50 protein-coding genes (1 of these 50 running past the window's edge) are annotated in these 57671 nt (G+C 63.4%); 28 read left to right on the forward strand and 22 right to left on the reverse strand.

Annotated features, from left to right (window positions below; all coding sequences use genetic code 11):
- Positions 1-392: 392 nt before the first annotated feature.
- Genes C0Z19_RS17640 through C0Z19_RS17650 form a run of 3 tightly spaced genes read right to left on the reverse strand, consistent with a single transcriptional unit; the run spans position 393 to position 3604 of the window.
- A complete protein-coding gene (locus C0Z19_RS17640) occupies positions 393-1709 on the reverse strand; it encodes a dicarboxylate/amino acid:cation symporter (RefSeq protein WP_102611129.1) in 1317 nt (438 codons plus the stop codon).
- A 45-nt stretch (positions 1710-1754) separates the two neighbouring features.
- The gene (locus tag C0Z19_RS17645; RefSeq protein ID WP_102611130.1) at positions 1755-2669 is read right to left on the reverse strand and encodes an ornithine cyclodeaminase family protein; all 915 of its coding nucleotides are present in this window, start codon (positions 2667-2669) and stop codon (positions 1755-1757) included.
- On the reverse strand, positions 2666-3604 hold the full coding sequence (locus C0Z19_RS17650; protein WP_102611232.1) for a PhzF family phenazine biosynthesis protein: 939 nt from the start codon (positions 3602-3604) through the stop codon (positions 2666-2668). The genes C0Z19_RS17645 and C0Z19_RS17650 overlap by 4 nt, the downstream gene beginning before the upstream one ends.
- Before the next feature lie 293 nt (positions 3605-3897).
- Here C0Z19_RS17650 and C0Z19_RS17655 point away from each other — a divergent pair, with 293 nt between their 5' ends.
- From C0Z19_RS17655 to eutC, 5 genes are all read left to right on the forward strand, one after another.
- Positions 3898-4722: a helix-turn-helix domain-containing protein gene (locus C0Z19_RS17655; protein WP_102611131.1), complete on the forward strand. Its 825-nt coding sequence runs from the start codon at positions 3898-3900 to the stop codon at positions 4720-4722.
- Between the two features lie 181 nt (positions 4723-4903).
- A complete protein-coding gene (locus tag C0Z19_RS28260; protein WP_158243003.1) occupies positions 4904-5062 on the forward strand; it encodes a hypothetical protein in 159 nt (52 codons plus the stop codon).
- 248 nt (positions 5063-5310) lie between these two features.
- A complete protein-coding gene (locus C0Z19_RS28740; protein ID WP_233196186.1) occupies positions 5311-5667 on the forward strand; it encodes a hypothetical protein in 357 nt (118 codons plus the stop codon).
- Between the two features lie 387 nt (positions 5668-6054).
- Positions 6055-7434: an ethanolamine ammonia-lyase subunit EutB gene (locus C0Z19_RS17675; protein ID WP_102611132.1), complete on the forward strand. Its 1380-nt coding sequence runs from the start codon at positions 6055-6057 to the stop codon at positions 7432-7434.
- A gap of 38 nt (positions 7435-7472) precedes the next feature.
- Positions 7473-8276 (forward strand): ethanolamine ammonia-lyase subunit EutC, encoded by an 804-nt coding sequence (eutC, locus tag C0Z19_RS17680; protein ID WP_102611233.1) that lies wholly within the window; start codon positions 7473-7475, stop codon positions 8274-8276.
- A 171-nt stretch (positions 8277-8447) separates the two neighbouring features.
- Here the strand turns inward: eutC and C0Z19_RS17685 are convergent, their stop codons facing one another.
- The 8 genes from C0Z19_RS17685 to C0Z19_RS17720 form a co-directional block, all read right to left on the reverse strand.
- Positions 8448-10214: a methyl-accepting chemotaxis protein gene (locus tag C0Z19_RS17685; protein WP_102611133.1), complete on the reverse strand. Its 1767-nt coding sequence runs from the start codon at positions 10212-10214 to the stop codon at positions 8448-8450.
- Between the two features lie 278 nt (positions 10215-10492).
- Positions 10493-11188: an OmpA/MotB family protein gene (locus C0Z19_RS17690; RefSeq protein ID WP_102611134.1), complete on the reverse strand. Its 696-nt coding sequence runs from the start codon at positions 11186-11188 to the stop codon at positions 10493-10495.
- A gap of 88 nt (positions 11189-11276) precedes the next feature.
- Positions 11277-12041 carry a flagellar motor protein gene (locus C0Z19_RS17695; RefSeq protein WP_102611135.1) on the reverse strand — a complete coding sequence of 255 codons (765 nt, stop codon included), beginning with the start codon at positions 12039-12041 and terminating at the stop codon, positions 11277-11279.
- Between the two features lie 102 nt (positions 12042-12143).
- Positions 12144-13376, reverse strand: coding sequence for a Crp/Fnr family transcriptional regulator (locus C0Z19_RS17700; RefSeq protein ID WP_102611136.1), 1233 nt, complete (start codon positions 13374-13376; stop codon positions 12144-12146).
- Between the two features lie 224 nt (positions 13377-13600).
- Positions 13601-14125, reverse strand: coding sequence for a DUF6496 domain-containing protein (locus tag C0Z19_RS17705; RefSeq protein WP_102611137.1), 525 nt, complete (start codon positions 14123-14125; stop codon positions 13601-13603).
- A 152-nt stretch (positions 14126-14277) separates the two neighbouring features.
- The gene (locus C0Z19_RS17710) at positions 14278-14673 is read right to left on the reverse strand and encodes a 2-oxoglutarate dehydrogenase (protein WP_102611138.1); all 396 of its coding nucleotides are present in this window, start codon (positions 14671-14673) and stop codon (positions 14278-14280) included.
- A gap of 47 nt (positions 14674-14720) precedes the next feature.
- Complete coding sequence (locus C0Z19_RS17715; protein WP_102611139.1) at positions 14721-16556, reverse strand: S10 family serine carboxypeptidase-like protein; 1836 nt, start codon at positions 16554-16556, stop codon at positions 14721-14723.
- A gap of 522 nt (positions 16557-17078) precedes the next feature.
- Positions 17079-17402 (reverse strand): thioredoxin family protein, encoded by a 324-nt coding sequence (locus tag C0Z19_RS17720; RefSeq protein ID WP_102611234.1) that lies wholly within the window; start codon positions 17400-17402, stop codon positions 17079-17081.
- A 270-nt stretch (positions 17403-17672) separates the two neighbouring features.
- Between C0Z19_RS17720 and C0Z19_RS17725 the strand changes: the two genes are divergently transcribed.
- Positions 17673-18152, forward strand: coding sequence for a BON domain-containing protein (locus tag C0Z19_RS17725; RefSeq protein WP_102611140.1), 480 nt, complete (start codon positions 17673-17675; stop codon positions 18150-18152).
- Positions 18149-18301 (forward strand): hypothetical protein, encoded by a 153-nt coding sequence (locus C0Z19_RS28265; RefSeq protein WP_158243004.1) that lies wholly within the window; start codon positions 18149-18151, stop codon positions 18299-18301. Before C0Z19_RS17725 ends, C0Z19_RS28265 begins: the two co-directional genes overlap by 4 nt.
- A 129-nt stretch (positions 18302-18430) precedes the next feature.
- On the opposite strand, the gene C0Z19_RS17730 is transcribed toward C0Z19_RS28265, so the two are convergent.
- The gene (locus C0Z19_RS17730) at positions 18431-18649 is read right to left on the reverse strand and encodes a hypothetical protein (protein ID WP_146012091.1); all 219 of its coding nucleotides are present in this window, start codon (positions 18647-18649) and stop codon (positions 18431-18433) included.
- 295 nt (positions 18650-18944) lie between these two features.
- On the opposite strand from C0Z19_RS17730, the gene aqpZ reads away from it, so the two are divergent.
- A complete protein-coding gene (gene aqpZ / locus C0Z19_RS17735; RefSeq protein ID WP_102611142.1) occupies positions 18945-19694 on the forward strand; it encodes an aquaporin Z in 750 nt (249 codons plus the stop codon).
- Here aqpZ and C0Z19_RS17740 read toward each other — a convergent pair.
- On the reverse strand, positions 19661-21253 hold the full coding sequence (locus C0Z19_RS17740) for a methyl-accepting chemotaxis protein (protein WP_102611143.1): 1593 nt from the start codon (positions 21251-21253) through the stop codon (positions 19661-19663). The two genes, aqpZ and C0Z19_RS17740, sit on opposite strands and share 34 nt — an antisense overlap.
- Before the next feature lie 691 nt (positions 21254-21944).
- Between C0Z19_RS17740 and C0Z19_RS17745 the strand changes: the two genes are divergently transcribed.
- The 3 genes from C0Z19_RS17745 to C0Z19_RS17755 all read left to right on the forward strand — a co-directional run bounded on the left by C0Z19_RS17745 (position 21945) and on the right by C0Z19_RS17755 (position 25776).
- Complete coding sequence (locus C0Z19_RS17745; RefSeq protein WP_102611144.1) at positions 21945-22850, forward strand: aldose epimerase family protein; 906 nt, start codon at positions 21945-21947, stop codon at positions 22848-22850.
- A 140-nt stretch (positions 22851-22990) separates the two neighbouring features.
- Positions 22991-23716, forward strand: a complete 726-nt coding sequence (locus C0Z19_RS17750) for a peptidoglycan DD-metalloendopeptidase family protein (protein WP_102611145.1) — start codon at positions 22991-22993, stop codon at positions 23714-23716.
- A 431-nt stretch (positions 23717-24147) separates the two neighbouring features.
- Complete coding sequence (locus C0Z19_RS17755; RefSeq protein ID WP_102611146.1) at positions 24148-25776, forward strand: acyl-CoA synthetase; 1629 nt, start codon at positions 24148-24150, stop codon at positions 25774-25776.
- A gap of 33 nt (positions 25777-25809) precedes the next feature.
- Here C0Z19_RS17755 and C0Z19_RS17760 read toward each other — a convergent pair whose 3' ends face one another.
- The gene (locus C0Z19_RS17760) at positions 25810-26340 is read right to left on the reverse strand and encodes a cytochrome b (protein WP_102611147.1); all 531 of its coding nucleotides are present in this window, start codon (positions 26338-26340) and stop codon (positions 25810-25812) included.
- A gap of 172 nt (positions 26341-26512) precedes the next feature.
- Here C0Z19_RS17760 and C0Z19_RS17765 point away from each other — a divergent pair, with 172 nt between their 5' ends.
- Positions 26513-26845 carry a DUF2288 domain-containing protein gene (locus tag C0Z19_RS17765; protein WP_102611148.1) on the forward strand — a complete coding sequence of 111 codons (333 nt, stop codon included), beginning with the start codon at positions 26513-26515 and terminating at the stop codon, positions 26843-26845.
- 78 nt (positions 26846-26923) lie between these two features.
- Complete coding sequence (locus C0Z19_RS28490) at positions 26924-27097, forward strand: hypothetical protein (RefSeq protein WP_175083954.1); 174 nt, start codon at positions 26924-26926, stop codon at positions 27095-27097.
- Positions 27098-27179: 82 nt separating this feature from the next.
- Here C0Z19_RS28490 and C0Z19_RS17770 read toward each other — a convergent pair whose 3' ends face one another.
- The gene (locus C0Z19_RS17770; protein WP_102611149.1) at positions 27180-28118 is read right to left on the reverse strand and encodes a LysR family transcriptional regulator; all 939 of its coding nucleotides are present in this window, start codon (positions 28116-28118) and stop codon (positions 27180-27182) included.
- A 146-nt stretch (positions 28119-28264) separates the two neighbouring features.
- Here C0Z19_RS17770 and C0Z19_RS17775 point away from each other — a divergent pair, with 146 nt between their 5' ends.
- Genes C0Z19_RS17775 through C0Z19_RS17790 form a run of 4 tightly spaced genes read left to right on the forward strand, consistent with a single transcriptional unit; the run spans position 28265 to position 33178 of the window.
- A complete protein-coding gene (locus tag C0Z19_RS17775; RefSeq protein ID WP_102611150.1) occupies positions 28265-29845 on the forward strand; it encodes an efflux transporter outer membrane subunit in 1581 nt (526 codons plus the stop codon).
- 10 nt (positions 29846-29855) lie between these two features.
- Complete coding sequence (locus C0Z19_RS17780) at positions 29856-32045, forward strand: FUSC family protein (protein ID WP_102611151.1); 2190 nt, start codon at positions 29856-29858, stop codon at positions 32043-32045.
- Positions 32046-32056: 11 nt separating this feature from the next.
- Positions 32057-32257, forward strand: coding sequence for a DUF1656 domain-containing protein (locus tag C0Z19_RS17785; protein WP_102611235.1), 201 nt, complete (start codon positions 32057-32059; stop codon positions 32255-32257).
- Between the two features lie 42 nt (positions 32258-32299).
- Entirely contained in the window at positions 32300-33178 is an 879-nt protein-coding gene (locus tag C0Z19_RS17790) for an efflux RND transporter periplasmic adaptor subunit (protein ID WP_102611152.1), read from the forward strand.
- 53 nt (positions 33179-33231) lie between these two features.
- Here the strand turns inward: C0Z19_RS17790 and C0Z19_RS17795 are convergent, their stop codons facing one another.
- The gene (locus C0Z19_RS17795) at positions 33232-34908 is read right to left on the reverse strand and encodes a methyl-accepting chemotaxis protein (RefSeq protein ID WP_102611153.1); all 1677 of its coding nucleotides are present in this window, start codon (positions 34906-34908) and stop codon (positions 33232-33234) included.
- 412 nt (positions 34909-35320) lie between these two features.
- Here C0Z19_RS17795 and C0Z19_RS17800 point away from each other — a divergent pair, with 412 nt between their 5' ends.
- Positions 35321-36592, forward strand: coding sequence for an MFS transporter (locus tag C0Z19_RS17800; RefSeq protein WP_102611154.1), 1272 nt, complete (start codon positions 35321-35323; stop codon positions 36590-36592).
- A 654-nt stretch (positions 36593-37246) separates the two neighbouring features.
- Here C0Z19_RS17800 and C0Z19_RS17805 read toward each other — a convergent pair.
- A complete protein-coding gene (locus C0Z19_RS17805; RefSeq protein ID WP_102611155.1) occupies positions 37247-38077 on the reverse strand; it encodes a 5'-methylthioadenosine/adenosylhomocysteine nucleosidase in 831 nt (276 codons plus the stop codon).
- Positions 38074-40434, reverse strand: a complete 2361-nt coding sequence (locus C0Z19_RS17810) for a UvrD-helicase domain-containing protein (protein WP_102611236.1) — start codon at positions 40432-40434, stop codon at positions 38074-38076. Before C0Z19_RS17810 ends, C0Z19_RS17805 begins: the two co-directional genes overlap by 4 nt.
- A gap of 216 nt (positions 40435-40650) precedes the next feature.
- On the opposite strand from C0Z19_RS17810, the gene C0Z19_RS17815 reads away from it, so the two are divergent.
- Together C0Z19_RS17815 and galU are read left to right on the forward strand one after the other, a co-directional pair.
- Positions 40651-43518, forward strand: a complete 2868-nt coding sequence (locus C0Z19_RS17815) for a valine--tRNA ligase (RefSeq protein WP_102611156.1) — start codon at positions 40651-40653, stop codon at positions 43516-43518.
- A gap of 78 nt (positions 43519-43596) precedes the next feature.
- Positions 43597-44478 carry a UTP--glucose-1-phosphate uridylyltransferase GalU gene (gene galU, locus C0Z19_RS17820; RefSeq protein WP_102611157.1) on the forward strand — a complete coding sequence of 294 codons (882 nt, stop codon included), beginning with the start codon at positions 43597-43599 and terminating at the stop codon, positions 44476-44478.
- A 168-nt stretch (positions 44479-44646) separates the two neighbouring features.
- On the opposite strand, the gene C0Z19_RS17825 is transcribed toward galU, so the two are convergent.
- From C0Z19_RS17825 to C0Z19_RS17840, 4 genes are all read right to left on the reverse strand, one after another.
- On the reverse strand, positions 44647-44874 hold the full coding sequence (locus C0Z19_RS17825; protein WP_102611158.1) for a sulfurtransferase TusA family protein: 228 nt from the start codon (positions 44872-44874) through the stop codon (positions 44647-44649).
- A 199-nt stretch (positions 44875-45073) separates the two neighbouring features.
- The gene (locus tag C0Z19_RS17830; RefSeq protein ID WP_102611159.1) at positions 45074-46126 is read right to left on the reverse strand and encodes a Gfo/Idh/MocA family oxidoreductase; all 1053 of its coding nucleotides are present in this window, start codon (positions 46124-46126) and stop codon (positions 45074-45076) included.
- 54 nt (positions 46127-46180) lie between these two features.
- On the reverse strand, positions 46181-47191 hold the full coding sequence (iolG, locus tag C0Z19_RS17835; protein ID WP_102611160.1) for an inositol 2-dehydrogenase: 1011 nt from the start codon (positions 47189-47191) through the stop codon (positions 46181-46183).
- A complete protein-coding gene (locus tag C0Z19_RS17840) occupies positions 47184-48065 on the reverse strand; it encodes a MurR/RpiR family transcriptional regulator (protein WP_102611161.1) in 882 nt (293 codons plus the stop codon). The genes iolG and C0Z19_RS17840 overlap by 8 nt, the downstream gene beginning before the upstream one ends.
- 245 nt (positions 48066-48310) lie before the next feature.
- Between C0Z19_RS17840 and C0Z19_RS17845 the strand changes: the two genes are divergently transcribed.
- The 8 genes from C0Z19_RS17845 to C0Z19_RS17880 all read left to right on the forward strand — a co-directional run.
- Positions 48311-49369, forward strand: a complete 1059-nt coding sequence (locus C0Z19_RS17845; protein WP_102611162.1) for a sugar ABC transporter substrate-binding protein — start codon at positions 48311-48313, stop codon at positions 49367-49369.
- Between the two features lie 73 nt (positions 49370-49442).
- The gene (locus C0Z19_RS17850; RefSeq protein WP_102611237.1) at positions 49443-50594 is read left to right on the forward strand and encodes an ABC transporter permease; all 1152 of its coding nucleotides are present in this window, start codon (positions 49443-49445) and stop codon (positions 50592-50594) included.
- 15 nt (positions 50595-50609) lie between these two features.
- On the forward strand, positions 50610-51425 hold the full coding sequence (locus C0Z19_RS17855) for an ATP-binding cassette domain-containing protein (RefSeq protein ID WP_102611163.1): 816 nt from the start codon (positions 50610-50612) through the stop codon (positions 51423-51425).
- A gap of 62 nt (positions 51426-51487) precedes the next feature.
- A complete protein-coding gene (locus C0Z19_RS17860; protein ID WP_102611164.1) occupies positions 51488-53506 on the forward strand; it encodes a bifunctional 5-dehydro-2-deoxygluconokinase/5-dehydro-2-deoxyphosphogluconate aldolase in 2019 nt (672 codons plus the stop codon).
- Positions 53507-53532: 26 nt separating this feature from the next.
- Positions 53533-55491, forward strand: a complete 1959-nt coding sequence (gene iolD, locus C0Z19_RS17865; RefSeq protein ID WP_233196183.1) for a 3D-(3,5/4)-trihydroxycyclohexane-1,2-dione acylhydrolase (decyclizing) — start codon at positions 53533-53535, stop codon at positions 55489-55491.
- Positions 55492-55558: 67 nt separating this feature from the next.
- Entirely contained in the window at positions 55559-56470 is a 912-nt protein-coding gene (gene iolE / locus C0Z19_RS17870) for a myo-inosose-2 dehydratase (RefSeq protein ID WP_102611166.1), read from the forward strand.
- A complete protein-coding gene (gene iolB, locus C0Z19_RS17875) occupies positions 56467-57270 on the forward strand; it encodes a 5-deoxy-glucuronate isomerase (protein WP_102611167.1) in 804 nt (267 codons plus the stop codon). The genes iolE and iolB overlap by 4 nt, the downstream gene beginning before the upstream one ends.
- Before the next feature lie 239 nt (positions 57271-57509).
- Positions 57510-57671 carry the 5' portion of a hypothetical protein gene (locus C0Z19_RS17880; RefSeq protein ID WP_102611168.1) on the forward strand. It continues 3408 nt past the right edge of the window, so the window shows 162 of its 3570 coding nt (coding positions 1-162); it begins with the start codon at positions 57510-57512; the stop codon falls past the right edge of the window.

The raw sequence follows: 57671 nt of genomic DNA on the forward strand, positions 1-57671 counted from the left end.
GTCATGATTCGGCTCCTGTTGAAGAACGAGGCGGATTGCCTCATTCGCCAACATAAAGCCGCGTGACCGGCCTCTCCCTGACCTCCAGCGCCGGACCGTAGCCCCTACCGCGCGAGCGGTTTAGTCCGTCGACCCAAACCGGGCAGTCGTGCATCGCATTCGAGTGACGGCTCTCAGTGGTCCAGCGGCTGTTGACCGATGGAAGTATCGCGATCGTATTCGGACCCGAACCATGCCTGTGCGATAGAGGCCACTTCAAAGGCGCCCCTTACTCACCGCCCTCCCGCCGTACTCTCCTGACGCTTGCCTCTTTAGTCCGCGATATGGATTACATCATCGTGCTTGAGCGACAAGTCGCAATTTTTTGGAATCCTCGCAGCGCGATTTTCTTGTCACACGTTCGCGACGTCCGCTTCCTCCTCTGAACGGAATCCATCGCCGTGGTGTCTGCTGGTATTGCCAACACGAATACCTTCGGTCGACGACCGTGCAAGCACGCCTTCCCATTTCGCGACCGCCGCCGAAGCGACAGCATTGCCCAGCACGTTGGTTGCCGTGCGTCCCATGTCGAGAAAATGATCGACGCCCATGATCAGTAGCAGCCCGCCCTCGGGGATATTGAACTGGCTCAGCGTCGCAGCGATCACGACCAGTGATGCACGCGGCACTGCAGCCATGCCTTTGCTCGTCAGCATGAGAATCGCGAGCATCGAGACCTGCTGCACGAATGACAGATGAATGCCATAGGCCTGCGCGATGAAAAGTGTTGCGAACGTGCAGTACATCATCGTGCCATCCAGATTGAACGAATAGCCGATGGGCAACACGAAGCTCGCGATCCGTCTCGGAACCCCGAAACGCTGAAGTTGCTCTAGCGTCTTCGGGTACACGGACTCGCTGCTCGCGGTGCTGAAACCGATCAGCATCGGCACGCGCATGAAACGCACCAGCGCGAACACCCTGCGCCCGAGCAGCGCGCCGCCCGCCAATATCAGCAGAAGCCATAGCGCGATCAGACTTGCGTAGAACTCGCCCATGAAGCGGCCATAAGTGACGAGCACCGATACACCACGGGTCGTCACGACATTCGCGATCGCGCCGAACACCGCAAACGGTGCGAGCGCCATCACGTAACCCGTCACTTTCAGCATGACTTGTGAAACCTGATCGAGCAGACGCACGACGAGTTGCGCCTTCTCGCCGAGCGTTGTGAGTCCGACGCTGAAGAATGCCGCGAATACCACGATCTGCAGGATTTCGTTGCTTGCCATCGCCCCGACAATACTGCTCGGCACGAGATGCACAACGAATTCCTTCAGCGACAATGCATTCGCATTCAACCCGGACGATGCGCTCGCCGCTGGCAAAGGCAGGCCGAGCGCGCTACCCGGGTGAAGCCAGTTGGCGATCAGCGCGCCAAACATGAGCGAGATGAACGATGCGACGAGAAACCATCCCAGCGTTCTGAGTCCAATGCGGCCGACAGCGTGAACATCGCCGATTCTGGTTACGCCGATCACGAGCGTGCAGAACACCAGCGGCGCAATGATCATCTTGATGAGCCGCAAAAACAGCTCAGCGAACAGCGAGAAATAGCCGGCGACCTGAGTGGCGGCGTTGGCGCTCGGCAGCGTCGCGTGACAGGCGACGCCCGTTGCGATGCCGAGCAGCATCCCTGCAAGAATGCGCGCAGTAAGAGGGAATTTCATGGGTGACTCCAATCTGTCGGTGGCGAAGGACATTGACGAGATGTTTTAGGAAGGGAGGCGCGTGTAAGCCAGATAAGCGACGGCCGCGTCCTGTAGCGCGATTCCGACCGCCTTGTAGATCACGATGTCGGTGGCGTCCGCGACGCGATATTCATCGGCGCTAATGACCGACGACAGATCCTCCATCGGCCGGCTCTCGATCAACGCTCGCGGCGGGCGCAGCAGATCGCCCGTTTCGAACGGCGTCTGCTGCGTCCAGTCGACGACAATGCGCGACGCCGCGAGCAACGATGTATCGTCGATCTCACGCTGGTCTGGACGCGTCGCGCCGATACTCACGACGAATGCTCCCGGCCGAAGCCATTCGCCGCGTATTACCGGTTCGGAGGCGCGTGTTGCAAGCACGACGATGTCGGCGTTGGCGGCCTCATCCGCATCGACAACCCGGGCGTCGAGGTCGAACCGCCGCTCGAGGCTGTCGGCGAGAAGATGCGCGGTTGCGGCGTCGTGACTGTGAATCATCACTTCGCGCAATCCGGTTCGGTCGGCGAAGGCCTCGGCATGAGCCCGTGCCTGCACACCGCTGCCGAACAGCCCCAAACGGCGGCTGCCCGGACGCGCCAGGTATCGCGCCGCAAGCGCGGTGGTCGCGGCCGTGCGAATACCCGTGATTGCATCGCCTTCAAGCAACGCGACGAGCGCACCATCGGCTAGCGAAAACAACGCGATGTAAAAGCGGAACCGGCCATTGATCGTCGTGTACATTTTTGTCGCCGCGATCTGCGCGGAGCCCAGAATCGCACTCATTGCGCTGAACTTCACGTCGGATAATCCAATGCGTGCGCGCGGCTGAATCGCGGCTGCGCCGCGCTGCAGATCGAGATAGGCTGCCCGGACTGCGTCCGAAGCCGAGCGCACGTCGAGTTGTGCTGCGATCTGTTCGTTGGTGAAGATCTTCATTGCACCGGCTCCAGCGTCGTGCTTTCCACCGCGCCACTGATCCAGCAGCCCGCGTCGGGGTCGTTTAGGTCTCGCATTTCGACCTCGATTCGGGACGGCTTCCCCATCGCATAGCCTTGATGCACGGTCATGCCCGATGCACCATCTGCGAGCAATCTGTAGTGCAACGCGCCGTACAGCGTCGCGGCAGCGGCAATGCCCGTCGCGGCATCCTCTGGATAGCCGGACGAGCGCGGAAACTGCCGCGCATGCACATCGAGCGGACAAATGCCTTCGACTGCAAATGGATACAGTCCTGTCGAACCGAGCGCGTCACACAACGGCTGCACATCGTCGAACGAAGGCGTCAGTGCATGAAGGCTCTGCAGCGAGCGAAGCGGTATCAGCGTCTTCGTCCGGCTCGTCGTCGCGTTGACGATACCGAGCGAATCCAGATCGTCGGCGTCGATGTGCAGCACGTCGCATATCGCGGCGTGCAGCCATTCGTCTTCGACCGGTTGCACGATGCCCTTGGGCTGACTCACTTCGATGAATTGCGTGCTTTCGTTGAAACGGGCGTCGACAATGCCGCTCAACGTTTCGAGCGTCGCGACGCGGGACGTCCAGCGGCCGAGCCTGCGCAGAACCCACAACGCGCCGAGCGTCGCATGACCGCACATCTCCATCTCGTGCTGGGGGACGAAGAAGCGCAGACGATAGGTGTTGGCCGCATCGCGCGGCGCACAGACGAATGCGCTCTCGTGGCCGTAGCTCGCGGCGATGGCCTTCATCTCCTCGGCGGACATTGCATCGGCATCTAGTGCAACGGGCGCGGGATTGCCGCCGCATGGTCCCTCAGGAAAGACGCGCACAAAATGCAGGTCCCCACGAGTTCGCAACGCGGTTGGCACAGTAAGGGAATGAGGCAATGACGATGGGGCTCTTGCAACAGGCATGAACGGGCTCCGGTGTGGAAGTGCGGCCAGCATGCCGAAGCAAAAACGAGCTTTCGCCGCCTGTCGGGCCACCGCAATCACACAATCGGGCCAATCGCCGTTTTGGCCCAACACACGGGTGTCCGCGCGCATCCGTGTTTTCCCTGGGAACCGGGCCTTATGCCTCGTTTCTCGTGCCGTACCACACGGAGATTTGAGGCGCTATACTGCGCTTTCCATCGACGCGTCCGCCTGCACATCGCCGCTGCGGCTGGCAGAAGCGCATCGTTTATGGCGAACCTGAGGTTGATTTCGTGAAGCACTATCCGACCGCACATACCCATCTGTCAGGAGATCGCGTCGCCGATGTCCGGCAGGTCTCGGTCGGCGATTACCGCACGCAATCGCACGAGCATGACGAGTACATGTTTTTGCTACCGCGCACGGGCCAACTGATCCTCAACGTCGAATCGAATGCCGCACCGTTGCGTGTGGCGCCGATGTCGTTCGTCGTGGTGCCGCCGCGGCGCCTGCACGACACGCACAGCTACCGTGCGCAGCAGGAGCACGTTGCCGTCTATGTGGCGACCGATTTCGTCGCGTACTGCGAGCGCAAGGCGCAGAGAAGGCTCTCTTGCGCGCGAATATCGATCTGGTCCGCGCCATTACCGCTGCTCAATGCAGTCCGCCTCGCCACCGAAACGTGTGCTCGCGGTGGCGGGGAACTCGCTGCCTATCGCAAGGATCTGACGGCAAGGATGGTGGCCGCCACGTGCGTCGAGGCGGGATTGACCCCGGAACATGTGCCGTTGACGGCCCTTGACGCGCGCCGCGAACTCGTGAAAGAAATCCAGACGTTTCTCGATTCGACACTCGATCAATCCGTCAGCCTCGATCGCATCGCTTATGAATTCGGCCTTTCGCGACGCACGTTAACGCGAATGTTTCGCGACGTCACGGGCAAATCCATCGTCGACTATCAATCGATGCAACGTGTGCGCCACGCGTCGCTTCTGTTGCAAACACCCGGGGTGACGGTCGTTATGGCCGCGGCAGTCGTCGGGCTCGATTCGCCGTCGTATCTCGCCCGGCTGTTCCGGAAGTACGGACAGGCTCTGCCGCGATCCTTCAAGGTGTGACCTCGAACACGCACAGCCGGTGGAAGTCCTGGCGGAGCAGGCGCTGACTAAATTTACCCATCCAGGCAAGCGGAACGGTACAACTCCGGCAGGACGACCCAACTCCCGGTGGAAGTAGTGATCAACACAGGGAGACGTCGCATCGGTCGGAAACCAGGTTTCGGCAAAAACACCGTTCAATATGAAAACAATCTCAAGTGAGCAGAAAGAGCTTATCGATGCGCTGGTGGCAGCGGGGCTTGCCGGAAACCTCTCTGCGGCAGTCCTTGAGAAAGATGTTCACCTCACTGCGGCTGCAGAATCCGAAGAGAAGACGCGCCAGGAAATCAGGATGTACTGATGCCGCTGATTTACGGGCCGATAAAGCCGACGTTTGTTGAAGCGTTCAGCGTGTTCAAGCCTGCAGCATTGGCATTTTCTGGGTACGCTTTGACGGGCAACTCAGGACCGCCCTGATGGGAACGCGATACCGGTTCCTTTACCCGTTTCCGTCTCACTGACGAGCGCCACTCGCCTTTTCCCAGGTTGACCTGCGGCCATTCGGCCTGCCGCAGATCGCCGGGGCGCACCAATAATATCGGCGCGAGTTTGAGCGCGCAAATCACAGGGAAGGCGCACGAGAACCTGCCGGACAAGCGCCGCAGCGCCCCGGATGCAGCCACAAATACCACCGCGTACCACTGGCTGCCGAAGGACCAAGTCGGTCTGAAAAGAAACAAAAAACCCCGCAAGACCGTGATCTGGCGGGGTTCTTCGGAACACATCGGCACAAGCCGAAACATATCCATGGTGCCCGGGACCGGACTCGAACCGGCAAGCCGTAAGGCGGCGGATTTTCGTCACACTGCATCTTTCGATGCCGGCGATGCGAACATCGCCGTTCGTGCGCTGGACTATGCCTTCGCCGTCGCATCGCACACGTGGCACTCGTGCGCGACGCATTAGGCGCCCCCCGTCTAGTCTCTACACCTTCCGCGAAACGGACCACGATTCAGGCCGCGTTTTCGGGCTTGGCTCGGCGTTGCCTCGGCGCACTTGATGTCGTCTTGCTTGCGCAAGCGCAGGCGCCAGGGGGTTCACCGAATTTGAAGGGTTCTGCACCGACCGTTTCCAGCCGGGCACTCAATTGCTTAAGTCCGCTATGTTTACCAATTTCATCACCCGGGCAGGGCGGACGCGATTCTACCACTGGTCGCGCTCCACCATCGCGCGCTATACCATCGCCCGCCGAGGCTGCCCTGCATCCATTCGCATAGTGCGGACGAGCCGGCGGACAGTCCGCAGCAACGGCGTATAGTTGCCTTTCCACGATCCGCGAGCGAGGTCGACGGCATGAATTTTCGTGAAACCATCGGCGCACGCAGCTATCGCTTCGACAGTCTTGCCACGCTGCTCGCCAAAGCAAGCCCACTCCGTTCCGGCGACGAACTGGCCGGGCTCGCCGCCGACACCGAAGAAGAACGCGCGGCGGCGAAGATGGCGCTGGCCGCCGTGCCGCTGCGAACGTTCCTCGATGAGGCCGTCATCCCATACGAAGAGGACGAGGTGACGCGGCTCATCATCGACGACCATTGCGCCGACGCCTTCGCGCCGATCGCGCATCTGACCGTTGGCGAACTTCGCGAATGGATGCTGGCCGATGCCACCGACAGTCAGGCACTCGCTCGCGTAGCGCCAGGGCTGACGCCGGAGATGGTTGCCGCGGTGTCCAAACTCATGCGCAATCAAGACCTGATCCTCGCCGCGCGCAAGCGCCCGGTCGTCACGCGCTTTCGCAATACCGTGGGTCTGCCCGGCCATCTCTCCGTGCGTCTGCAGCCCAATCATCCGACCGACGATGTGAAAGGCATTGCGGCAGCGATGATCGACGGTCTCATGTACGGCTGCGGCGACGCGATGATCGGCATCAATCCGGCGTCCGATTCGCTTGCTGCGATCACGGCGCTGCTGACGATGACCGATGAATTCCGCCGCGCGTACGACGTGCCCACGCAGACCTGCGTCCTGACGCACGTGACCAATACGATCGCGGCAATCGAAGCCGGCGCGCCCGTCGATTTGATCTTTCAGTCGATCGCAGGCACGGAAAAAGCGAATGCCGGATTCGGCATTTCGATTTCGCTGTTGAAAGAAGCGTATGACGCCGGCCTCTCGCTGAACCGGGGCACGGTCGGCAACAATCTGATGTACTTCGAAACAGGACAAGGCAGCGCGCTCTCGGCCAATGCGCATCACGGCGTCGATCAACAGACTTGCGAAGCCAGAGCGTATGCCGTTGCCCGTAAATTCAATCCGTTCCTCACGAACACGGTCGTCGGCTTTATCGGCCCCGAGTATCTTTACGACGGCAAGCAAATCATCCGCGCCGGGCTGGAAGACCATTTCTGCGGCAAGCTCCTCGGCGTGCCGATGGGCTGCGATATCTGTTACACGAACCACGCTCAAGCCGATCAGGACGATATGGATACGCTGCTGACGTTGCTCGGCGCGGCCCACGTCAATTTCATCATGGGCGTTCCGGGCGCGGACGACATCATGCTCAACTATCAGAGCACATCGTTTCACGATGCGCTTTACGTACGCCAGTTGCTCGATTTGAAGCGTGCGCCGGAATTCGAAGCGTGGCTCGCATCGATGCGCATTACGAATCCTGCCGGGCGCCTTCAGGAGTCACCGCGGCATCCGCTGCTCCTCGATTGGATTGCACCTTGAAAGAAGACATCAAAGAAACCGAGAGAGACGCGTCGGGTGTGCGAACGCCGACGGTCGCCGAAAACCCGTGGGCCGCATTGCGCCAATTCACCCATGCGCGCATTGCGCTCGGTCGTACAGGCGCAAGCCTGCCCACGGCCCCGCTGCTCGCCTTCACATTGGCTCACGCGCAGGCACGTGATGCCGTTCATGCGCGGCTCGATACGCACGCGCTCCGGAGCGAACTCGAGCGCAGAGCGCTCGATTCGATCGAGGTGCGCAGCGGGGCGCGAGACCGCGCGCAATATCTGCGTCGGCCCGATCTCGGCCGAATACTCGACGCCGACAGTGCAGCTCTTTTGGGGCAGCACGCCGCGTCGGCTCAAGCGCGGCCCGAGCTCGTCTTCGTCATCGCCGATGGGCTTTCGTCAAAAGCGGCCGAGCTGCATGCGCTTCCTTTGCTCGACCGCACGATCGCGCGCTTGAATGACTGGCGTGTCGGCTCGATCGTCGTCGCCACGCAAGCTCGCGTCGCGATCGGCGACCCCATCGGCGAGCTCATGCATGCCGATATCGTGGCCGTGTTGATCGGCGAACGGCCCGGCCTCAGTTCGCCGGCAAGCCTCGGCGTTTACCTGACGTATGGGCCACGCGTCGGACGCAGCGATGCCGAGCGCAACTGCATCTCCAACGTGCGTCCCGAAGGCCTCAGTTATGACGCCGCTGCATTCAAGCTTGTGCATCTGCTCGAAGCTGCGCGTACGCGCCGGCTCACCGGTATCGGCTTGAAAGACGATAGCGTTTGGAACGGCGGCTTGCCGCCGGCGGATACGACGACACCCTATAAGGTCACCGACGGCTGAGCCCTACTGCACCCACACTCGCCCGTGCCGCTTGCACCAATCGCCGAACGCGACGAGCACGACAACGCGACACCTCCAAGAACCGCACGCAGGGCACCAGGACCTCAGCAGGCGATCTGTCAATGAGCGCCTCAGTTTCCAGGCGCTCGTCGCGGCCTCGATGTGCTTGCTTCAGAAAGTTTGCCAAGTGGCGTCGGACGCTCCGCTAACTGCAGGCATCGGCGCACCCGTTTTGCGCAGATCGAGCGCAGGCGCTGTTCTGGCGGGCCTCACCACTGCGGGCCGCGACGGTTTGCCCGGCCGCGGGGCGCTCGCGCGCCTCGCCGCACCCGTCGCCACGGGACGCGTCGTCGGCGTGACGCGGGCCGCTTCGCCAAGCTGGAAGAACGCGATCGACTCATTCAACAGGCGACCTTGGTCTTCGAGCGACTTCGACGCCGCAGCGGCTTCTTCGACCAACGCAGCATTCTGTTGCGTGACTTCATCCATTTGCGTGATCGCATGGTTGACTTGCTCGATGCCTCGGCTTTGCTCGTTCGAAGCAGCCGCGATCTCGCCCATGATGTCAGTCACGCGTGCCACCGCTTGCGTCACTTCGGCCATCGTCTCACCCGCCGTGCCCGCGAGCGCGGAGCCGTCGTGGATCTTCTGCACGGAAGCGCCGATCAACTCCTTGATCTCTTTTGCCGCGCTCGACGAGCGTTGCGCCAGCGAACGCACCTCGCTCGCGACAACCGCAAAGCCGCGCCCTTGTTCGCCGGCGCGAGCGGCTTCGACCGCCGCGTTTAACGCAAGGATGTTCGTTTGAAAAGCGATGCCTTCGATAAGTCCAGTGATATCGGCGATCTTCGACGAGCTCTCACTGATTTCGGTCATCGTCGTCACGACCTGGCCGACGACGTTGCTGCCCTTGGCCGCCACATCCGACGCGTTGGCCGCCAGTGCGCTGGCCTGTTGCGCGTTTTCGGCGTTCTGCTTCACGGTGGACGTCAATTCCTCCATGCTCGATGCAGTTTCCTCGAGCGATGCCGCTTGCTCTTCCGTTCTCGACGAAAGGTCCACGTTGCCCGCTGCGATCTGGCTCGAACCGGTCGCAATGTTGTCGGCCGTGGCGCGCACCTGCCCGATCAACTTCACGAGGCCGGTCTGCATCGCCGACATCGATACCAGCACGCTGCCTCGCGGCGCTTGCTCTGCACCGGGCACGGGGCTCAGATCGCCGTCCGCGATGCGTCGGGTGATATCCGACAGCTCGGCCGGCTCGGCGCCCAGCGCTCGCGTAATACCGCGCGTAATGGTCCATGCGGCAAGAATCGCCGCTATGACGCTGGCTACGCAAATGCCGAGCAGCAACGCACGTTGACGCTGATAGGACTCCCCGGTCACTTCGACTTTGTGCTGCGCACGCGACTCCGTGTACCTGGCGAATTCATCACTCGCCTTGACGAGTTCGGCGAGCAGCGGCCGACATTTCTCGTCGATCTTCGTCACTGCTTCATCGTGCCTGCCGTTGAGCGCATCGTTCTCGATGTCGGCCGCCACAGGACGATACAGACGCTCTATACGATTTATTTCGGCGATCAGCGCCCTGGCTTTTTCCGTCGTATCGACCCCGGATGTCGCAAGCTCGTTGAGCTTTTTGAGCGATGACTGCACGTCACTGTCGGCACGTTGCACCGCGGCTTTCTCCGCCTCCACGTCTGCCGGCTTCGTCACGAGCACCAGATTGCGCGCGGCAATCGCGCGCCGATCGACCGCTGTTCGCACTTCGGCGGCCCTGCGTGCTCGCGCATCGACGCCATTCACGTATGTCGAAAAGCTGTCATTGATATCGTTCAGCGCATACAGCGCGAGCCCGGAAACAAGCATAACCAGCGTCGCGAAAACGCCAAAGCCGAGCGAAAGCTTTGCCTTGACCGTCATTTGATTGAAACTCATAAGAAGACTCCTTTACGCGAGACGCGAGCGGGGCGACGCGACTGCCGCGGCGCTACAAGTGCATATCGACGCCCCGGATCGATGATTGAAGACTGTTCTCTGGCTCCCAAACGTTTGCGTCAGGGATTCGGAGCAGTAGGACTTTCCCGATCAATCGGTGGAATCAAGTGAATGCGACATCGCCGCGCTGATGAGCGCCGAGGTACGCGGAACAGTCAAGCAAAAACGGCTTGAGCCGCGGTGAGGCCACCCGGCCACGATTGGCATGCCATCCGCGCTCAGTACTGAACGAGGATCGTCACACGACGATTGGCCGCGCGCGCGGCCACGTCGTCGCCCAGCACGAGCGGCACGTTATCGGCGCGGCCAACGGCCGCAAGCCGATGGGGCTCGATACCTTTATCGACAAAGAAGCGTACAACCGCACCTGCACGCGCAGCCGAGAGCTCCCAATTGGAGGCGTATTTGCCGTTTGAGATCGGCACGCTGTCGGTGTGTCCTTCGACCAGGATGTTCCTGCCCGTATGATCGGCAAGCACCCGTTCAACGCGATCGAGGACGTCGATCGAGTCGGGCAACAATCGCGCATCGCCCGAGTTGAACAGCACCTTGGCGTTGATCGCGATTTCGACGCCCTGCGTCGATTCGGTCACTGTAATCGCGTGCTCGTCGCTGAGCGGTTTGAGCAGCGCGACAAGCGTTGCGCGTGCGGCCTTGCGGGCGTCGGCCGCCGTGTTCGTCGCGGCCTGCACCCGTGCGCTGGCGGCCTGCGCTTCGAACTTCCTGGTCTGCAAATCGCGGTCTTTCGCGAGTTCCAGCACATAGAGCGCAAGAAAAAACACCATCAACGTCGTGATGAGATCAGCGTACGAGATCAGCCAGCGTTCGGCGTGCTCGTGCTCATGCTCATAATCGTGCGCGTCATGCCCGATCTCGCTCGCAGCCAGACGTTTTCCATCGGCGAGAGTACTCATTGGCGCTCGCTCCGTGCAAACAAGTGCGTCAGAAACATAGAAGGACCCGGCAGAAAGCGCGATATCGCCATGCGATGCCCGTCACCGCTCAAGCCAGCGACTCCGCCGCACGTTCGCGCACTTCGGCCGCGAGGCGCGTCTCGATCGTTTGCGGCGACTCCTTGCGGGAAATCGCGAGCAAGCCATCCATATAGAGCTTGCGGAAACGCAGTTCGCTGTCCACTTGCGCCTTGATCTTGCCGTACAGTGGCAGGAACACGAGGTTGGCGAGCGCGAGCCCGTACAACGTCGCCGTGAAAGCCGTGGCGATGCCGCTGCCCAGTTGCGCCGGTTCGAGCACGTGACCCGTGACATGGATCAGGCCGAGCACGGCGCCAAGAATGCCGAACGTCGGCGCGTAGCCGCCCGCCTGCTGCCAGATGCGCGCCGCTGCCATTCGGTTGCGCTCGTAAGCCGCGAGTTCACGGTGCAGCGCGTCCTCGATCACGGCCGTCGGCACGCCGTTGGCCAGCAGTTCCAACCCGCGCTTGGCGAATGCGCTGATGCCGGTGGCGTCGATCGATTCGAATGCGAGCATGCCGTTGAGCTTCGCCTGGTCGCCCCATTCGAGCAACATCGACAAGCTCTCCCGATCGACCTGACGCGCCTTCATGAACGCGAGATGCAGTTGCTTGATCCCGTCGAAGAAGCGCGCCCAGGTGTTTTGGATCATGACGGCGCTCAACGTACCGCCGAGCACGATCACGAACGCCTCGCCCTGCAGCAGCGTGCTGAAATGGCCGCCTTCGAGCCAAAAGCCCACGCCTATCGCGGCTGCGCCGAACAGCGCACCGATAACGGTCAGCAAATCCATGAGTACTCCTAATGATTCGGCTTGCCAGGCAAGCGTTGGCCGATGCCGGCCGATTGCCGCGCGCGGGCGTGCCCCCAGCGGCACGCCCGCGCTTCGATGGCGTTACGCTTCGCGGCTCATGGCAACCGGCGCATGGCCGCTTGCCGCTTTGACCGAGCGAATCGTTTCGACGAAGCGCTGCTCGATATCATCGACTTCGGCCTGATCGATCTTCAGATCGCGCCGCATGACCCACGACACTTCTTTCTTGCGCGCTTCGGTCATGACCGAGAACAGCTGATCGACGATCGTCTGATCGCCCGTCGAAGCGGCGAGTTTCGCGAGGTCGTAGGTATCGGTTGCGCTGACCGCTTCGAACAGCGTCCGGTGATCGACGAGGCCAAGGTCTTCGAGCGACTTGAACTCGCCGCCGCGCGCGCGCTTCGTGAAGTAGCTGACGCCCTTCTCTTCCACGTAGCGGAGCACCTTCGTCTTGCGGAACGCGAACAGGTCTTCGGCGATCTCGTCGTGCGAAAGCTTGTTGAGGATCATCTTGCGCTCGACGCCGATCAGCGCTTCGAGATCGGACAGTTCTATCAATTCGAGCTCGCTGTTGATAGCGATGTCGAGTTCCTGATCGGCCACCTGCTGAGCGCGCTCGGTGATGCGGGCCGGATCGAATGTGACAACCTGCCGGCTCGTCGCCGGGTCCTGTCCCGCACGCGTGTTGCCGCTGAGATGGTCGGCTCGGCCCGTCCCCAGCGAAACGAGGTTCAGGCGCTCCATGCGGCCGAGCATCGTCATCACGTGGGGTCGCGAGTGTCCCGCGATGGCGCGGCATTTCTTGATCACTTCGGGCAGCGGCACGGACACTTCATCGGATTGACCGCGACGCATGCGCGCATCCACCGAATCGCCGGCGTCTGCGCCGGCCATCAATGCGAGCACGTGGGCGTAAGAAACAATGCCGGGCAGAAAATCGGCATGCGTGTAGGTGGCAAGCAAATCGTCCTTCTTGCGGCTGCGTCGGATCGTCGTGCGCACGATATGCCGTAGCAACGGCGACGCGCGCTCGAGTTCCTCTTCAACCATGCTCACATGCACGACTGTCAGCTGGCAGAACGCGAGCGCCTTGGCCGTGTGAGCGCGCGGTTCGGCCTGCAGCAGCACCGCTTCGCCGAAGAATTCGCCCTTGCCGAGCGTGGCCAGCACGACCTTCTTATCGTCGCAACGGGTCGAGATTTCGACTTTGCCCTCGGTGATGACATAGAGGACCGGCTCTCCGGCAAAACCCTCCGCGTAGATGACTTCGCCCGGCGCCGCGGTACGCGTCCAGGACGATCGTTGCTGGTTCACAGTGCTTTCCCCGTTCAATTCTTTGTCGCCCTCGGTCCGCGTTACCCAACGAGCGAGGCGGTGGGCCGATTTTTCGGACGGCCCTTGCGTACGTTAACGTCCCGTCCCTTTCAATTCTTTAGGCTGCGCAAGGGCCTTGCATCGCTCTTTTGGATCAGGTAAACGCGCATCGACACCAGATGGGCACGCATGCAATCATCTGACGGTTCGCTGCCCGGCGCAGATCAGCGATGGCCATGCGCGCGAGCGGCACGGGTTCGCGCAGCCTTCTTTGCTGCAGCCGAGCGCGCAGCGGCGCCCTTCGTTTGCGCCGCTTTTTTCGCCGCCGCTGAACGGCTTGCGGCTGGTCGCTTCGCAGCTGCGGTCTTCGCCTGCTTCGACACGGCCGCGTGAGATGCGCCGCGCGTGCTTTCGCGTTTGAGCACCGACTCGGTCGTGCGCGAGCGCTTCGCTTTGCTCTCCGTGCTGGCGGAGCGGCCCGCCTTGCCCTGCCCCGCGGCGGCGTCTTTCTCGGCTTTCTTACGCGTGGCTTCGCTCGTCTGTCCCTTCTTCGGCGGTTTCAGATCGACTCCGGCGCGCCGCGCCTTCGATAGGCCGATTGCGATCGCCTGCTTCGTGGAGCGCACGCCGTGTTTGCCACTGCGCACGTGATCGATTTCTTCTTTGACGAATTCGCCGGCCTGCGTCGACGGGGCCTTGCCTGCCCGCTTGTCCGCACGGGCACGCGAGAGTGTTTTTCGTTCGGGCATGAGACGCCTCCATAAAACGAATGACGATGCCTTTCGTGACGCAACGTGTGTGCCCGCGACGCCCGCCCCAAACGAAAGCTGCCCGCACACCGGACAGGCATGCGGGCAGCGGGACACGCTTCTACGAGAGGCTGATAATGCGCCGTGATTGGCTATTGACGCTGACGTTGCTGCAGATACTGCCTGACGTCGCTCATCGTCACGCGGCCACTATGCGCCGTGTCGATTTCGTCGAAGTGTTTGGCGATGTATCCGAGACCGTTCGTTTGCGCCTGCGCCTTCGTGATCGCAGCGCCGTTGCTGAGCACCGTGTTCGCGCCAAGGCGTGCCTCCAGGCGTTGCTGCGCCTGCTGCTGCAGGTCGCTGCCCGTGCTCGGCATGACCGCGGCCGCCCGTGTGCGCGGAAAATAGGGGCCGTCCACGCCGCCGCCACGGTTGGGCAGGTTTGCGGGCGCGACCGCTTGCAGCGCAGCCGCATGGGCCGCGCCGGCTATCACGGTCAGTGCAATGAAGGGAGAAAGTCGTCGCAGCATATCGATGGGTGACATGATCCGCTCGCTATAGGAAATTAGCCGAAATTACGCGCTTTCGCCGGTTACTGCGCGGACGATTGCGCAGCCAGCGTCGCCGTGCCCGCGGGGTTCTCGTCGCCCCACGGCGGCGGCAACATCCAGAGCCCCAGTGCGCCGGGCGCCGGCTGCCCGGCATAGAAGTCGCGCAGGTCCGATTTCATCTTCGGACGTGCGCTGTCGTCGAGATAAGTCATGTGGCCGCCGGGATAGAACGTCACCTGCAGGTTCGGATTCAAGCCGGGCACCGTCTGCAAGCGCGCGAGTTGCTTTTCGGTGTTGAAGAACGGCGTCGCCAGATCGTGGTAGCCGTTCAACGCAAGCACCTTCAGCTGAGGATTGAGCTCGATGGCCGCCAACAGATCGGGGATCGTATCGGGCAGCGGCTGGCCGTCATGCGAGAAGTCCCATGCGTAGATGATCGCGTCGTTCAACGTCATGTAGGTGGCATTCGGCGCCGTGTAGCCCAGGTAGTTCGGCATCTGCTTAGCAAGCGCATTGGTAAACGGCTGCGAGATCAGAATGTCCGACGGGTCGCCGTCCGCCTGCAGACGCGGATCGGAATCGGGCAACGATACGCGCCCGTCATAGCGGCCGATCGTGGTGCCCGGCAGCAGTTCGCTATTGAACGGGTTGATATTGAAGTATCCGTTGAGCGCCTGGAACGACAACCCTGACGACCAAGTCCACGAAGCCAGCGTCGGCGCGCTCGGGAACACCGGGGTGCCCAGGAACGTCGGGACGCCCAATTGGCTCAGCACCCACGACTGCGCGTACTGCTTGAACTGCTGATAGTGCGTCGTCGCGAACAACTCCGATTGGAACGCGAACAAGGCCGGATCGACCTGCACCGGCAGCGCCGTTTGCTTGAAGTACGAGGCGACCGCCGCGTAGCCGGGGTAGTAGCCGCTCAGCGTATCGGTGTCGAGCTTGAGCGCATTCATGTCGATCGTATTGCCGCTCAGGATCGCGACGGCTTCAATGGCATCGGCGAAATAGTTCAGGATCGACGACTGCAGCATGATGCCCGTCAAATGCACGCCGGCCGATTCAAGCGAGAGCGCAAGCATGTCCGTGCGCGGTGTGCCGTACGATTCGCCGTACAGGTACAGCGGGGAATTCGTGCGATTGTTCTTCGCGATATAGCGCCGAATGAAGTCACGCATGACGGTGACATCGGCATCGCTGCCCCAGAACTTCTGGTTCGTGTTCGGCGCAATCGCTTCGGACAGCCCCGTACCCGGCGGATCGATGAAGACCATATCGGTCGTATCGATCAGACTCTCGGCGTTCTGCGCGAGTGGGAAGTTCGGCCAGTTCGTCATCAGCGGGTCGGGCGTGACCACGCGCGTCGGCGCAAACGAGCCGAGCCGAAGCCAAATCGACGAGGAGCCGGGGCCGCCGTTATAGAAGAACGTCACGGGCCGCGGTTTGCCGTTCTTGCTCGGCGCCGTGTAGGCGACGTACGACATCGTTGCTTCGGCATTGCCGCCGAGGTCGGATGCGGTCAAATGCCCCGTCGTCGTCGTGTAGTGCATGGCCTTGCCGCCCGCATTCCACACGTGATGCATGACGGCCGCGTTTTCGTTGACCTGTGTCGAATCGAGGCTATCGCCCGCGCTCGCCTTGTATGCAATGGAATCGCTGTAAGGTTGATCGGCCGCTGCCTGCTGCTGATTGGCAACCTCGGATTGCGCAGCCGCAACCTGCTGCGCGTTTGCGCTCGTCGCCATCGACGAACCGCTGTCGTCGCCGCCGCATCCGGCAAGCACAAGCGCCGCCGCCGCGATGGCGGTGAGCCAGAGCCCGCCGCCGTAGCGACGCTCGAGGCCCGGGGTACCACTCCTATCTCGCTTCTTCATTTTTGTCCTTGGTAGTTGAGTTGCCGTTTCTCGATGACCGCCCGCCGCCACACGCCTTTTTTTCAGCGCGTAATACGCGACGACGGTCGACATTCAGCCCTCTTTTCGATTACGACCAAGAGCCTGCTATCGAACCGCACAAATGACTACTGAGTGACGCGAAACGTCTGTGGAGCGATTTACTGAATTTCGGATGACATTGCAGATATGCCGTAGAGGGCGGCGTTAGAAAATTATGCGCGTTCCAAATCAATGTCAAGACGCAGCGCGGCTAAGCCCTTTCGCGCGTTTCCGCCGACGTCGGCCGCACTACGAAACGCCGTCGGAACTGGTTTATTTGCGATTTATTTGCGAACGAATACGTTTTTTTAGAAAGCAGTAAGCCGATCGTCAATAAAGATATAAAGGTCTTTCTGGTTTATTTTTGGCGATCTGCCGTCCATAGTTTCCAGACAAAATGTTGCGCAAAAGGACAAACGATCGGAATTGGCGGCACGAAGATTGCGACGAGCTCCCATATCGTCAGCGCAGCGCCGCCACGCCTTCATCCACGGCGCCGGCATCCATGGGTCGCACCACTCGCGCGACTTCCACGCCGTCGCGCAGAAAGATCAACGTCGGCCAAAGCTTGACCTTGAACGAGCGCCCCAGGGGACGCCCCGGGCCATCTTCGATTTTGATGTGGCGCAACCCGGGCGCACGGGCGAGCGCCTCTGCGATCGCGGGCTGCGCGCCCTGGCAATAACCGCACCAATCAGTGCCGAATTCGAGTACGGTCGCGCCCGTCAGCGCTTCCACTTCGGCGCGGGTAGGCGCCGTCTTCGCATAGCTGTTCTCTGCCGTCATCGCTTGTCCACCTGGTTTTGCAATGCATTGCAACACGTTGCGCGCATCCGCGGGCTGCTCGCCCTGCGCTTCGCCTGCGCGTTTGACGCAAGTCGAGCAGGCATTGTGCCGCGTCCTGGGGCTGCCGTGCATTCATCAGATGGGGCCGCGCATAAGGGCCACGCGGGCGCTCACAGAGCCGATTGCGAGGCGCGGCACGCGCGATGCTGCTTGGTGGAGACGTTCTCGTGCTGCTTCCCGCGGCAAGGGACGATCTCCGGGAGTCCTCGCATGAAGCGCTTTTTCCACAGCGTCGCCTCGCTCGCAGCGGGTGCGGTCGCCATGTATTACCTCGACCCCGCGATGGGCCACCGGCGCCGCGCCGTGCTGCGCGACAAGCTTCGCTCCGGGCAACGCAATGCGGCGCGGGTCGCGCGTTCGCAAGCCAAGCGTGCAGCCGATAAGGCACGCGGTGCCATCAGAGAAATGAGCGCGGTCGGCAACGGGCATGCGCCGGTTACCGACGAGCAATTGGCCGAGCGTGTTCGCTCGCAACTGGGCAGGCTGTCGACGCGGCCAGGCGCCATCCACGTATCCGCCCAGGCAGGCCATGTCTGCCTGCACGGCCACGTCCTGGCGGCGGAGCATACGCCGCTCGTGCAAACGATCAGCGCGATGAACGGCGTGCAAGACGTCGACGATCAGCTCCTCGTGCAAGATCGTCCGGGCAACATTCCCGAATTGCCGGGCGAGGAGCACAGACCACTATGAGCGCCTATCCGGTTTATGCTTCCGACCCACCGATTCCCGACCAGCCGACGATCCCCGATGCTCCGAGCCCGGGCACCCCGGGCGACGTGCCCGACGTCGGCATACCGGAACCGGAGCCCGATCAGCAGCCGGGCAAGATGGGAGACTGAGCGGGCGGCCGATGAAACGCGACGGCCGGGGCGCGCGGTTCGATTGCGTGCATCGGCTTGTCACGCATTCGGTGACGGCGTCCCCGGGGGCATCAACGTGCCGCTGCCGAGGTGCCCTCGCCCGACTGCTCATTGCCAGTAGCTGGCGGCGCGCGGGAAAACGAGGGTCAGCACCAGGCTGAGGAATCCCCACGCGAACAAGCACGCCCCGACGATCGCCGCCACGGCGATGCACGATGTCCGCCACCCTGCAAGCCACGGCCGCCATTGCGGTACGCGCGCCCGCAATTGACGCAACGACGCAGCCCACGCTTCATGTGTCGAGAGTTTGCGCAATGTGTCGGTCATGTGCACCTCGTTGCAATGAGTGCCGTGACAATTATTTCTCACGATTTTTGCCGAATTCAAGGCGTGTGCTTCCAATTCGGGCGATTGCACGCCTGAAGGCACGCGCCGCCATCCCCGGGTCTCACATTCGAAGACATTTCAATCGCATGTAATGCCAGCGGTCCGCAGCGATCGTCGCCCTGCGCTACGCTCTTCACAATCGTTTTGATCTCGATCGCGCCAGCGCGGATAAGATGCGGCCTACAAAAAACGGATTGCTCTCGATATCCGCCCGCCTTGCTTTGGAGTCCTGATTATGTCGATATGGAAACGCTCGCTCGCCGAAATTTTCGGCACTTTCTGGCTGGTTTTCTGCGGCTGCGGCAGCGCGCTGATTGCGGCCGGCTCCTCAGGGGCGACGCATGGCATGGGCATCGGTTTTGTTGGCGTCTCATTCGCCTTCGGCCTTACGGTGCTGACGATGGCTGTCGCCGTCGGCCATATATCGGGCTGTCATTTAAATCCCGCGGTCACAATCGGCTTGACTGTCGGCCGTCGTTTTCCCGTGCGCGATGTCGTGCCTTATATCGTTGCGCAATCGATCGGGGCAACCTTGGCCGCGTTCGTCCTGCTGCAAATCATGCAAGGCAATCCCGAGTTCAATCTCGCGACGAGCAGTTTCGCAACCAACGGTTACGCCGAACACTCGCTCGGACACTACACGCTGCAGGCGGCGTTCATCGGCGAAGCGGTGATGACGGGCTTTTTCGTGTTCGTGATTCTAGGGGCCACCGACAAGCGCGCGCCGGCGGGTCTGGCGCCGGTCGCGATCGGGCTGTGCCTGACGCTGATTCATCTTGTCTTGATCCCGGTTACCGGCACGTCGGTCAACCCGGCTCGCTCGCTGGGCCCGGCGCTGGTGGCAGGCGGAGCCGCGCTCGATCAGCTTTGGCTGTTCTGCGTCGCCCCGACGCTCGGCGCCATCGTAGCGGGCCTCCTCTATCCGGCGCTGGCCGGGCACACCGAGGCGATCTACGACGCGTGCGCCGTGCCCTCTGCGAGATGAAACACGCTGACGGCCGACTCGAGCGACTGCGTTTGCTGACGCAATCCGACCGAAGCCGCCGCCGATTGCTCGACGAGCGCCGCATTGCGTTGCGTCAGATCCGACACCTGCCCGACTGCATCGTTGATTTGGGCGATCTGCAGGCTTTGCCCGCGGCTGGCGAGCACGATCTCCTGCAGCGTGTCGGTCAGCCGCGTGACGAACTGCTCGACGGTCGACATCGTTTCGCCGGCCCGGCTTGCAGTCTGCGTTGCCGTCGTGACGGTATCGAGCGAACTCTCGATCAGATCCTTGATCTCGCGGGCCGCGCCCGCGGCGCGTTGCGCCAGGTTGCGCACTTCGGTGGCCACGACTGCGAACCCGCGGCCGTATTGCCCCGCCCGCGCCGCTTCGACCGAAGCATTGAGCGCAATGATGTTCGTCTGGAATGCAATGCCGTCGATCAGCGACGTGATCTCGGCGATCTTGCGCGAATGGTCCCGCACCTGCGCCATGACTTCGACGGTTCGTTGCACCTCGCGCGCAGCCGACTCCGCCGATTCGGCCGTCTGGTGTCCCGCTGCGTTTGCCCGTTCGGCGCCCAGCGCATTGCGCTCAGCCGTTTGCGTGATTTCGGCAAGGCTCGCCGTGGTTTTTTCGATTGCGCTGGCCTGTTCGTCGGTGCGATTGGCAAGATCCGCGGTACCGTTCGCGAACTCTTGCGTGGCGCGCTCGATCACATCGATCGACACCTTTGCGTCGATCAGGATCCCGACGAGTTTGGCGTTCATCTGATTGAGCATGCGCGCGAGCCGCCGGGCCTGCGCATCGCCACGTTCAGGAAACAGCGCCTGGATATGGCCGCACAGCACGTCGAGCGCGCTTTCATTGAGCGCTTTGAGCGGCGTCAGAATCTCATGCATGACGTACAGCCCGGTCGCCAACGCCATCACGATGCCTACGCCCCCGAGCGCCGCGCTCAGGGCGAAGGCGGAGATGCCCGGCACGAACGCATGGGCCGCCGCCAGGCTTTGCAGCAGGAACAGCACCATCAGACACGACATTACGCCCCACAGGCGCAGCGCGACAGGCAACTTCAGCACACGGTCGACGATGCCGCGCACACCCGTGCGCACGAGTTCTCCGCCCGACAAATGCAAGCGCGCACCATCAGGACTGCCAAGCAATTCGTAAAGGCGCGAGGCCCGCGCGATCTGCTCGGCGCTCGGCTTGGTGCACACGGCCATATAGCCGGCCTTGAGACCGCGCTCGAACACGGGCGTCACGTTCGCGAGCACCCAGTAGGGCTGGCCGTTCCGGCGCCGGTTTTTCAAGAGCCCGGTCCACGGTTGATCGGAATCGATCGTCGCCCACAGATCGCGGAACGCTTCGGGCGGCATGTCGGGATCACGGATGATGCTGTGCGGCTTGCCAGTCAGCGCCTCGCGCGCATAGCCGCTGCTTTTCACGAATGCTTCGTTGACGTAGACGATGCGCCCCGCCGTATCGGTGCGCGAGATGACGACGTCTCGCTCGGACAGGAAATACGTTTCGGCCGCCGCCGTCGGATGCTCGGTCATAGTGAGAACGGTTTATCGATGCTGATGAACCGCCTCAAGATACAGAATCGCCCGCCGTGTCAGATTGACGTGAGTCAAGGTGACGCGTCGCCGGCAAACGTTAAAACGACGGAACAGAAGGGGTACGGGCATCCGACGACGGGCGCCGGGGAATGGCACCCTGGCCCGGGCGGCGCGCTCAGCGCGGCAGGCGGTAGAAGAAGAGGACCGTGCTGGCGGTGAAGATGCCGAACAGCGACAGGCCCATGGCCATGGCGAGATCCATGCTGGCTCCGGTACGTGATGCGATTGACGCGTGCGCGGAAACGTGATGACTGCAGACGGCAAAGCAAGTCCGGGTTGCCGACACCGCGACAAAGCCTCGGGACCACACTTCGAGGCCAGACTTCGGCTCAAAAAGACAAAACATCCGCACGTGACGTCATTATGGGGTGCCCACCGCGCCCCCCGGAAGCGGCAATTTCCCCAGCAGGGTTTTTCCCGAGCGCAAGGCAAGGCACAATCGCATCTCGCGTGGGATCTCGCTTCACAGCCCGATTCGCAGCCCGATTCAACATCCGGCTTCGCAGGCCGCATCAAGTCCCGCCTTGCAGCGGCAGCGAGCTGGTGCGAAGCCGTGGCCGGCCGCGGAGCGTTTGGCTTGCTTTTGGACTTCCGACTTTCCTCAACTTCACTTGGACGCGCTACCACCATGACCGCTCCCTCGCAGCAGGCTTTCGTCGACATCGCACTTGGCTCGTCGCGCCTGCGGCTCGCCCCGCAATTGGGCGGGCGGCTGCTCAGTTGGCATATCGGCGATCGACCGATCATCTACTGGCCCGATTCGGCCGACTGGAGCAACGTCGCGCGTGTGCGCGGCGGCAACCCGCTGCTGTTCCCGTTTCTCGGACGGCACCGCGTCGACGGACGCATCGGCGAGTGGCGCGATGGACAAGGCGTCGTGCGCCCGCTGCCGATGCACGGTTTCGCACGCGACCTCCCGTTTGCACATGAACTCCATCCCGACGGGCGTGGCCTGAGCATGACGCTGACCGACAGCGAAGCGACACGCGCGCAGTATCCGTTCGCCTTCCGCTTCGAAGCGATTTACCGGCTCGCCGACGAGCAAACGCTCGATGTGACGCTCGTCACCTCCAATCCGGGCGATGCACCGCTGCCCTACTACGCCGGGCATCACTTCTACTTCGCGTTGCCGCACACGGCGCGCGGCGAAGCGACGCTCGCTTTGCCGCCGACGGAACGCCGCCGCCAGCTCGAGGACGGATCGATCAGCGCACCGAAAGCCGGCGCCACGCGTTACTCGCTGGACGATCCGCTCATCCTCGATCGCTTCCATTGCTTGACCGGCATTCCCGCGCAGCCCGTGCGGCTCGACTGTCCTTCGCTGGGACGACGCATCGAGATCAATCTCGATCGTGAGGGCTCGATACCCTGGTACGCCGTCACGACCTGGACGGAGGCCGACACCTCGGACTTCTATTGCGTCGAACCCTGGCTCGGGCTGCCCGATGCGATCCATAACGGGCTCGGTTTGCGCTGGGTCGAACCGGGCGCGAGCGAGACTGCGTCGCTGCGCATCGCCATCGGCGGAATCTGAGCGTTGCGCCCGGCGGGGCGCCTCCCCGGCCGGCCGCCCCCTTTTAAGCACATTCGTCGACATAGGCCCGTTACAATCGGACGTTTTGTTCGCCGCCCCCTTAAGGGGCGGCGCGTTTCGAAGGTGTAGAGCGAGGTTCAATGTTGCGAAAAACGATGATGCGGCTCGCGTGCGTGCCGCTGGCGGCGGCGCTGGCTGCCTGCGGGTCGGCGCCCGTCGCGCCCGGCTACTACCGCGTCGAGCGCGGTGATACGGTCTCGAGGATTGCGCGCAGCCATCGCCAATCGCTCCAGAGCATCGTCCGCTGGAACAATCTGACCAATCCCGATGCAATCGATGTCGGACAAGTACTGCGCGTCGCTCCACCAGGAACGGCAAGGGCGGCCGGGGCCAATGCGGCAACGGGAACGACACTGCGCTCGGGCACCGCTTCGAACACGCCATCTGCGGGCGATGTACCGGCCGCACGCGCGCTGCCCGACACCGCCGTGCCCGCAAACGGCATCTCGCTGATTTGGCCCACCTCGGGCAAGCTCGTGCGTGGATTCGACGGCGTCAATTCGAAGGGCATCGATATCGCCAATGTGGCGGGCACGCCGGTCCTCGCGGCTGCCCCGGGTACCGTCGTCTATGCCGGCAACGGCCTGCGCGGCTACGGCAATCTGCTGATCATCAAGCACAACGCCGATTTCCTCACTGCCTACGCGCACAATCGCAAGCTGCTCGTCAAAGAAGGGGAGCGCGTCGCACAAGGCGAAACCATCGCCGAGATGGGCGACACCGATTACGACCGCGTCGTGCTGCACTTCGAGCTGCGCTATGGCGGGCGCTCGATCGATCCGTCGCGCTACCTGCCGGCGCGTTAAGGTGGAGCCCCCAAAAAAGAGGCCCGGCTTGGAGCCGGGCCAACGGGGGTTTGGCGCAGTGAGGCAAAGGACCGGTTCGCCATGCGCCGCTTACAATTTAATGAATCTGCAATATACCTACAATGAGTTCATTGAAAGAAAAGCGGTAATTAGCACATAGCTTCGAATAACGTCTTAGAAATGCGGCTGGATCTCGGACATTGTGCAGTGCGTCGCCGAAAATAGCGAAAGCACCACGTCTCGCCCGCCAGTCAAGGGTGACAGCGGGCAGCAAAGGCACCTGGAAGAATTGAGCGGCAAAGTCGGATTATCCGTAAATCGAGAGATTTGATTCGACGAATTGCAATTGATCAGGATTTTTGGAGAGCCGTTGCTTTTATCGAAACTTTAATCGATCCTACCGAAGATAAGAGGAAAGGAGGAGACGCAGCATGCTTACCCGAACCAGCAGCTACGACGCACTCGTCGAAGGCTTCGAGTGGCGCATCCCGGAGCACTACAACATCGGCGTCGACGCCTGCGACAAGTGGGCCGACGGAACGGGCCGGCTCGCGCTCGTCTATGAAACGCGCGACGGCGCGGTCGCGCGTTACACGTTCGACGAACTGAAGGCGCTGTCGAATCAGCTCGCGCATAGCTTCGAGCGGCACGGTGTGGCGCGCGGCGAGCGCGTCGGCATCTTTTTGCCGCAATCGCCCGAAACCGCGCTCGCGCATCTCGCCACTTACAAGCTCGGGGCGGTCGCGGTGCCGTTGTTCGCCCTGTTCGGCGTCGAAGCCTTGCAGTACCGTCTCTCGAACAGCGGCGCCGTGGCGCTCGTCACCGACGCCGCAGGTCTGAAGAAAATCGAGCAGATCCGTGCCGACCTGCCCGAGCTGAAGACGATCTACTGCATCGAAGGCGATGCGCAAGCGCTCGAGGCTGCGGGCGTGCTTCCGTTTTGGTCATCGCTCGAGCAGGAAGAGCGCGTGCTCGAACCCGCCGATACGCGCGCCGACGATCCGGCCGTCATCATCTACACATCGGGCACGACGGGCAAGCCGAAAGGCGCGTTGCACGCCCACCGCGTGCTGCTCGGGCATCTACCCGGCGTGGAAATGCCGCAAGGGTTTTTCCCCGAAAACGCCCGGCTCATGTGGACGCCGGCCGATTGGGCCTGGATCGGAGGCTTGCTCGACGTGCTGTTGCCGTCGTGGCACCACGGCGTACCGGTCCTCGCACGACGCTTCGAAAAATTCGACGCCGAGGCAGCGTTCGATCTGATCGCGCGCCACGGCGTCACCCATGCGTTTCTGCCGCCCACCGCTCTCAAGATGCTGCGCACGGTCGAGCGGCCGCGCGAACGCTATGCGCTGTCACTCGTGGCCGTCGCAAGCGGCGGCGAATCGCTCGGCGAGGAACTGATCGAGTGGGGCCGCGCGGCACTGGGCGTCACGCTCAACGAGTTCTACGGCCAAACTGAATGCAATGTCGTCGTCAGTTCGTGCAGCGCGCTGTTCGAACCGCGCATCGGCTCGATCGGCAAGGCCGTGCCCGGCCACCGCGTGCAAATCGTCGACGATGCGGGTCGCGTGCTGCCAACTGGCGCCGAAGGCAATATCGGCATCCTTGCGCCTGATCCCGTCATGTTTCTCGGCTATTGGCGCAACCCCGAGGCCACGCGCGAAAAATTCGCGGGCGACTACCTCGTCACGGGCGACGTCGGCGTGATGGATGCCGACGGCTTCATCCGCTTCGTCGGCCGCAACGACGATGTCATCACGAGCGCCGGCTATCGCATCGGGCCCGGACCGATCGAAGATTGCCTGCTGGGCCATCCGGCCGTGCGCATGGCCGCTGTCGTCGGGGTGCCCGATGCAACGCGCACCGAAATCGTCAAGGCGTTTATCGTCCTGAACGAAGGGTTCGCGCCTGGCGACGCGCTCGTGCGTGAAATCCAGGAGCATGTCCGAACGAGGCTGGCCGCGCACGAATATCCGCGCGCGATCGCATTTGTCGACAGTTTGCCGATGACGGCGACGGGCAAGATCGTGAGGCGGGAACTGCGCACGTTGGGATGAAAGCGTCGGCCGGGGCCGCCCCCCGCCGGCGTGTCAGGCCATCCGGCGCAAGACGCCGTCGCGCAGCAGGAAATGGTGGTACAGCGCGGCGGCGACATGCAGGCCGATCAGGCCGAGCATGACCCAGGCCAATACGCCGTGAACGTCGCCAAGTGCATGGCCGATCGTGGAACCGGTCGGCGCCAGCGACGGCAACTCGACGCCGAACACGGTGATCCGCCACCCGCGCGACGAGGCATTGGCCCACCCCATCAGCGGCTGCACGATCAACAACAGATAAAGCAGGCCGTGAGTCAGATAGGCCACGGCGCGCGCCCATGCGCTGCCGTCGACCACATCGGGTTCCTTGCGCACGAAACGCCATACGGCCCGTACGATCATCACGGCGATGATGGACACGCCCAGTTCGAGATGAATGTCGATCAGCCCGACCGGCTGCGTGCCGCGATGGATGTCGGGCATCGTCCATCCAACAACGTATTGCGCGGTGACCAGCACCACGATCAGCCAATGGAGCAGACGTGCGAACGGATCGTATTTGGACACAGTAAAAGCCTCAGCCATGATGCCCCTCGTAGATAGACGAATTCGGATGCCGGCCACCAGTGCGCAGCCGCATAAATCGGGCCGATTGTAGCCCAGGCTACCTTAAGGGATCCTTGCGCCGACGCAAGCGCGCAACTGCCCCGCCTATGGTTTATAGTGACGGCCCACTCCGCCTCGATGCACGATCGCCATGACTTCTCCGGAGCGCTCAGCCGCCGACGCCACCGACTCCACCCATTCGCCGCTCTATCTGAAGCTGCTTGCGGAAACGGCCAAGATCGGCTGGTCCGAACTCGAACGGTTTTTCGCCCGCGGGGTGCTGCTGCGCGTCGCCCGCGACCTCGACCTCGTGACAGTTGCCGCCGCCATCGCGGAGGACGACAAGGCGCAGGTCGCGCAGTGGCTGTCGTCGGGTCTCGTCGAACGGATGCAGTCGGAAACCGCTGCCGATTTCGCCGCGCGCGATCCCGAACTGTGGGCGGTCGTCGTATCGCCATGGGTTTGCGTGCAGGAGCGCGGCTGACAGCTGGCCGCTTTGCCGCTTGTGCTTCGCATGTCCTAGTATGTATTGGCGCGACTCCATTCGCGAAAGGAGGCTGCCATGGACGCTGAATCGATCGCCGGGCTGGTCGGGCTCGCAGTCGGGTTGCTCGTGCTGCTTGCGCTGACGATATTCGAATCGCGCTCCTACAAGCGAGAGCATCAGGGCGAAGGCATGGTCCATCACTGGCTCGCCCAGCATCACATGCTCGACTGGCGTCGAACGAGGCACTGACCTGCGTACGCCGGCGGGAGCCGGCTTCGGGTTGAACGGCTGCCCGTCCAACCGCCGCGCGGCGTCGCCGCGGGCGGTGCCTTCACGTACGCGCGAATTCCTTCAATGCGGCCTGTTCCGCGGCAATCGTCGCCGGCAATTCGTCATGCAGAAAATCCACCCAGGTGCGGATTTTCGCGTCGAGATATTGGCGCGACGGATAAAGCGCGTAGATATTGAGCGGCATGGACGTGTATTCGGGCAGAATCCAGACCAATTCCCCGCTCTTGAGCCAGCGCATTGCCGCGTAGGTTGGCAGCACGGCCACGCCCATGCCCTCGCGCACGGCCACCGCCATTGAATCGGCGCCGTTCACCTGGAAGGTCGGCGCCGATACGGTGAACGTCTCGGTTCCGTTCGGGCCGTCGAAATTCCACTTGTCGAACACCGACGCGGGCGTGACGATGCGCAGACAGTCATGGGTGGCGAGATCGGCCGGCGTGCGTGGCACGCCGCGGCGCTCGAGGTACGACGGCGACGCGCAGGCGATGCTGAAGACACTGCCGAGCCGCTGTGAAATCAGTCCCGAATCGGGCAGGTCGTAACCGAGCACGATCGAGACGTCGATCCCTTCGTCGAGCAGGTCCGGAATTCGCTGGGCGAGCGTCATCTCGACCGAGACGTCGGGGTAGCGCCGCTGGTAGCGCCCCACGGCCGGCACGATGTAATGCGTGCCGAAACTGGCCATGACGTGCAATCGAAGCTTGCCCGAGGGCCGCGCGTGCGCGTCGCCGGCCTCGGCCTCAGCCTCCTCCACGTACGCCAGGATTTGTTGACAGCGCTGCAAGTAGCGCTCGCCCGCCTGCGTCAACGCAATTCGCCGTGTGGTGCGGTTCAGCAGACGCGTATGCAGATGGGCTTCGAGGTCGGAAACGGCGCGCGACGCGTAGGCCGTCGTGGTGCTCAGGTGCTGCGCCGCAGCAGTGAAGCTGCCCGATTCGACCACGCGTACGAAAACGCGCATGTTTTGAAGCGTATCCATTGCCACCCCTTCTCTGTCTGCGACGCGATTGTTGCATGTTTCGCAACGGCGATTGTCTCAACCCGGGTAAAGATCCATTACATCTTTACGACTTATTCGACAATCACGCCAAAAATATAATCGTTTGCGTACGAATAACGCCGCTAATGGAGAAGATCTTGCGACTGCCGATCGGCACACTGCGCCTGGCCCCCGTTTTTCTTGCACTGTCGATAATAATCGCCGGCTGTGCAAGCACGGGCGGCATTGCGCCGCAGCGGCAGCCGCTCGCCCCGGCCGCGCTCGATGCCGGCGATGCCCTGCGCGCTGCCCAGCGCAGCGCCCGGTGGCCCGATGCCGATTGGTGGCGTGCGTACGGCGACGCGCAGCTCGATTCGCTGGTCGCGGCCGCTATCGCCGGCAATCCGACGCTCGCGGCCGTCGGTGCGCGCGTACGTCAAGCGCAATCGCTCGCCGGCGTCGCGGCCGCCGAACTCGCCCCGCATCTGACGGGCAACCTCTCGGTCACGCGCGAGCATTGGCCCGACAATCCGATGTATTACGGGCCCGGCGAACTCGCCAATCAAAACACCTGGAACAACACCGGCACTTTGGGATTCTCCTACCGCCTCGATCTTTGGGGCGGCGACGAACATGCGCACGAGCAAGCGCTCGACATCGCCCACCAACGTGTGGCCGACGAGCGCGCCGCGCAACTGGAACTCGAAGTCAATCTGGTGCGGGCCTATATCGACTTCTCCAAGCAATACGCTTTGCGCGATATCGCCACCGACACGCTGGCGCGCCAACGCGACCTGGTGGACCTTGCGCAGCGGCGGCTGGCCGGCGGCCTCGGCACGCAGCTCGAACTGAGCCAAGCCGAAGCGCCGTTACCGGAATACGAACGTCAAATCGAAGCATTGGACGAAGCGATCGCCCTCGCGCGCAACCAGCTGGCCGCACTGACGGGCAAGGGGCCGGGCGCAGGGGCCGAACTGACGCGGCCCGCGCTGGCGATGAGCGCACCCGTCGCGCTGCCCTCGGCGTTGCCGGCCGAATTGATCGGCCATCGTCCCGATGTCGTCGCCGCGCGTTGGGCGGTAGCAGGCGCCGCGCGTGGGATCGACGTCGCCCATGCCGCCTTGTATCCCAACATCAATCTGATGGCCTCGTTGGGAGGCTTTGCCGCCGGCGGCCCCCTGTTTCAGTTTCTGCACGCAGCCAACGGCGGCTGGACCGCCGGGCCCGCGCTCTCGTTGCCGATCTTCGAGGGCGGCGCCCTGCGCAGCCGGCTCGGCGCGGCGGCGGCCGGGTACGACGAAGCCGTCGAACACTACAACGGCGCCGTCGTCGCCGCGCTCAAGCAGATTGCCGATCAGATCGTGCAACTCGATTCGCTCGCGGTTCAGCAACGCGACGCAGAGCGTTCGGCCAGCGCGGCCCAACGCAGCTACCAACTTGCGCAAATCGGCTTCAAGCGCGGCCTGAACGACTATGTCAACGTCATCGTCGGCGAAACGCAATGGCTCGGCTCGCAACAGCGCGTCGCGCAGATTCGCGCGGCGCGGCTGGCCGCCTACGCGTCGTTGATGGGCGCGCTCGGCGGTGGCCTGACCACGCCCGCGGACAGCCCCGAAGCGGCCGCTCTGAAACCGGCGCAGCGCGGCGCGCCCGGCCTGAGCGCGGCTCAACGCGGGGCGAGCGTCGCTGCGCGCCAGGCTTCCGGCGCGCCCGACGCACTGCGATAGGACGTTCGACATGGCCGATCCCACCTTTCGCGACACGCACTCGATCTCCGCGCTGCAAGCGGCCTTCATCGACTGGGCCCGGACCGATGGCCGGACCTGGGTCTATCTGCTCAAAGCGCTGACCGCCGCTTTCCTCGCACTCGGCATCGCGATGCGCCTCGATCTGCCGCAGCCGCGCACGGCCATGACGACTGTGTTCATCGTCATGCAACCGCAAAGCGGTGCCATCCTCGCCAAAAGCTTTTATCGGATCGGCGGCACGCTCGTGGGCCTTGTCGCCACACTGTTTCTGATCGCCGTCTTCGCGCCACAGCGCGAATTGTTTCTGGGCGCCCTTGCGATATGGACCGGCGTTTGCACGGCCGGCGCGGCGCGCAATCGCAACTTTCGTTCGTATGGCTTCCTGCTCGCCGGTTATACGGCCGCGCTGATCGGCATTCCAGCGGCGCAACATCCTGACGGCGCATTCCTGTCGGCGCTCACGCGCGCGGCCGAAGTGACGCTCGGCGTCCTCTGCGCGGGCTTCGTCGGCGCGTTGGTTCTGCCGCAACAGGCCAGCCTGCAAATGCGCACGACAGTGCGCGCGCGCTTCTCCGCCTTCGTCGAATACGTCGCCGCGGCGCTTTCGGGGCGCGTCGAGCGCGAGCAAATCGAGCGCACCAACGCGCGCTTTCTCGCGGAAATCGTCGGCTTCGAGGCAATGCGCAGCGTCGCCGTCTTCGAAGGACCCGAAACACGCGCGCGCAGCGGCAGACTCGCACGCCTGAACAGCGAGTTCATGACCGCCTCGACGCGCTTTCATGCGCTCCACCAACTGATGAATCGATTGCGCAGCGCCGGCGCCATGCAGGCCGTGAACGCGCTCGAACCGTATTTCAAGGAACTCGCGCCGCTGTTGCACACGCCCGGCGAACCCGTGCTGAGCGCCACCGACGCCGCCGGCTCCGCGCGCAAGTTGGAAGCGCTCAAGGCTGCGCTGCCGCGTCGCGTGCGCGAGGCGCGTGCCGCGCTCGCCGAGCAACCCGGCTTTGCCCTGCTCGATTTCGACACGGGGGCGGAATTGCTGTATCGGTTCGTCGATGACATGCATGCCTACGCGCTGACCTATGCCTCGCTCGCGACGACCACGCACGAGCGCGAGCGCTGGCCCGAGCGCTACGAGCCGAAGACCAATACGGTGCTGACGTTGATCGCCGGTGCGCGCGGCGCGATCGTGATGGCCGCGCTCAGCGTCTTTTGGATCGCCACTGCCTGGCCGAACGGTGCGATGCTCGTGCTCAACGCGGCCGCCGTCTGTGCGCTCGCGTCATCGTCGGCTCACCCGACGCGGATGACCTATCAGATGGCCGTCGGCACGATCCTGGCAACGATCTTCGGATTCATCGAGGTATTCGGCGTCTATCCCCACATCGACGGTTTCCCGCTCCTGTGCGCCGCACTCACGCCGCCGCTCGCGCTCGGCATCTGGATGACGACGCGTCCGAAACTCGTCGGCTACGGCGCCGGTTATTGCATCTTTTTCTGCGTACTCGCCGGCCCCGACAACCTCCTCGCCTACCATCCGGCCGGCTTTGCGAACGATGCGATCGCGCTTGTGCTTTCGATGGCAGCCTGCGCGCTCGCTTACTCGGTGCTATTGCCGCCTTCGACGCCCTGGCTGCGCGCTCATCTGCTCGCCGACCTGCGGCGCCAGGTCGTGCTGGCCTGCCGGGCGCCGCTCGCGCCGGTGCGCGCCCGCTTCGAAAGCCGTGCGCGCGATCTCGCCTTTCAGGCACATGCGCTCATGGAACGCGACGCGGCTGCACAGCGCGACGCGCTCGCCTGGCTGATTGCCGTGCTGGAGGTCGGTCACGCCGTCATCGATCTGCGCCGGGAGTTGAGCGCACTGCCGAGCGACGCGCGCTACGCCGCGACGATGCCGTGGCGACGTGCGATCGCGCAGTCGGGCAAGGCGCTGATCGCCTTGTTCGCGCGCCCGACCGACCGGCGCCTGGACACCGCGCTGGCGGCGAACTTCGACGCCATCGCAGCCACGCAGCAGGCGCTCGCCGCGTTCGCCCCGTTGCGCGAAGATCGCCACCGTCTGCAACGCATCCTGAGCTACCTGCACTTCGTGCGAACGGCGCTCATCGACCCTCAATCGCCGCTCGCGCGCTACGCGGGCGGCGCGGTGAGCCGCGATCGCGCGGCCCATGCATGAAGGAGCCGCCCATGCCCCGCGAGATCGCCGTGCTCGGCGCTTTCATTCCCGCACTCGTGCCGCTGTTCATCGGCGGCGCGGCGCTCACATGGCTCGTCGATCGCTTGCTCGCAAGCCTCGGACTCTACCGCGTGGTCTGGCACCCCGCGCTGTTTCGCGCCAGCCTGCTCGCTTGCGTATGCGGCCTGCTCGGGCTCGCCGTCTACCGCTAGGGCCGCTATGCCGATCCCCGCCTTCTTTCCTCGATTGCCATCATGACGCTTCGACACATCATCGGTTTCATAGCAACGGCGCTGCTCTTCCTGCTTGCGCTGGCGCTCGGCCGTTCGCTTTGGGTTCATTACATGGACGAACCCTGGACGCGCGACGCTCGCGTGCGCGCCGAGATCGTCAACGTCGCGCCCGATGTATCGGGCGCCGTCGTCGAACTGCCCATTACGGACAACATGTTCGTCAAGCGCGGTCAGGTGCTGATGCGGATCGATCCGGCGCATTACGCGGTGGCAGTCGAGCAGGCCCAAGCGGCCGTCGCCGCGCGCCGCGCCGAATGGCAGATGCGCCGCGCGGACGCCGCGCGCCGGGCAGACATGGACAGCCTCGTCGTCTCCAAGGAGAGCCGCGACAACGCGACGAGCGCCGCCGCGAGCGCGGAGGCGCTCTATCGCGAGGCCGTGGCCGCGCTCGACGCCGCCAAACTGAATCTCGCGCGCACGACCGTCGTCTCGCCCGTGGACGGCTATGTCACGAACCTGTCCGTGTTTCGTGGCGACTATGCGACGGCCGGCACCGCGAAGCTCGCGATCGTCGATAGTCACTCGTTTTGGGTTTACGGATATTTCGAAGAAACGAAGCTGCCGCGCGTGAGAATCGGCGACGAGGCGGACATCCGGCTGATGAGCGGCGGGGTGCTGCAAGGACACGTCGAAAGCATCTCGCGCGGCATTTACGACCGCGACAACCCGCAAAGCCGGGAACTGGTGGCCGACGTGAATCCGACCTTCAATTGGGTGCGGCTCGCCCAGCGTGTGCCGGTGAGGATCCACATCGACAAGATTCCCGAGGGGCTCGTGCTCGCAGCCGGGACGACCTGCACGGTCGTCGTCAAGCCGGCGCCCTCGTCGCACCGCGGCTGAGCCGCCGGGGAAACGGTGAGCGGGCCGCGCGTCGGCCCGCCCCGAGCAAAACCTTACTGCCCTGCGCGCAGCTTGAACTTGCCGACGAGGCGCTTGAGCGCCTGCGCTTGATCGTCGAGCGAGCGCGCGGCCGCGGTTGCCTCTTCGACGAGCGCGGCGTTTTGCTGCGTGCCGGAATCCATCTGCGTGACGGCGCGGTTCACTTCCTCGATACCGGCGCTCTGCTCCGACGAAGCCGCCGAGATTTCGCCCATGATGTCGGTCACGCGCTTGACCGCCTTGACCACTTCGTCCATCGTCCGGCCCGCGTCCTGCGCAAGGTTCGAGCCATTCGCCACGCGTTCGAGCGACGTGTTGATGAGCGTCTTGATTTCCTTGGCGGCAGCCGCGCTGCGTTGCGCGAGGCTGCGCACTTCACCGGCGACGACGGCGAAACCGCGGCCCTGCTCGCCCGCGCGCGCCGCTTCGACCGCTGCATTGAGCGCCAGGATGTTGGTCTGGAACGCGATGCCGTCGATCACGCCGATGATGTCGCCGATGCTCTTCGCGCTGTCGTTGATTTCACCCATCGTCGTGACGACGCGCGAAACGACGCCGCCGCAGGTCGAGGCGATTTCGGACGCATTGTTGGCCAGCGAGCTGGCCTGCTTCGCGTTGTCGGCGTTTTGCTTCACGGTCGAAGTCAATTGCTCCATGCTCGTCGCCGTGCGTTCGAGCGACACGGCCTGCAACTCCGTGCGTTGCGACAAGTCGAGGTTGCCCATCGAGATCTCGCCGGCGGCCGAAGAAATCGCCTCGGCGCTTGCGGCGATTTCACCGACGGTCGCCGCAAGGCCCGTTTGCATCTCCGACAGCGCGTAGAGCATGCTGGAGCCGTCTTTCTTCGCAAGGGCGATGCGGTTCGACAGGTCGCCGGCCGCGATATGGCTCGCGATTTCCTTCGCATAGCCCGGCTCGCCGCCGAGTTGACGCGTGAGGCGCCGCACGACGGCCTCGCTGACGACGAAGGCCAGCGCGATCAACGCGATCGTCATGACCGCGATCATGATGAAGGACGACTTGAAGATGAACGCCGACTTTTCGATCGTCGCCTTCGCCGCCTCGCCGCGTCGGGCCACGAGTTCATCGACCTGCTTCTCGAGCTTGCCCGTTTCGACGAGCAGCGACACGTCCTGCATGCCCACCTGCCAGTTCATCTGCGACAGGTCGAGCGACTGCGTTTTCACGAGCTTGACGAAATCGCGCAGATGGCCCGTCCAGGCGCCGACCGCCGCCGTGAATTTCTTCTGATCGGCAATGCCTGCGCTGTCGGACGCGTCGGTGTACTTATCGAGCACCGCGAGTTCGCCGTTGATGGCCGCCAGCGCCTTTTCGACATCGACGCCAAGCTCATCGCGCTCTTTGGCCGTCGTGGCCGTCAGCAACATCTTTTGGGCGCGGCTCGCACGCAGCACGTTGGCACGCACTTCCTCGACAGCGCGGCTCGCAACGTGGCCCTGCTCATAGATCGACTTCGTCGAACCGTTCAGGCGCTGGATCTGCATCAGCGAGAAAACGCCGATCACGAGGGTACCGACGAGCACGACGGCAAACGCCAAGCGCAGCGATGCCTTGACCGACAAGCCGCTCAGCCTGGCCTTGACCGCCCGTTTGTTCGATCGACCGCCGGCCCCCGTGCCGTCCGGGACAAATCGTGCACCGGAACGTCCGCCCAGCGAAACTGCCTTCATAAAAACCCCCTTCTTATTCCGCGCCGCCGTGGGTAGGGTGGCGAAATCCTTGTTGACCTTCTCGGGTCAACGGCAGGATGCGTGTCGTTCTTTAATATCGGCAGCCTTACGTAAACCCGGTGGCATGCCCGGCGCTTTATAACCCGCCAAAAAGGACAGTGCAGCGAAGCCGGCCCGCACAGGGCCTCGCGGCCTGCCCCCGGTCCCGCACGCCGAACGGGCATGGCGTTGCGCCGTATCCCTTTTTCGCGGAAAGATCTGAGCAGTCGATGGCTCATTCACGACAAACTTTGTCCGATTATTCATTTCAAGACAATCTACACTCAAGCCGTACAAACAGGCGAATTTACTCACGCGCGGCCCGTCGCCCGCCCCGACAGGCGCCACGCTCCCTTTCCCCAAAGAGCCAACGATGCAAACCAGCACGCAGAACAACAGTCTCGCCGGCAATACGGCAGGGGCGATATCAGCGCCGCCTCCCTCTGCCGCCCCCGCTTCCGGCGCCGTCTCTCGCACCGCATATTCGGTGCTCGGCGCGATCAGCTTCTCGCATCTGCTGAACGACATGATCCAGTCGTTGATCCTCGCGATCTACCCGATGCTGAAGGAGAACTTTTCGCTTTCATTTGCCCAGATCGGCCTGATTACGCTGACCTACCAGATCACGGCATCGCTGCTGCAGCCGCTCGTCGGCCTCTACACCGATAAACGCCCGCAACCCTATTCGCTGCCGGTCGGCATGGGCTTTACGTTGTCCGGGCTGTTGTTGATGTCGATGGCGTCGCATTTCGGCGTGCTGCTCGTTGCTGCGGCGCTCGTCGGCTGCGGATCCTCGGTGTTCCACCCTGAATCGTCGCGCGTCGCGCGCATGGCCTCGGGCGGGCGCTATGGACTCGCCCAATCGCTGTTTCAGGTCGGCGGCAATGCCGGTTCTTCGCTGGGGCCGCTGTTCGCTGCGCTGATCGTGATCCCGCACGGCCAACGCAGCATCGCGTGGTTTTCGGTGGCGGCGCTCATCGCGATCGTCGTGCTCGCCAATATCGGCCGCTGGTACAGCCGTCACCCGGCCACGAAAAAGAAGGCCGGCGCACGCGCCCTGCATCCGTCGCTCTCGAAGTCGCGCGTGGTGCTTGCCGTCGGCGTGCTCGTATTGCTCGTCTTCTCGAAGTATTTCTACCTCGCGAGTCTGAACAGCTACTTCACGTTCTATCTGATCGACAAGTTTCATTTGTCGGTGCAGGCCGCGCAGATTCACCTGTTCGTGTTCCTCGCCGCCGTGGCCGCCGGCACGATCATCGGCGGACCGATCGGCGACCGCATCGGCCGCAAGTATGTGATCTGGGTGTCGATTCTCGGCGTGGCGCCGTTCACGCTCATGCTGCCGTACGCGAATCTGTTCTGGACTGACGTGCTGACGATCGTCATCGGCGTCGTGCTCGCCTCGGCGTTCTCGGCCATCATCGTCTATGCCCAGGAGCTGATTCCCGGCAACGTGGGGATGGTCGCCGGCCTGTTCTTCGGCTTCGCCTTTGGCCTCGGTGGCGTCGGCGCCGCTGTGCTCGGCGACCTGGCCGACGCAACGAGCATCGGCTTCGTCTACAAAGTGTGCTCGTTCCTGCCGCTGATCGGCATTCTCACGGTGCTGTTGCCGAACATCGAGCAAAAGCGTCAGGCGCACGCCTGACAGACAGCCGGGAACCCCGCCGCGCGGGGTTCTTCCGTCCGAAATATCGTCTCTGTTCGCGAGCTGGACCTGGAAACGATTACCTTGCGGCGTCCGAGTTAATCTCGTCACCGTCAAGGAGTCGCTGATGACTGTTTCGAAGCAATGCCAACGCGTTCGCACGGCATCGAAAACCCGCGCTGCTGTATCCGCCGCGCTCCTGGCCGCATTGGCCGGGAGCGGGGGCGGAGTCGGCCCGGTCTACGCCGGGGCAATAGCCGAACCGCCGCGCGTAGAGCAAAGCCGCAACGTCGAACGTGCCATATCCGATGCGCTGGCCCCACCACGACAGCGATGCGCCGAACTGCGAGCGGCCATCAATCAGGCCGTCACCGATGCGAGGAGCAGCCAGGGCACACCCGCCTATTCGCAGTTCGGCTGGGATCGGAGGTCCGGAGCCGGCCCGTCGGGGCCGCCGGGAGGAAGCGGCGCGGACCGGCGGACACGGCTCGAAAACGAGTATGCCCAGCTCAACTGCGCGAGGCGGGCACCGTGAGATGACGGGGCCATCCGCCTGACGAGGGAATCGCGGTCGAAATCACGCCCGCAACCGCGGGCGCTGGCATCAGCCTGATCGGGCGGCGGGTTCGCCTGGCGTGCGCGCCGGCGCTGCATTCACGCGCCGACTCGCTCCGCTGCCGCGTATTCGCGCAAGAAAAGCGCGAGTACGCCCGACGAATAGGTGCCGGCGATATCGGTCAGGAATGTCGTGAACGAAGCCGTCGCGTGGTCGTCGGCGGTGTCGGATATCGTACGCACGATCGCACAGGGCACGCCGTGCTCGTAGCAAACCTGCGCCATCGCGGCGCCTTCCATTTCAACCGCCATCGCTTCGGGCAGCGCACCCGACAGTGCCCGCACTTCGGCCGCGCTCGACACGAACCGGTCGCCGCTGACGATCAATCCGCGATGCACGCGAGGGTGCTCGAACGCAAAGCGCTCGGCCAGCACCGGGCCTTGCTCTGCGACGAAACGCTCGCAGGCGGCGGCCAACCGGTCGGACAGCGGCGCGTGGGCGGAAAAATGGGCGCGCTCGAGCAACGGTACTTCGTAACGCGGGAACAGCGGCGAGGCGTCCATGTCGTGCTGTAGCAGCGTATCGGCCACGACGATGTCACCGACTCGGACCCCGGCGCCCACCCCGCCCGCCACGCCCGTAAACACCATCGAATGCACGCCGAAGACGTGAATCAGGGCGCTGGCCGTCGCTGCCGCCGCAACTTTGCCGACGCGCGCGAGCGTGACGACGCATGGGACGCCGTGCGCGGTGCCGATGTGGTAATCGCGTCGACCTAGCGTGACGGTGCGCATTTCGCCTTCGGCACGCATGGCGTCGATGAGATCGCCGAGTTCTTGCGGCAGCGCAGCCAGCACGCCGAGACGGGCCGCCGTACGCTCACCGCCAGCCGTGCGCGCGTTGTCGTTCGGATGCGATTCGATGCTCATGATTCGACGATCTGCAATTTGGCGACGGCAAGCGCGAGCCATTTTTCGCCGTGCCGCTTGAACCGGACTTGCGCGCGCGCATCAGCCCCGCTGCCTTCGAGCGCCGTGATCGCACCTTCTCCGAACTTCGTATGGAAAACCTGTTGCCCGACGCGAAAGCCCGTATCGGCCGCACGCTGCTCATTGGCGAACGCGGGCAGCGGCGCCGACGCGTAGCTCGCGGCGGGGCTGCCGCGATCGGGTCGCGCGAACCAATCGCGGCCCCACGCTGAACTTTCCGCCCGGCCGCCCCAGCGCGAACCGGCCTCGACCTTCGGCGTCAGCCACTTCAGCGTCGTCTCGGGCAGTTCGTCGAAGAACCGCGAGCGCACGTTGTAGCGGGTCTGTCCGTGCAGCATCCGGCTTTGCGAGAACGACAGATAGAGGCGCTCCTTCGCACGCGTGATCGCCACATACATGAGGCGCCGCTCTTCTTCGAGCCCATCGGCCTCCATCGCGCTGTTCTCGTGCGGGAACAGCCCTTCTTCGAGCCCCGTGATGAAGACGGCCGTGAACTCGAGCCCTTTGGCCGCATGGACCGTCATCAATTGCACGGCATCCTGCCCCGCCTGCGCCTGATTCTCGCCGGCCTCGAGCGAGGCATGTGACAAGAAACCCGCAAGCGGCGTCATCGTGTCGGGGTTTTGCGCCGGGTCGCCAAGGCCTGCGGCATCGAGCACCACGGTTTCGCCCTCGGCCGACGACGCAGCCAGTTCCGGCGCCGCGGTTGCACCCGGCGCCAGCCGAACCGAGCGCGCGGGCGTATCGAGCCCATACCCTTCTTCGCTGACGAAAGCCGTCGCGGCGTTCACGAGTTCCTGCAGGTTCTCGAGACGGTCCTGCCCTTCACGCTCGTTCTGATAGAACTCGGCCAAGCCGCTGGCGCGCACGACGTATTCGACCGTCTCGGGCAGACTCATGCGTTCGGTTTCGACGCGCATCCTGGCGATCAGATTCGCGAACGCACCGAGACTCGTGCCGGCCTTGCCCGTGACGTACGCAATGGCGGCGGCCATCGAGCAGCCATAGAGGCGGGCCGCGTCGGCCAACTGCTCGATCGAGCGTGCGCCGATGCCGCGCGTCGGGAAATTGACGACGCGCGCGAACGCCGTGTCGTCATTGGGGTTGTCGATCAGGCGCAGATACGCGAGCGCATGCTTGACTTCCTGCCGCTCGAAAAAGCGCAGGCCGCCGTACACGCGGTACGCGATGCCCGCGTTCACGAGCGCGTGTTCGATCGTGCGCGACTGCGCGTTGCTGCGATAAAGCACGGCGATCTCGCTGCGCGCGAGGCCGCTGTTGTTCATCAGCGCACGGATTTCCTCGACCAGCCAACCGGCTTCCTGCGAATCGGTGGCCGCTTCATACACGCGCACGGGCTCGCCGTGACCGGCGTCGGTGCGCAGGTTCTTGCCCAGACGCCGCGCGTTGTGCGCGATCAGCGCGTTCGCCGTATCGAGGATGTAGCCGTGCGAGCGATAGTTCTGCTCGAGCTTGATGAGGTGGCGCACGTTGAATTCGCGCTCGAAGTCGAGCATGTTGCCGACGTTCGCGCCGCGAAACGCGTAGATCGATTGATCGTCGTCGCCGACCGCGAAGATCGCATTGGTCTGCCCCGCCAGCAACTTGAGCCAGGCGTATTGCAGCTTGTTCGTGTCCTGGAACTCGTCGACAAGAATGTGCCGAAAGCGCGCCTGATAGTGGGCACGCAACGGTGCATTGTGCGCGAGCAGCTCATAGCAACGCAGCAGCAACTCCGGGAAATCGACGACGCCCTCGCGCTGGCATTGCTGGTCGTAAGCGCGGTACAGCTCGACGAACTTCAGATTGAAGCTGTCGGTCGCATCGACCTGATCGGGGCGCAGCCCTTGCTCTTTCGCGTTGTTGATGAAGTACTGCACGTTCTTCGGCGGATATTTCTCGTCGTCGACGTTCAAGCCCTTCATGAGACGTTTGATCGCCGAGAGCTGGTCCGCCGTATCGAGGATCTGAAACGTGGCGGGCAGCCCCGCGTCGCGATGGTGCGCGCGCAGCATGCGGTTGCACAGGCCGTGGAACGTGCCGATCCACATGCCGCGCGTGTCGATCGGCAACAACGCCGAAAGCCGGCTCAGCATTTCGCGCGCAGCCTTGTTCGTGAAGGTGACGGCAAGCACCGTCGCCGGCGATGCATAGCCTTGCTGAATCAACCAGGCGATGCGGGTGATCAGCACGCGTGTCTTGCCGCTGCCCGCGCCGGCCAGGATCAGCGCCGGTTCGTTCGGCAGCGTGACGGCCGCATGTTGTTCGGGGTTCAGATTGGCGAGCAGTTCTGGCATGGAAGAGGCGGTTTTCTGCAACTTGACGAGGCGGACGTGGCCGCGTGCGGCGACGCTTTGCGAGCCCATCATTATAAGGCGGCGCGCCGGGCCGGGCCGCCCTCCCCTTATAATTGACGGTTTCGAACCTGAAAAACCGGGCCGGCCACGGCCAGCCACAGGTTCCGATACCAATACTCCATCTCATTTCAGGCATTTTTCGGCGGATTTCCAACCATGACCGACACCACGCTGGCGAAGAGTTTCGAGCCCCAGACGATCGAGGCCCAATGGGGCCCCGAATGGGAAAAACGCGGGTATGCGCAACCGTCCTTCGCGCCGGGCGCACCCAGCTTCTCGATCCAACTGCCGCCGCCGAACGTCACGGGCACGCTGCACATGGGGCATGCGTTCAACCAGACGATCATGGACGGGCTCACGCGCTATCACCGCATGCTCGGCGAAAACACGATGTGGCTGCCCGGCACGGACCACGCCGGCATCGCCACGCAGATCGTCGTCGAACGCCAGCTCGACCAGGAAGGCGTCTCGCGCCACGACCTCGGTCGCGAAAAATTCGTCGAGCGCGTCTGGGCCTGGAAGGAACACTCGGGCTCGACGATCACGAACCAGGTGCGGCGCCTGGGCGCGTCGATCGATTGGTCGCGCGAGTACTTCACGATGGACGAGAAGATGTCGAAAGTCGTCAGCGACGTGTTCGTGCGGCTTTACGAGCAGGGCCTCATCTATCGCGGCAAGCGCCTCGTCAATTGGGACCCGGTCTTGATGACGGCCGTCTCCGACCTCGAAGTGGCGAGCGAGGAAGAAAACGGCCATCTGTGGCACATCCGCTACCCGCTCGCGGACGGCAACGGTCATTTGACGGTCGCCACCACGCGTCCCGAGACGATGCTCGGCGACGTGGCGCTGATGGTTCATCCGGAAGACGAACGGTACGCGCACCTGATCGGCAAAATGGTCACGCTGCCGCTGACCGGGCGCGAGATTCCGATCATCGCCGACGATTACGTCGACCGCGAGTTCGGCACGGGCGTCGTGAAGGTCACGCCCGCACACGATTTCAACGACTATCAGGTGGGCCTGCGCCACAACCTGCCGCAGATCGAGATCCTCACGCTCGAAGCGAAGATCAACGACAACGCGCCAGAGGCTTACCGCGGCCTCGATCGCTTCGAGGCACGCAAGCGCGTCGTCGCCGATCTCGACGCGCAAGGTCTCCTCGATTCGGTCAAAGACCACCGGCTGATGGTGCCGCGCGGCGACCGCACGGGCGTCGTGCTCGAGCCGATGCTGACCGATCAATGGTTCGTCGCCATGAGCAAACCGGCGCCCGAGGGCACGTACCATCCGGGCAAGTCGATCGCGCAGACGGCGCTTGACGTCGTGCGCAACGGCGAAGTGCGCTTCGTCCCCGAAAACTGGACGACGACGTACTACCAGTGGCTCGAAAACATTCAAGACTGGTGCATCTCGCGTCAGCTCTGGTGGGGTCATCAGATCCCCGCCTGGTACGGCGAAAACGGCGAAGTGTTCGTCGCACGCACCGAGGCGCAGGCGCGCGAACAAGCCACGGCGCGCGGCTACGCTGGCGCGCTCAAGCGCGACAACGACGTGCTCGATACGTGGTTCTCGTCCGCGCTCGTGCCGTTCTCGTCGCTCGGCTGGCCGAACGAGACGCCTGAACTGGCGGCGTTCCTGCCCTCGTCCGTGCTCGTCACAGGCTTCGACATCATCTTCTTCTGGGTCGCGCGCATGATCATGATGACGACGCACTTCACGGGCAAGGTGCCGTTCCACACGGTCTACGTGCATGGGCTCGTGCGCGACCACGAAGGTCAGAAGATGTCGAAAAGCAAGGGCAATACGCTCGACCCGATCGATATCGTCGACGGCATCGACCTCGAAGCGCTCGTCGCCAAGCGCACGACGGGCCTCATGAATCCGAAGCAGGCCGGCACGATCGAAAAGAAGACGCGCAAGGAATTTCCCGACGGCATTCCCGCGTTCGGCACCGACGCCTTGCGCTTTACGATGGCGTCGATGGCCACGCTGGGCCGCAACGTCAATTTCGATCTGGCGCGTTGCGAAGGCTATCGCAATTTTTGTAACAAGTTGTGGAATGCCACGCGTTTCGTGCTGATGAATTGCGAAGGGCACGATTGCGGCTTTTCGAAGCCTGGCGCTTGCGCGCCCGGCGATTGCGGCCCGGGCGGCTACACCGATTTTTCGCAAGCGGACCGCTGGATCGTGTCGCTGCTGCAGCGCGTGGAAGCGGAAGTGGAAAAGGGCTTTGCCGACTATCGCTTCGACAATGTGGCCAATGCGATTTACAAATTCGTCTGGGACGAGTACTGCGATTGGTACCTCGAACTCGCGAAAGTGCAGATTCAACACGGCACGCCCGAGCAACAGCGCGCAACGCGCCGGACGCTGTTGCGTGTGTTGGAAACGGTGCTGCGGCTCGCGCACCCGATCATCCCGTTCATCACGGAAGCGCTCTGGCAAAAGGTCGCGCCGCTGACGGACGCCTATCCGCAAGGCATGGCGAGCGGTGAGGCGTCGATCATGCTGCAACCGTACCCGCAAACGGAACAGAAAAAAATCGACGAAAAAGCCGAGCGCTGGGCAGCCGATCTGAAAGCCGCGATCGACGGTTGCAGAAACTTACGAGGCGAAATGAACCTATCGCCCGCAACGAAAGTCCCTCTCCTGGTACACGGCGACGCTGGTCAATGGCAGACCTTCGCCCCGTATGCACAAGCGCTCGCACGCCTGTCGGAGGTGCGCATCATGGCCGACGAAGCGACGCTCGACGCCCAGTCTCAGGGCGCGCCAATCGCGATCGTCGGCAGCGATAAGCTCGCGTTGCTCGTCGAAATCGACGTAGCGGCCGAGCGTGAGCGGCTGGGCAAGGAAATTGCTCGGCTCGACGCGGAAATCGTCAAGTGCTCGGCGAAGCTCGGAAATGAGGCTTTTGTCGCAAAAGCACCGACTTCCGTCGTAGAGCAAGAGCAGAAAAGGCTGTCACAATACCGGGACACCATTGCCAAGCTCAGCGCACAGCTCGCGCGCCTGCCGGCATAAGTTCGGTGTTCGATGGCACCGGACAATGCGTTCAATGGGCACGTGGTCCCAACAGTACTCGAGAATCAGGGTAACGCCATGCTAAAAGTCACCAAGGCTGTCTTTCCCGTCGCGGGCCTCGGCACGCGCTTTCTTCCTGCCACGAAGGCCAGCCCCAAGGAGATGCTGCCGATCGTCGATAAGCCGCTGATCCAATATGCGGTCGAAGAAGCGATGGCCGCCGGCATCACCGAGATGATCTTCGTCACCGGCCGCAGCAAGCGCGCCATCGAAGACCACTTCGACAAATCATACGAGATCGAAGCGGAACTCGAAGCACGCGGCAAGGACAAGCTGCTCGAACTCGTGCGCAGCATCAAGCCGAGCCACGTCGATTGCTTCTACGTGCGTCAACCGGAAGCATTGGGCCTGGGCCACGCCGTGCTGTGCGCCGAGAAGCTCGTCGGCGACAATCCGTTCGCCGTCATTCTCGCCGACGATTTGCTCTACGCCGAGCCGCCCGTCATGAAGCAAATGATCGACGTGTTCGACCACTATCACAGCTCCGTGATCGGGGTCGAAGAGATTCCGCCGCAAGAGACGCGCTCGTACGGGATCGTCGACGGCAAGGAGTGGGAAGACGCGATCATCAAGATGTCGGGCATCGTCGAAAAGCCGGCGCCCGAGGTGGCGCCCTCGAACCTCGGCGTCGTCGGCCGTTATGTGCTCAAGCCGCGCATCTTCGATCATCTGCGTGCGCTCAAGCCCGGCGCGGGCGGCGAAATTCAATTGACCGACGGGATTCAATCGCTGCTCGGCGACGAGCAGGTGCTGGCCTACAAGTATCACGGCACGCGCTTCGATTGCGGCAGCAAGCTCGGCTATTTGAAAGCGACGGTCGAGTTCGCGCTGCGTCACCCCGAAGTGGCCGAAGAGTTCGACCACTATCTGCGCACGCGCTCGCCGGTGATGGACAGCTAAGCGTTGCTTGCGCGTAAGCGGCACGCGGATCGGCGTTGCTGCGCATGGAAAGAGGCGGGACGCTCGGCGTCGCCGCCTTTTTTATCGACCCGCGCCGCCATGCCGCTTGCACATGACAAACGCGTATCGCCGACTGACCGATCGTGCAGGTTCGGCGTTGAAGCCGCGCTAGCGGCGGCGCATCAGAAAGATAAAGGTCTTGTCCTGCGTCGAACTCTCGACGATTTCGTTGCCCGTTTGCTTCGCGAACGCAGCGAAATCCCGTTGCGAGCCAGGGTCCGTCGCCAGCACCTTCAGAATCTGGCCGCTTTGCATATCGGCCAGCGCCTTTTTCGCCCGCAAAATCGGCAGCGGGCAAGTCAGCCCGCGCGCATCGACTTCCTTATCAATATCCATCGGCAACCGACCTTTTTGTAAAGCGCCCCGTTCGCACCCCGCCTGACGCTTAGCGGTGCATCGCGGCACGAAATGCGAAAAGTCGATTTTACCGCAGCCTTGCACCGCTGCCGGGCGTGATCTTTGCGACTGTGCGTGCGCGCTTACGCCCTGGCGCTGCCAGCAGCGCCAGGGCGTTTGAACAGAGCGGTTTCGTGGTTCAGGCGGGTAAATCCACCGGCAGGCCGGTGCTACAGGCCTCGCGTAGCGCTCGCCCAATGCGCGTTGCTTCCAGCGCGTCGGCAAGCGTGGCCCCACCCGCGGCGACCGGCGGCATACCTGCCATGCGCGCGGCCACGGCCTGTACGAATGCGTGCGCCTCGTTCAGGAAGGCATCCTCGAAACGCGCGAAGAAGGTCGGCGTGCTTTCGCTGCGCACGCCGCCCGCGTCATAGATCTCGACGCGATTCAAACGCGGGTTGTGCCCGATCGCGAGCGCGCCGCCCGTCCCGATCACCTCACTGTGCGTATCGCAACCGTGCGCCATCGTGCGCGACGCATAAAACACGGCGAGCCTGCCGCCTTCGAATTCGACCACTCCCACGCCGTTATCGACATCCCCGCATTCGCGCAAGCCTTCGTGCAGCGCGATGGTGCCTGTTGCGAATGCCCGCGTCGCACGTGCGCCGTTGAAAAACCAGCGCGCAATATCGATGTCGTGCACCGTGCAATCGAGAAAGATCCCGCCCGAGGTCGGCGCAAAGCGAACGAAAAAACCGTCGGGGTCGTTTTGATCGGTCGTCTGCGAGCGCACCATGAAGGGTCTGCCGATCGTGCCGGCTCGCGCCTTCTCGTATGCGTCGCGGTAGCTCCGATCGAACCGACGCATGAAACCGATCGTCGCTTCCAGATGCGGATATTCGCGCGCCACGCTGAGCACGCGCTCGCATTCGGCCACGTCCAGTGAAAGTGGCTTCTCGCAGAAGACGTGCTTGCCCGCTCGTAACGCCGCGATGATTTGGTCGGCATGCAGCGACGACGGCGTAACGAGCCAAAGCGCGTCGAGTTCACGATCCGCCAGTAATGCTTCGTAGTCCGAATGAATTCGAGGATCGGGCAGTGTCTCGCGCGCCCAATCGAGTTCTTCGTCGACCGGGCTGCAAGCGGCCGCCAACACCGCACCGGGTACGCGGTAAGCCAGATTCGTCGCGTGCTGCTTACCGAGCCGGCCCAATCCCGCAATGCCGATCTTCACAGGCCGGCGTGTTGCCATTAACGTCACTGTCTCGCTCCTTGCGCAATGTGTCTCCGCCACGCCATCCCCGGCCTACTCGGACAGGTCGACGACCCGCCCTTCCCGCCACGACCGCGTGGCGGCCTCGGCAAGCTCCAGCGCCTTGACGCCGTCGGCGATTGTCGTGCGCACGCTGGCGCCCTGCGTCACCGCATCGAAGAAATGTGCGATCTCGTTCGCATAGGCGGCGCGGTATCGCTCGAGGAAGAACGCCTCGGGCACATCGCTCGACACCGCGCCCGCCGTATAGGCCACCACCTCGGTCGGCCGCACATTGCCCGCTTGCAGCATGCCTTGACTGCCGAGCACTTCGAAACGCTGGTCGTAACCGTAAGCGGCGCGCCGCGTCGTGTTGATCTGGCAGAGCCGTCCGCGCTTCGTGCGAATCGTGACGGCCGTCGAATCGATGTCGCCGGCATCGAGAATCGCCGGGTCCGTCAGGCAACTGCCGCTCGCATGGACCGTCAGCGCTTCGTCGTCGAGAATCCAACGGAAGATGTCGAAGTCGTGAATGAGCATGTCCTTGAAGATGCCGCCGGAGCGCCGGATGTATTCGACGGGCGGTGCACCGGGATCGCGGCTCGTCACCACGAGCATTTCGGGCGTACCGATCTCGCCGGCATCGAGCCGCGCTTTGACCGCGGCAAAAGTCGGATCGAAGCGGCGCTGAAAGCCGATCATGCAAACCACGCCGGCCGCCTGCACGGCACGCGCACAGGCGCGCGCGCGTTCAAGCTCGAGGTCGACGGGCTTTTCACAAAAGACATGTTTGCCCGCCGCCGCCGAGCGTTCGATCAGATCGGCGTGTGTATCGGTGCTCGAACAAATGACGCTGGCGCCGATCGCCGGATCGGCGAGCGCCACGTCGGCCTCGACGACCATCGCGCCGTATTGCGCGGCCAGCCCGGTGGCCGCGACGCGATCGACGTCCACGACATACTTGAGCCGCGCGCCGGGGTGGCGAGCGAGGTTGCCCGCATGGATGCGGCCGATACGCCCCGCGCCGAACACCGCCACGTCGATTGCATCGCTCCTGCTAGTCATCGTATCCTCCGTTGTCCTTGGATTCTTCTACGTTCAACTCGAGCCTGTACGCAAGCGCGACGAACAGCGCCTGGCACAGACAAATCGTGCTCGTCAGCGCGCGAAATGCAAACGCGCTGCCTTCCTTGACAAACAACTGCGCGCTCGCGTAGCGCGCGAGCGGCGACAAACGGCTGTCGGTAATGATGAGCGTTTGCGCCTGGTGGTGATGCGCGACGCGCAGGCAGTACTGCGTCTCGCGGCCATACGGTTCAAAGCTGATGGCGATGACGACATCGCCCTTCTTCACGCTGCGGATCTGCTCGCGAAACATGCCGCCAAAACCCGAGACCAAATGCACGCGTTTGGCCGTATGCTGCAACGCATAGACGATGTAGCTCGCCACCGCGAACGAGCGCCGCACGCCGATGACATAAATGTTCTCGGCGTGCTGCAGCATCGAGACGGCCGCATCGAACTGCTCGTCGTCGAGCGTCGCTTCGAGTTCGTCCAGGCCGTTGCGGCAAGCGGCAATGAATTCGTGCGCCACATTGCCGCCCGACAAGCGCCCCGGCTTTTCGTCGATCAACCTGCGGATGCGCTGCTTGTACGTTTGCCCTGACGGGCTCTGGCCCGCGTAGGCCTGCTTGAACACTTCCTGCAGATCGGAAAACCCCGAGAACCCGAAACGCTGGGCAAACCGCACGACGGCCGAGGGATGCACGCCGCACCCCGCCGCGATATCGCTCGTGCGATCCATCATCACGCTCGAACGGTGTTGCTCCAGATACGTCGCCACGCTTTTCAATTGCCGCGGCAGCGAGTCGTAGGCATCGGCGACGCGCTGCATGAACTCCTCAACGCTCGGCAGCGCGTCGGTGGTGTCTTCCTGCATGGCTCTTGTCCTTTTAAGCGGGCATTGCACCGTACCGTCGGGGACGACCCGAGGTCCACGGTACAGGCTACCCGACGATGCGGATTATAGGCACGTCGGCACCGAAATGGAATGGATTTTCCATTTTTCATCGCAATGAAATTTTCTTTGCAATCGTGATCGACTTCGCCTACTCTGTTTCGTGAGCGGTGCGTGCCGGTCCCTGCGTCGCTCCCAACGACATAACTTCGAATAGGTGGAGACAAATGAGACTTTGCACCCGCAAGGCCGCACTGAGGACGTTCGCCGCGGCATTCACATCCGCGCTCGCACTTTCGTTCGGCCCGTTCGCCGTGCCGTCGGCCCATGCTGCCGATGCCAGATTCGTGCTGATCAGCCACGCGCCCGACTCCGATTCCTGGTGGAACACGATCAAGAATGCGATCAAGCAGGCCGACGAGGACTTCAACGTCGAGACCGACTACCGTAACCCGCCGAACGGCGATTTGTCGGACATGGCGCGCCTCATCGAGCAGGCTGCCGCCCATAACTACGACGGCGTGGCCACGACGATCGCCGATTTCGATGTGCTCAAGAGTTCGATCAAAAAAATCACGGATAAGAAGATCCCGCTCGTGACGATCAATTCGGGCACGCTCCAACAGAGCAAGCAACTGGGCGCCATCATGCATATCGGCCAGCCCGAATATGTCGCCGGGCACGCCGCGGGCGAAAAGGCGAAGGCCGCCGGCATCAAGTCGTTCCTGTGCGTGAATCACTACGCCACGAACCCGGCTTCGTTCGAGCGTTGCCGCGGCTTTGCCGAAGCACTCGGCGTCGATTTCAAATCATCGACGCTCGATGCAGGCCAGGATCCGAACGGCGTGAAGTCGAAGGTCGAAGCCTATCTGCGCAACCATCCGACCACGCAAGCCGTGCTCGCGCTCGGCCCGCTTTCCGCCGACCCGACGATTCGCGCATTGAAGGACATGGGCCTCGCCGGCAAGACCTGGTTCGCCACGTTCGACTTCGACGACGACATCGCGAAGGCGATCAAGGACGGCACGATCCAGTTCGCGATCGATCAACAGCCGTACCTGCAGGGCTATCTGGCCGTGGCCGTGCTCGCGATCGCGAAGCAGGAACATACGAGCAACCCCCTGAAGATCGAGAAGGCGCTGCAGGGCAATGCGAAGTTCAAAGCCCGGCTCGAAACCTACGGCCTCGCCCCCGTCTATCAGCCCGACACGATCCTCTCCGGTCCGGGCTTCATCACGAAGGCCAACGTCGACAAGGTCGTGAAGTACGCAGGCCAGTATCGCTGATTCCAACTTTCGCATGAAGGCGCGGCGCGAACCGGTCATCCGGCGGTTCGCCTCGCGCATAAGGAGACATTCGATGGGCGTCGCCGATCACTTCCACGCCAACCTGCGCAAGCATGATTCGTCCGACCCGCCAGGCGCGGCCGACGAGCGCGTGCGTCGCGAATCGTGGTTCAAGCAGCTTCTCTCGCGCCCGGAGTTCGCTTCGCTCGCGGGCACCGTCATGGTGTTCCTCGTGTTCGCCGTGAGCGCCGGCAATTCCGGCATGTTCAATCTCGACGGCGTGATGAACTGGTCGCAGGTCGCCGCCTATCTGGGCCTGATCGCCGTCGGCGCCTGCCTGCTCATGATCGCCGGCGAATTCGATCTGTCGATCGGTTCGATGATCGGCTTCGCGGGCATGATGGTCGCGCTGCCGACCATGTACTTTCACTGGCCGATCGAACTCGCGATCGTATTTGCCTTCGTCGGCTCGATGCTGCTCGGTGCGCTCAACGGCTATCTCGTGATGCGCACGCGGCTCCCGTCTTTCATCGTCACGCTCGCCTTCATGTTCATCCTGCGCGGCCTGACGCTGGCGCTTTCGGTCATGTTCGCCGATCGCACGATCATCTCGGGCGTGGGCGACGTGGCGGCCAAGAGCGCACTCGCGCATATGTTGTTTCAGGGCGTCGCGTTTCATGGGCTGTTTCGCTGGCTCGGACATATCGGCCTCGTCAAGCTGCTCGATTCCGGCGAACCGCTCGTGCCCGGCGTGCCGAAAGTCATCGTCTGGTGGCTCGCGCTGGCCGCCGTCTGTGCCTTCACGCTCGCCAAGACACGCTTCGGCAATTGGATCTTCGCCGTCGGCGGCGACGCCAATGCGGCCAAGAATGTCGGCGTTCCCGTGCGCCGCGTCAAGATCCGCCTGTTCGTGCTGACCGCCTTTTGCGCCTGCCTGTTCGCCGTGCTGCAGGTGTGCGACATCGGCTCGGCCGCAGCCGACCGCGGTCTGCAAAAGGAATTCGAAGCGATCATCGCAGCCGTCATCGGCGGCACGCTGCTGACGGGGGGCTACGGCTCGGTCGTCGGCGCCTGCTTCGGCTCGTTGATTTTCGGTGTCGTGCAAATCGGCATCACCTACACGAACATCGATTCCGACTGGTTCCGCGTTTTCCTCGGCCTGATGCTGCTGTTTGCCGTGCTCTTCAATCACTATGTGCGCAGCCGTGTCGCCGCGTCGCGTTGATCGACGGAGAACTCCATGACTTCCGCTACTTCGACACAAGAACAATCCGGCGACTACATCCTCGCACTCGAAAACGTCAGCCGCTACTTCGGCAGCGTCATTGCGCTGAAAGACGTCACGCTGAGGCTGCGGCGCGGCGAAGTGCATTGCCTGCTCGGCGATAACGGCGCAGGCAAGTCGACGCTGATCAAGACGCTCGCGGGCGTGCATCAACCGAGCGACGGCCAATACCTCGTCGATGGGAAACCCGTGCAGTTCGCCTCGCCCAAGGAAGCGCTCGACCTCGGCATCGCCACGGTGTATCAGGACCTTGCGCTGGTGCCGCTGCTTTCCGTTGCACGCAACTTCTTCATGGGACGCGAGCCGAGTCGTAAATTATTCGGACTCCTGAATGTTCTCGATATCGAAACCGCAGCCACGACGGCGCGCGACAAGCTCGCTGAAATGGGCATCCATGTGCGCGACGCGAATCAGCCGATCGGCACGATGTCGGGCGGCGAACGGCAGTGCCTGGCCATCGCACGCGCCATCCACTTCGGCGCTCGCGTGCTGATTCTCGACGAGCCGACGGCCGCGCTCGGCGTCAAGCAAAGCTTCAATGTCCTCAAGCTCATTCACAAGGCGCGCGAGCGAGGGATCTCGGTCATCTTCATCACGCACAACGTGCATCACGCCTATCCGATCGGCGATTCGTTCACGCTGCTCAATCGGGGCCGCTCGATGGGCACGTTCACGAAGGAAACGATCAGCAAGGAAGCCGTGCTCGACATGATGGCCGGCGGCGCTGAAATGCAAAAGATGATCGCCGAACTCGACGGCGCGACGATCTGACGCGGTCCCGTGTCGCCCGACGCCCTCACCGTTTCATACGACGTGTAATCAGGATCCCCTTCATGGCTGCCCCTTCTACTTCCGCTACCGCTACAGGCCGCTTCGCGCCGGGCCGCACGCGCGACATCGTTTGCCTCGGCCGCCTCGCGGTCGATCTCTACGCGCAGCAAATCGGCGCGCGGCTCGAAGACGTCACGAGCTTCGCCAAATACCTCGGCGGCTCATCGGCCAACATTGCGTTCGGCTGCGCGCGGCTCGGGCTCGCCTCGGCCATGCTCGCACGCGTCGGCAACGACCACATGGGCCGTTTTCTGACCGAAACGTTGGCGCGCGAAGGTTGCGACGTCAGTCATACGCGCGTCGACGCCGAGCGGCTCACCGCGCTCGTCTTGCTCGGCATCAAAGATCGCGACACGTTCCCGCTCGTCTTTCACCGTGAGAACTGCGCCGATATGGCGATCGACGAAACCGACTTCGACGAAGCGTTCATCGCTTCGAGCAAGGCGCTGCTCATCACGGGTACGCACTTCTCGACCGAGCGCGTGAATCGGGCGAGCCGGCGCGCGCTCGAATACGCGCGGCGCAACCAGGTGCGCACGGTGCTGGACATCGACTATCGTCCCGTTCTGTGGGGTCTCACCGGCAAGGCCGATGGCGAAACGAGGTTCATCGCCAATGAAAGCGTCACCGCGCATCTGCAACGCATCTTGCCGCTGTTCGATCTCGTGATCGGCACGGAAGAGGAGTTTCGCATCGCGGGCGGCAAACATGAACTCCTCGACGCGCTCGCCATGGTGCGCGCCGTCACGCCGGCGACGCTCGTCGTCAAGCGTGGCCCGCTCGGCTGCACGATCATCGACGGCAAAGTACCGCCCTCGATCGACGAAGCACCGACCGAACGCGGCATCGAAGTCGAAGTGCTCAATGTGCTTGGCGCGGGCGATGCTTTCGCTTCCGGTTTCCTTTCCGAATGGCTGCGCGATGCGCCGCTCGAGCGCTGCGCGCAAACAGCCAACCTGTGCGGTGCGTTGGTCGTCTCGCGCCACGGCTGCGCCCCGGCAATGCCGACGCCGGCCGAACTCGATTACCTGCGCGAAGCCGTCCAGCGCGATCCGGTGCGGATGCGCCGGCCCGACCTCGACGCCGGGCTTGCACGCCTGCATCGGGTCAGCGTCAAGCGCACGCCGCATGACGAAGTGCTCGGGTTCGCGTTCGACCATCGCAATCAGTTCTTCGAGCTCGCGCAGCAAGCGGGCGTCAGCGAGGCGCGCATTCCCGCACTGAAGCGCCTGCTCGTCGACGCCGTCGCGCAAACCGAAACGGCGCTCGGCTTGCAGGGGCGCATCGGCGTGCTGATCGACGACCGCTACGGCCAGGATGCCCTCAACGCCGCTACCGGGCGCGGCTGGTGGATCGGCCGCCCCGTCGAACTGCCGGGCTCGCTGCCGCTCGTGTTTCAGCATGGACGCTCGGTCGGCACCGCCCTCGTCTCATGGCCGCACGAGCATGTCGTCAAATGTCTCGTGCAGTATCACCCGGATGCGCCGGTCGCCGAGCGCATCGAACAGGAGGCGCAACTGCGCGCGCTTTACGATGCCGTGCAAGCGAGCGGACACGAGTTGCTGCTCGAAGTCATCCCGCCGCAACGCGATGGGCTGCCTTCGGCGCCCGACACCGTGTTTCGCGCGCTCAAGCGGCTTTATAACCTCGGCATTCAACCGGAGTGGTGGAAACTCGCGCCGCTTGCCGCTGAGCAATGGCAGGCCATCGATGCGCTGATCGCCGAGCGCGATCCTTACTGCCGCGGCGTCGTGCTGCTGGGGTTGTCGGCCGGCGTCGAGGCACTGAGCGAGGGTTTTCGCGCCGCGGCCGCCTCGAAAACGTGCAAGGGCTTCACGGTCGGGCGCACGATCTTTCACGAGCCGAGCCGCGCGTGGCTGGCGGGCGAGATCGCTGACGATGCGCTCGTCGCACAAGTGCGCGCGACCTTCGAAACATTGATCAAAGCCTGGCGCTCGGCGCGCGGCGACGCCGGCAGTAACGCCGCGCGGCCGCATGCGACGCGGCAGGAGGCGGCGTGATGAACATGCGGATCAAGGAAACGACGATGAGCCCCGGTGCTGAGCGCACCGGCAAGGCCGATGAAGCGACCGCCGCCACGACGACAATCCGGCTGACGGCGGCGCAGGCACTCGTGCGCTATCTGGCGGCGCAACGTGTGACTGACGAAGACGGCGCTTCGACGTCGCCGCTGTTCGGCGGTGTGTTCGCCATTTTCGGGCACGGCAATGTGGCGGGCCTGGGCGAAGCGCTTTATCAACATCGCGAAGCACTGCCTACTTACCGCGCTCATAACGAACAAGCCATGGCCCACAGTGCGATCGCTTACGCGAAAGCGCACATGCGTCGCCGGATGATGGCCGTGACGACTTCGATCGGACCCGGCGCAACGAACCTCGTGACCGCAGCCGCGCTGGCCCACGTCAATCGCCTGCCCGTGTTGCTGCTGCCGGGCGATGTGTTCGTCTCGCGCGCGCCGGACCCCGTTCTGCAACAAGTCGAAGACTTTCACGACGGCGGTGTTTCGGCGAACGATACGCTCAAGCCCGTGTCGCGCTACTTCGATCGCATCGTGCATCCGGCGCAATTGCTGAACGCGCTGCCTCGCGCCATCCGCGTGCTGACCGATGCTGCGCTGGCCGGGCCCGTCACGCTTGCGTTGCCGCAGGACGTGCAAGCGATGGCTTACGATTACCCCGCCGCGTTCTTCGAACCGCGCGTCGTGCGGTTCAATGCGCCGACGCCAGGCGAAGACGAACTCGACGCGGCGCTCGACGTGCTGCGCGCTGCATCGAAGCCTCTGATCGTCGCAGGCGGTGGCGTGCTTTACAGCCATCGCGGCCCCGACGCGCTACGCGCGTTCGCCGAGCGGCACGGCATCCCCGTCGCCGAAACGCAGGCCGGCAAAGGTGCGTTGCCGTGGAGTCATCCGCTCAACGCGGGCGCCGTCGGCGTCACAGGCGCCAGTGCAGCGAATGCACTCGCGCACGAAGCCGATTGCGTGATGGCGGTCGGCACCCGACTGCAGGATTTCACGACCGGGTCCAATACGTTGTTCGCGAACGCGAAAGTCATCGGCATCAACGCCAATGCGTTCGATGCGCTCAAGCATCAGGCAACGAGCGTCGTCGGCGATGCGCGCACCGCGCTCGATGCATTGGGCGGCCGGCTCGCCGACTGGCAGGCGGATCCGGCTTGGACGCAGCGCGCCCGCACGCTCTGCGATGCCTGGCGCGAGACCGTAATCGCACGCACGAACTCACAACCGGCGACGGGCGCGCTACCGTACGACGCCCACGTCATCGGCGCCGTGCAGCGTACGAGCGCAACTTCGCCCGAAGGCGATATCGCAGTTTGCGCCGCGGGCACATTGCCGGCCGAACTGCATAAGCTCTGGCGTACGGGATGTCCAGGCGGCTACCACGTCGAGTACGGCTATTCGTGCATGGGCTATGAGATCGCCGGAGGGCTCGGCGCGAAACTGGCCCGGCCCGATCGCGAAGTGATCGTCTTCGTCGGCGACGGCAGCTACCTGATGATGAACAGCGAGATCGCGACCTCGGTCATGCTCGGCGTCAAGCTCATCGTCGTCGTGCTCGACAACCGCGGCTACGGCTGCATCAATCGTCTTCAGCAAGCTTGCGGCGGCGCGCCGTTCAACAACCTGCTGAGCGACTGCCTGCAGGGCCCGCTCGGTGCGCCCGCGATCGATTTCGCCGCGCACGCGCGCGCGCTCGGCGCATATGGCGAGCACGTGGACAGCGTCGCCGCGCTCGAAGGCGCACTCGTGCGAGCCCGCGCGGCCGACCGCACATCGGTCGTCGTCATCGATACGGACCCGGCACGCACCACCGACGACGGCGGCTGGTGGTGGGAAGTCGCGGTGCCCGAAGTGTCGCCGCGCGAAGCCGTGCGTGCAGCGCGCGCGGCCTACGAGACGAAGCTGGCGGAACGGGGTGGCTTCTCGCCTCGCAACGTCAACAACGACACCGGCAACGACGCCTGATGTCGAAGTCGCGGACACGGCAACCGACATCGACATCGCTACTTCACGCGAACAAAAGGAACGCAGCATGACCGACTTTCAAGTGCGCATCGGCGTCAATCCGCTGTCGTGGATGAACGACGACCTGCCCTCGCTCGGCGGCGAGACGCCGTTGTCCGTCGCCCTTACCGAAGGGCGCGCAATCGGCTACGAAGGGTTCGAGCTCGGCAACAAATTCCCGCGCGAGCCCGACGCACTCAAAACGCTACTCGCGCAATACGACCTCGCGCTCGTATCGGGCTGGTATTCGGGGCGCCTCGCCGAGCGCAGCGCCGAGCAGGAGATCGAGGCAGTGGGTCCGCATCTGGAACTGCTCGCGAAAAACGGTGCAACCGTGATGGTCTATGGCGAAGTCGCGCAGACCATCCAAGGCTCGCCCATTCCGCTCTATCAGCGGCCGCGCTTTTTCAGCGCGGCCCAGTGGGACGCTTACGCCGAACGCCTCGATCGCTTCGCGCAATACACGCTTTCGCATGGCGTACGCGTGGCCTACCATCACCACATGGGCGCCTACGTCGAAACGCCGGCCGACGTGGACAATCTGATGAAACGCACGAGCGACGCCGTGGGCTTGTTGCTCGATACCGGCCACATCACGTTCGCGGGCGGCGATCCGCTCGCCATGCTCGAAGCCTACGCGGCGCGTATCTGCCACGTGCATTGCAAAGACGTGCGCCCCGATGTCATCAAGCTCGCGCGCAATCGCGATTGGAGCTTTCTCGAAGCCGTTATCAACGGGGCTTTCACGGTGCCCGGCGACGGTGCGGTCGATTTCGCGGCCGTCATCGCCGGCTTGAGGCGACACGGCTATCGCGGGTGGCTCGTCGTCGAAGCCGAGCAGGATCCCGCCGTGGCGCCGAGCTTCGACTATGCCCAGCTCGGATATCGAACGCTGCGCGCGCTCGTCGATGCGGCGAGCGCAGCGAGGGAGGCAGCATGAGTCTGCTTGTGAAGGCCCAGCGCGAGGGCATGACGATCGCGCGCGTAACGCCCGAAACGGCTGCCTGGCGCTATGTCGGCTTCGCCGCGTATCGCCTCGCTCAGGATGAGCTGTTCTATGTGCATGAAAGCGAACGCGAATCATGCATCGTCGTGCTGTCGGGTGCGGTCTCGATCGAAGTCGACGGCGAACGCTATACGAGTGTCGGTGCGCGCGACAGCGTGTTCGAGGATGCGGCTCCATACGCGCTTTATGTGCCGCCGAATGTGCGTGCGACCGTGCGCGCCGAACGGGACGCGGAACTTGGCGTAGCCTCCGCTCCCGCGAAGGGCCGCTACCCGGCGCGCCTCATCGAGCCGTCGCAGATGAAACGCTCGGTGCGCGGCAAGGGGCTCAATACGCGTTACGTCTGCGACATTCTTCCGCAAACGGAGCCGGCCGAATCGCTGCTCGTCGTCGAAGTGCGCACACCGGGCGGCCATTCGTCGAGCTATCCGCCGCATAAGCACGATGCCGATCAGATCCCGGTGGAGAGCGCGCTCGAAGAGACTTACTACCACCGGTTAAATCCGCCGCAAGGCTTTGCCTTTCAACGCGTCTATACCGACGCGCGCGACATCGACGAATCCATGGCCGTCGAAGATCACGATGTCGTGATGGTGCCACGCGGCTATCACCCGGTCGTCGTGCCGTACGGATACGAGTCGTACTACCTGAACGTGATGGCCGGGCCGCAACGCGTTTGGCACTTCAAAAACGATCCCGCGCACGACTGGATCGCACAGCGCGACGCGCGGTGATGCACAGCGGCATCGCGGGCATGCCGGCGTCACACGCCATCGGGTCCCGCCTGCCGCTTCTCTTCGATCCGTAGGCGCCACGCCGAATCATCACAAAAAGTCGGCGCCCGATTACGGATCTACCCATTGTTGCGCCAAGCCCCGCGTTCGATACTTTTTTACGCGCATGGCATATCTGAGTCGGCAAACCCCTAACCGACGGCCACGCTATCTAAGTGAAAGACATCGACGGAGGGCTTATGGCACTGGATTTGTACGTTGACGGCGTACTTTACACACACGCTCTGCAACCGGTCCAAGCGCAACCGCCGCAGGTAGCCACGCCCGCCTCATCGGTCTCATCTTCCGCATCAGCCCCAGTATCGGCGCCCACGGCCAGCGCCGCACAAGTCGCGGCGGCG

The organism is Trinickia soli (assembly GCF_002879855.1).
GTDB lineage: Bacteria > Pseudomonadota > Gammaproteobacteria > Burkholderiales > Burkholderiaceae > Trinickia > Trinickia soli.

Excerpts from the sequence above, each read along its gene's own strand:
- C0Z19_RS17805 (WP_102611155.1), bottom strand. The coding sequence starts at position 38,077 with ATGAGCATCGAATCGCATCCGAACGACAACGCGCGCACGGCTGGCGGT.
- C0Z19_RS17760 (WP_102611147.1), bottom strand. The coding sequence starts at position 26,340 with ATGGCTGAGGCTTTTACTGTGTCCAAATACGATCCGTTCGCACGTCTG.
- C0Z19_RS17755 (WP_102611146.1), top strand. The coding sequence starts at position 24,148 with ATGCTTACCCGAACCAGCAGCTACGACGCACTCGTCGAAGGCTTCGAG.
- C0Z19_RS17715 (WP_102611139.1), bottom strand. The coding sequence starts at position 16,556 with ATGAAGAAGCGAGATAGGAGTGGTACCCCGGGCCTCGAGCGTCGCTAC.
- C0Z19_RS28490 (WP_175083954.1), top strand. The coding sequence starts at position 26,924 with ATGGACGCTGAATCGATCGCCGGGCTGGTCGGGCTCGCAGTCGGGTTG.
- C0Z19_RS17770 (WP_102611149.1), bottom strand. The coding sequence starts at position 28,118 with ATGGATACGCTTCAAAACATGCGCGTTTTCGTACGCGTGGTCGAATCG.
- C0Z19_RS17745 (WP_102611144.1), top strand. The coding sequence starts at position 21,945 with ATGACCGCTCCCTCGCAGCAGGCTTTCGTCGACATCGCACTTGGCTCG.
- C0Z19_RS17830 (WP_102611159.1), bottom strand. The coding sequence starts at position 46,126 with ATGGCAACACGCCGGCCTGTGAAGATCGGCATTGCGGGATTGGGCCGG.
- C0Z19_RS17850 (WP_102611237.1), top strand. The coding sequence starts at position 49,443 with ATGGGCGTCGCCGATCACTTCCACGCCAACCTGCGCAAGCATGATTCG.
- C0Z19_RS17730 (WP_146012091.1), bottom strand. The coding sequence starts at position 18,649 with ATGACCGACACATTGCGCAAACTCTCGACACATGAAGCGTGGGCTGCG.
- C0Z19_RS17775 (WP_102611150.1), top strand. The coding sequence starts at position 28,265 with ATGGAGAAGATCTTGCGACTGCCGATCGGCACACTGCGCCTGGCCCCC.
- C0Z19_RS17840 (WP_102611161.1), bottom strand. The coding sequence starts at position 48,065 with ATGCAGGAAGACACCACCGACGCGCTGCCGAGCGTTGAGGAGTTCATG.
- C0Z19_RS17705 (WP_102611137.1), bottom strand. The coding sequence starts at position 14,125 with ATGCCCGAACGAAAAACACTCTCGCGTGCCCGTGCGGACAAGCGGGCA.
- C0Z19_RS17675 (WP_102611132.1), top strand. The coding sequence starts at position 6,055 with ATGAATTTTCGTGAAACCATCGGCGCACGCAGCTATCGCTTCGACAGT.
- aqpZ (WP_102611142.1), top strand. The coding sequence starts at position 18,945 with ATGTCGATATGGAAACGCTCGCTCGCCGAAATTTTCGGCACTTTCTGG.
- C0Z19_RS17845 (WP_102611162.1), top strand. The coding sequence starts at position 48,311 with ATGAGACTTTGCACCCGCAAGGCCGCACTGAGGACGTTCGCCGCGGCA.
- C0Z19_RS17650 (WP_102611232.1), bottom strand. The coding sequence starts at position 3,604 with ATGCCTGTTGCAAGAGCCCCATCGTCATTGCCTCATTCCCTTACTGTG.
- C0Z19_RS17645 (WP_102611130.1), bottom strand. The coding sequence starts at position 2,669 with ATGAAGATCTTCACCAACGAACAGATCGCAGCACAACTCGACGTGCGC.
- C0Z19_RS17765 (WP_102611148.1), top strand. The coding sequence starts at position 26,513 with ATGACTTCTCCGGAGCGCTCAGCCGCCGACGCCACCGACTCCACCCAT.
- iolE (WP_102611166.1), top strand. The coding sequence starts at position 55,559 with ATGACCGACTTTCAAGTGCGCATCGGCGTCAATCCGCTGTCGTGGATG.
- C0Z19_RS17815 (WP_102611156.1), top strand. The coding sequence starts at position 40,651 with ATGACCGACACCACGCTGGCGAAGAGTTTCGAGCCCCAGACGATCGAG.
- galU (WP_102611157.1), top strand. The coding sequence starts at position 43,597 with ATGCTAAAAGTCACCAAGGCTGTCTTTCCCGTCGCGGGCCTCGGCACG.
- C0Z19_RS17685 (WP_102611133.1), bottom strand. The coding sequence starts at position 10,214 with ATGAGTTTCAATCAAATGACGGTCAAGGCAAAGCTTTCGCTCGGCTTT.
- C0Z19_RS17800 (WP_102611154.1), top strand. The coding sequence starts at position 35,321 with ATGCAAACCAGCACGCAGAACAACAGTCTCGCCGGCAATACGGCAGGG.
- C0Z19_RS17860 (WP_102611164.1), top strand. The coding sequence starts at position 51,488 with ATGGCTGCCCCTTCTACTTCCGCTACCGCTACAGGCCGCTTCGCGCCG.
- C0Z19_RS17695 (WP_102611135.1), bottom strand. The coding sequence starts at position 12,041 with ATGGATTTGCTGACCGTTATCGGTGCGCTGTTCGGCGCAGCCGCGATA.
- iolB (WP_102611167.1), top strand. The coding sequence starts at position 56,467 with ATGAGTCTGCTTGTGAAGGCCCAGCGCGAGGGCATGACGATCGCGCGC.
- C0Z19_RS17825 (WP_102611158.1), bottom strand. The coding sequence starts at position 44,874 with ATGGATATTGATAAGGAAGTCGATGCGCGCGGGCTGACTTGCCCGCTG.
- C0Z19_RS28260 (WP_158243003.1), top strand. The coding sequence starts at position 4,904 with ATGAAAACAATCTCAAGTGAGCAGAAAGAGCTTATCGATGCGCTGGTG.
- iolD (WP_233196183.1), top strand. The coding sequence starts at position 53,533 with ATGAGCCCCGGTGCTGAGCGCACCGGCAAGGCCGATGAAGCGACCGCC.
- C0Z19_RS17810 (WP_102611236.1), bottom strand. The coding sequence starts at position 40,434 with ATGCCAGAACTGCTCGCCAATCTGAACCCCGAACAACATGCGGCCGTC.
- iolG (WP_102611160.1), bottom strand. The coding sequence starts at position 47,191 with ATGACTAGCAGGAGCGATGCAATCGACGTGGCGGTGTTCGGCGCGGGG.
- C0Z19_RS17640 (WP_102611129.1), bottom strand. The coding sequence starts at position 1,709 with ATGAAATTCCCTCTTACTGCGCGCATTCTTGCAGGGATGCTGCTCGGC.
- C0Z19_RS17795 (WP_102611153.1), bottom strand. The coding sequence starts at position 34,908 with ATGAAGGCAGTTTCGCTGGGCGGACGTTCCGGTGCACGATTTGTCCCG.
- C0Z19_RS17790 (WP_102611152.1), top strand. The coding sequence starts at position 32,300 with ATGACGCTTCGACACATCATCGGTTTCATAGCAACGGCGCTGCTCTTC.
- C0Z19_RS17780 (WP_102611151.1), top strand. The coding sequence starts at position 29,856 with ATGGCCGATCCCACCTTTCGCGACACGCACTCGATCTCCGCGCTGCAA.
- C0Z19_RS17720 (WP_102611234.1), bottom strand. The coding sequence starts at position 17,402 with ATGACGGCAGAGAACAGCTATGCGAAGACGGCGCCTACCCGCGCCGAA.
- C0Z19_RS17710 (WP_102611138.1), bottom strand. The coding sequence starts at position 14,673 with ATGTCACCCATCGATATGCTGCGACGACTTTCTCCCTTCATTGCACTG.
- C0Z19_RS17750 (WP_102611145.1), top strand. The coding sequence starts at position 22,991 with ATGTTGCGAAAAACGATGATGCGGCTCGCGTGCGTGCCGCTGGCGGCG.
- C0Z19_RS17725 (WP_102611140.1), top strand. The coding sequence starts at position 17,673 with ATGAAGCGCTTTTTCCACAGCGTCGCCTCGCTCGCAGCGGGTGCGGTC.
- C0Z19_RS17740 (WP_102611143.1), bottom strand. The coding sequence starts at position 21,253 with ATGACCGAGCATCCGACGGCGGCGGCCGAAACGTATTTCCTGTCCGAG.
- C0Z19_RS28265 (WP_158243004.1), top strand. The coding sequence starts at position 18,149 with ATGAGCGCCTATCCGGTTTATGCTTCCGACCCACCGATTCCCGACCAG.
- C0Z19_RS17855 (WP_102611163.1), top strand. The coding sequence starts at position 50,610 with ATGACTTCCGCTACTTCGACACAAGAACAATCCGGCGACTACATCCTC.
- C0Z19_RS17785 (WP_102611235.1), top strand. The coding sequence starts at position 32,057 with ATGCCCCGCGAGATCGCCGTGCTCGGCGCTTTCATTCCCGCACTCGTG.
- C0Z19_RS17690 (WP_102611134.1), bottom strand. The coding sequence starts at position 11,188 with ATGAGTACTCTCGCCGATGGAAAACGTCTGGCTGCGAGCGAGATCGGG.